Consider the following 57671-nt stretch of genomic DNA (forward strand, 5'->3'; position numbering starts at 1 on the left):
GAGCGTTCGAGGCCGCGGCGCCAGTAGGGCCAGGAGTGGGTGCCGGGGCCGTAGAAGTCGACCGACACCTCGGCGCCGGCCGCCTTGGCCCGCTCGACGAACGTCACGGCCTGCAGCAGCAGGGAGGCCTCACCGTCGTCGCGGGCCTCGGAGGCGTCGTCCAGCGGGCCGGGGGAGCCGTCGCCGCTGGAGACGAAGAGCCGCACCCCGCGCAGCGCGCCGGTGAGGTCGGCCGGGTTGTGGGCGGCCCACTGCGGGTCCTGGGGGGAGCCCCAGAGCTTCACCGACTCCTCGCCGTACTGCCCGAGCAGCCAGTCGACGCCGCCTTTGCCGTCGCGGGTGTGCAGCACCCCGGAGTAGGAGGCCGCGGCCTGGAACATGCCGGGGTGGCGGGCCGCGTACGACATCGCCCCGAAACCGCCCATGGACAGCCCCGCCACCGCCCGGCGGTCACCGGCGCCGTAGTCGCGCTCCAGGACGGTCCGCACCTCGGTGAGGTGGAAGCTCTCCCAGCCAGGGCCCTCGCGCCAGTCGGAGTAGAAGCCGACGGGGCCGCCCTCGGGGATGACCACGAGCGCGCGGTAGCCCAAGGTGAGCTCCGCGGCGCCGCCCTTGGTGATCCAGGTGTCGTACGCGGACTGGCAGCAGCCGTTGAGCAGGTAGAGGACCGGCCACGGGCCCGAGCCCGGCGCCCACCCCTCGGGGAGCAGGACCCTGACCTTGCCCTCGCGGCCGAGCGCGGCGGAGGTGACGGTGAGCTCGTGGTCGCGCTCGCCCAGCTTCCGCACCTCGACGGGGGAGGCCTTGGCGTCCTCCTTGCCGTACGTGCCGGTCGAGGACGGGGGCAGCAGGGCGAGCAGCACCGCCACGACCGCGACGGCGGCCAGCAGGAGCACTCCCAGACGTACAGCGGTGCGGTTCACGTCGCCAATCCTCCCGTGTCCCGGTGATCGCGTGAAGCCCACATGCCGTAACGGCCCCGCGGCGGGGACGGGGGAGTTCGTGAGCCGGTACGGCCCGCCGTTTTTGGGTCGGTCCATTCATGTTAATTCTGATGACATATGGCGTTTTAGTAACCCGAAAGCTTGTAAATTACACAAGATCTATTCAAGATTCTCCACGTGGGTCGTAAAGATCGTGTACGTCCCACGGCGCTCTGCCCGGCGGGAGACTCCCGCCCGGAGTGTAAGGAGATCGTGTGTCAAACACCCCTCGACACCGGCGATCGGTCCTGGCCGGGATCGCCGCAGCCCTGATGCTCGTGCTCCCTCAGGGAGTGGCCCAGGCCGCCTCCGCCCCCGACCCCGACAAGATCGACAAGGCCGTCCTGGCGGATCTCGCCGCGGACGACAAGGCCACCTTCTGGGTACGCCTGGACAGCGACGCCGACCTCGGCGCGGCGCGCAGGGCGAAGACGAGGACCGAGAAGGCCGCGCAGGTCTTCCGGGCCAAGACCGAGCTCGCCGCCTCCTCGCAGGCGGGCCTGCGCGAGTTCCTCACCGCCGAGAGCGTCGACTTCACCCCCTTCTGGATCGCGAACGCCATCCAGGTGACCGGCAACGCCAAGCTGGCCGAGGAGATCGCGAAGCGGGCCGAGGTGGAGCGGATCGAGCCCGGCAGGGTCACCAAGGTGCCCGAGCCGCTGCCCGGCAAGGAGGTGGCGAAGGTCGACGCGATCGAGTGGAACATCGACCGCGTCAACGCCCCCCGGGTCTGGAGCGAGCTCGGCGTCCGCGGCGAGGGCATCGTCGTGGCCAACATCGACACCGGCGTGCAGTTCGACCACCCCGCGCTCGCCGCCAAGTACCGCGGCAGGAGCGCCGACGGCGTCGTCGACCACGACTACAACTGGTTCGACCCGGCCGGGATCTGCGCGGGCCCCGTGCCGTGCGACAACAACGGCCACGGCACCCACACCATGGGCACGATGGTGGGTGACGACGGCGGCGCCAACACGATCGGCGTCGCCCCCGCCGCGAAGTGGATCGCCGTCAAGGGCTGCGAGTCCACCACCTGCTCGGACGCCTCGCTGCTCGCCGCCGGCCAGTGGGTGCTCGCGCCCACCGACCTGGAGGGCGAGAACCCGCGTCCGGACCTGGCCCCGCACGTCGTCAACAACTCCTGGGGCGGCGCGGGCTTCGACCCCTGGTACAAGGAGATCGTCGACGCGTGGGTCGCGGCGGGCATCTTCCCCGTCTTCTCCAACGGCAACCTCACGAACGCGGGCTGCAACTCCAGCGGCTCGCCCGGCCAGTACGTCGCCAGCTACAGCGCCGGCGCGTTCGACGTCAACAACACGATCGCGACCTTCTCCACCCGGGGCACCGGCGAGAACGGCGAGATCAAGCCCAACCTCGCGGCCCCCGGCGTGAACGTGCGCTCGTCGGTGACCAACGGCGGCTACGGGTCCAACTCCGGCACGTCGATGGCCGCGCCGCACCTGGCGGCCGCCGTCGCGCTGATGTGGTCGGCCTCCCCGCCCCTGCTGGGCGACATCGCCACCACGCGCGACCTGCTCGACCGGACCGCGATCGACGTGAACGACACGCGCTGCGGCGGCACCGCCGCGGACAACAACATCTGGGGCGAGGGCAGGCTCGACACGTTCGCGGCGGTCCAGGCCACCCCCACCGCCGAGCTCGGCGGGCTGGCCGGCACCGTCACCTCCGGCGGTACGCCGCTGGCCTCGGCGACCGTCACCGTCACCGGGCCGCTGAACCGCTCGACCACCACCGCCCAGGACGGGACGTACGAGCTGCCCCGCCTGCTCGCGGGCGACTACCGGCTCACCGTGAGGAAGTTCGGGTACGCCGACGCCACCGCGGACGTCACCGTCGTGTCCGACCAGACGGTCACCGAGGACGTCCCGGTGACGCGGCTGTCCTCGGGCTCGGTCTCCGGCACGGTCACCGCCGACGGAGCCCCCGAGCCGGGCGCCACGCTGACCGCGGTGGGCACCCCGGTCAGCACGGTCGCCGACGCGGCGGGCCGCTACCGGCTCACGCTGCCCGACGGCGACTACCAGCTGAAGATCACCCCCGGCTCCCGGTGCGCCGGAGAGCTCACCGTGCCGCTCACGGTCAGCGGCGACCTGACCAGGGACGTCGACCTGCCGCGCCGCGCCGACTCCTTCGGCTACACCTGCGACAGCGCCGCCGAGGCGTACGTCGCGGGCACGGCCAAGAGCACGCTCACCGGCGACGACGCGGTCCAGCAGATCACGCTGCCGTTCACCTTCCCGTTCTACGGCACCGGCTACGGCGGTGCCTGGGTGAGCACCAACGGGTTCCTCAGCTTCAGGGAGAGCACCGCCGTGGCGGGCAACGCGGCCCTGCCGGCCTCCGGCGCGCCCAACGCGGCGCTCTACCCCTTCTGGGACGACCTCGTGCTGGACGACCAGTCCGGGATCTACACCGCCACCGTCGGGACCGCGCCGAACCGGACCTTCGTCGTCGAGTGGCGCAACGCCCGCTTCTACGCCGACGCCACCCAGCGCGTCACGTTCTCGGCGCTGCTCGGCGAGAACGGGTCGGTCGGGTACCGCTACGACAGCGTCGACAGCGAGCGCGACGCCGGGATCGGCGCCACGGTGGGCGTCGAGAACGCCGACGGAACCGACGCGCTGCAGTACTCCTTCAACAGCGCCGCGATCGCCGACGGCCAGAGCCTCACCTTCACCGCGAGCCGGCACGGGCTGCTGACCGGCGTCGTCACCGACGCCAACGACGGCGAGCCGCTGGAGGGCGCGACGGTGAAGGTCGGCGACGTGGCGACCTTCACCACCGGGGCCGACGGCAGGTTCCTCGGGCAGATCCTGCTGGGCGACTACCAGGTCGAGGTCTCCAAGGAGAACTACGGGACCTTCACCCAGGAGGTCACCGTCACCGCCGGGGGCGTGACCCGGGCCGACACCGCGCTGGCCACCGGCCGGGTGACGGCCTCGGTCGCCGAGCTGACCCTGGTGCAACCGGCCGATACCACCCGGACGGGCTCGGTCGAACTGTCCAACCTGGGCGTCGGCACGGCCTACACCGTGGTGACAGACCCCGCCCAGGGGTGGCTGAGCGTGACACCCGCGACCGGCCAGCTCGCCAGGGGCGCGTCGGTGACGCTGAAGGTGACCGCCTCCAGCGCGGGCGTCACGCCGGGCACCGTACGCACCGGCAAGGTGCTGGTGCGCTCGGCCAGCGGGCGCGACCCGCAGATCGAGATCGCCGTGACGGTCGTGGTGCCCAAGCACCAGGTCGCCGTCGAGGTGGGCGCCACCAGGGACGTCGTCGACGCCGCCGGTGACCGCTGGAGCGCGGACCGCAAGCACAGCACCGGCGGTCACGGCTACGTCGGCACCAGTACGAAGACGAACACGACGACCAGGACGATCACCGGAACCACCGAGCAGGCGCTGTTCAGGAGCGTCCGCGAGGGGATGCTGGAGTACCGGTTCGACCAGGTGCCCAACGGCACCTACACCGTCGAGCTGGGCTTCGCCGAGACCCGGGGCAAGCGTGAGGGCCAGCGCGTCTTCGACGTCATCGTCGAGGGCCAGCTGGCGATCCCCGCGCTGGACCTCGCCCTGGAGACCGGCGCGTACACCGCCACCACCCGCCAGTACACGGTGAAGGTCACCGACGGCCAGCTCAACGTGCGGTTCGCCAAGCGGACCGGCGACACCGTGCTCAACGCCATCCGTATCTCCGAGCGCCCCGACAGGGCGACCCCATAGCGGTCCGGTCCCTCCGGGCGTCCTGACGGGGCGTTTCGGAGGGGCCTGCCCCCTCCGGGCGTCCCGAAAGGCCGCCCTGGCGGCCCGAACCCCCGACGGCCCGTCCCGCTTCCCGCGGGACGGGCCGTGCTCGTTTCCCGGTGGTCCGCGGGGTCCGTTCCGGCGGGGTCCGCGGGGTCCGGCGGGGTCCGCAGGGGCCGCGTGGTCCGCGGATCTCCGGGGGTTTACGGGGTCCGGGTCCTTCGGGTCCGAAGTTCAAGGGGCGAGGTCCGGACGGACGGGCGGGTGAGCAAAGTCCTGGTCAAAGGGTGTTACGGGTCGTGCGGGGCCGGGGATTGGCGTGGTGTGTCGTGATTCACGGAGGCCGCCATGGTCAGGACAACCACCACCGCTTCGAACGGCAGGACACATGTCCAGGTGGACGGGGAACAGCCGCCACCGCACATCACCGTGCCGGTGATCGGCACGCTGAGCCTGCCGACGCCGGATCGGCTGGTCTTCTACGGGGTGCTGGGCGCGCTGGGAGCGTTTGGAGTCATCGAATGGCCCGTCGCGCTCGTCGTAGGAGTCGGCCACTACCTCTCGGAACAGCGGGTGTTCCCCGCCCTCCGGCAGGCCGGACTGGCCGCCGAGGCGGCGTAACCGGGACCGGGGGCGCCTGCCCCGGAACCGGCTCCCAGGCCGGAACCGGGACCGGGGGTGATGGTGATGGCGCCTCTCGGTGATCTCGCCGGGCAGGGCTGGGCGCAGATAGGGGCGCTGCTGCTGGCCTTCGTGCTCTCGGCGATGATCGGCCTTGAGCGGGAGATCCGCCAGAAGAGCGCGGGCCTGCGCACCCACACCCTGGTCGGCTTCGCCGCCGCCCTGATCATGCTGGTGTCGAAGTACGGCTTCTACGACGTGCTGGGGAACAACGTCGAGCTCGATCCGTCCCGGGTGGCCGCCCAGATCGTGTCCGGCATCGGATTCCTCGGCGCGGGCCTGATATTCGTCCGCGGTGACGCGGTCCGGGGCCTCACCACCGCCGCGGCGACCTGGCTCACCGCCGGGGTGGGCATGGCGGCGGGGGCCGGGCTGTGGCTGCTGGCGATCGTCGTGACCTCCGGCTACTTCGTGACGCTGTTCGTCCTCACGCCCCTGGCCGACCGGCTTCCCCGGTCCAAGTACGCGCCCTCGCGGCTCCGGCTGCGCTACCTCGACGGGCGGGGCGTGCTGCGGCTGGTGCTGGCCGAATGCACGCGCCGGGGGTTCGGCGTGGACGAGCTGTTCGTCGACCAGCGGCCCGAGGGGCATACCCCCGGCACCGTGTCGCTCTGGCTCACCGTGCGCGGCGCCGGTCCGATAACGGAGCTGACCACGGCGCTCTCCGAGATCGACGGGGTGCTCGCCGTGGTGAGCCGGGACGCCAACACGGTGGTTCCCTGAGAGGCGAGGCTCCGGTGGGATGAGTAGGGGTTACTCATGCTTTCCGCAGTGGCCCCGCCTAGCGTTCGGAAGGACCCGCCCTGAACGACCCACGGAGGGCGGGGGCGCGTCGTCTCGCGGGTGTCGTACCGGCCGCCGGGAGAGCCGCGAGCTCCGCGAGCCTGGCGGGGGCCGGCTCGCGGAGCTCGCGGACTGTCCCGCCCGGCCGTCCCCGGGCGGGAGGTACGGCCTAGTCCCAGCGGAAGAACACGGCCGCGACGACGCTGCCGAGCACCAGGGTGGCGGTGAGGCCGATCAGGTTGGCGGCCTCGACGGGGGCGCCGACCCAGGCGGCCGACAGGGCCTGCTTCCCGGCGCCGAACGGCAGCCACTCCCCGATCGTCGCGATCACCTCGGGGAAGCCGTCGAGCCCGCCGAACATGCCGCCGGTGGCACCCAGGACGAAGAAGACGCTCAGGCCGATCGCCACGGAGGAGCTCGGGGTGGGCGCCAGCGCGGCGACGATCAGGCCCACGGCGTACATGGCGGCCACCGTCAGCGCCAGCACGCCGAGCGCCGCGCCGACGCGTACCGGGGGGTTGGCGCCGAACGCCAGCACGGCCAGGATCCAGGCGGCCGCGACGCCGGCCGCGATCTGCAGCACGCCGGCGGCCGCCTGGGCGACGAGGACCAGCGCGGGCGAGGCGGGCGTCACCCCGAGGCGTCGCAGGATGCCGCTGCGGCGGTAGTAGGCCAGGAAGCTCGGCATGTTCACGATGCCGGTCGTGGCCACGACCATCGTGAACACCAGCGGCAGCACGTAGACGTCGAACGCCGTGCGGCCGTGCGCGATCGTCTCCCGCCCGGCGGCCGAGGCGTTCATCACCAGGATGAGCATGGGCAGGCCGACCGGCACGATCAGCCCGGCGGTGTCGCGGGCGACCATCCTGAGCTCGCAGGCCAGCAGCGCGGCCCAGGCGCGCGGGCCGGGGCGGTGGGCGACGATGTCCGTCATCGGACCGTCTCCTTCCTGACGTCGAGGCCGGTGTCGCGGTCTGTGTCGCGGTCTGTGTCAAGGCCGGTGTCGAGGTCGGTGTCGAGCCGGCGCCCGGTCAGGGCGACGAAGGCGTCGTCCAGCCCGGCCTGCTCGCCGCGCGTCTCGGTCGCCACGACTCCGGCGCGCACGAGCGCGACGCTGACGGCCTGGAGCAGGTCACCGCGGCCCTCGACGACGACGCGGTCACCGTCGGCGCGTACCCGCTCGACCCCGTCGAGCCCTTCGAGCAGCCCGTCCGGTACGGGGGTGGCGGCGCGGAAGGTGACCCGCTGGGCGAACCCGGCCCTGCGCACGAGCCCGGAGGGCGAGTCGAGGGCGACGACCCGCCCCTCGTCGAGCAACGCGACCCGGTCGCACAGTCGCTCGACCTCCTCCATGGCGTGGCTGACGAGCAGGACGGTCACGCCGGACTCGCGCAGCCGCTCGAGGGTGGACCACATCTGGCGGCGCGCCTCGGGGTCGAGCCCGGTGGTGAGCTCGTCGAGGATCACCACCCGGGGCCGCCCGACGAGGGCGAGCGCGATCGACAGCCGTTGCTGCTGGCCGCCGGAGAGGTTCTCGAAGCGGGTACGGCGGGAGGCGGTCAGGCCGACCGACTCGATCAGCTCGTCGCCCGGCAGCGGGTCGCGGTAGAAGGTCCCGTACAGGCGGACCAGCTCGGTGACCGTGAGCGCGGAGTGCAGGGTGGCCTCCTGCAACTGGACCCCGAGGACCTGGCGCAGCCGGGCCCGGTCGCGCAGGGTGTCCAGGCCGAGCACGCGGACGGTGCCGCGGTCGGGCCGCCTGAGCCCGGCGATCAGCTCGACGGTGGTCGTCTTGCCGGCTCCGTTGCGTCCCAGGATGCCGAAGATCTCGCCGGCGGCGACCGAGAGGCTGACCTCCTCGACGGCGACCTTGGATCGGTAGCGTTTGTGCAGGCGGTCCGCCTCGACGGCGGGAGGTGAGGTTGTCGCACGCATGCCGTCGACGTTAGGAAGGGCGGGGCCCCCGGCGCCTGTGCCGATGGTCAGCATCGGCACCCATGACTTTCGGCACCTCAGCGCGAACGCGAGCGCCAGTAGAGTGCTGGTATGCGGCGAATCGAGCCGGACGTGTGGGCGGGACTGGCGGTGCTGCTGGTGTGTCTCGCGGTGGGCACCCCGATACTGCTCGGCGCGGCCGAGACACGGGTGCCCCGGCCGGTGTGGGGCGTGCTGTTCGTGGCGTTGCTGGTCACCTCGCTGGCCGCCGCGCTCTGGGAGGACTGCCGGCCGAGGTGGGCGTGGGCCTGCTACGGCGCGGCCGTCGTGCTGGGGTGGCTCACGATCCTGACGGTGCCCGGCGCCGGGTGGTTGCCGATCCTGCTGGTCTTCACCGCGGCCCTGGGCGCGTACGTCGCGCCGCGGTGGGTGGGCCCGCCGGTGGTCGTGCTCAACACCGTCGTCATCGCCGTGACCGCGAGCCTCACCGGCGCGGCCTCCGCCGAGATCGGCCTCGGCGCGCTGCTGTACCTGCTGATCCAGACCGCGACGATGCTGAGTTCGCTCGCGATCATCCGGGAGCAGCGGCTGCGCCGCGAGCTGGGCGAGGCGCACCTGGAGCTGCGGGCGGCGAGCGTCATCCTGGCCGACACCGCGCGCGCCCACGAACGCCTGCGCATCGCCCGGGAGCTGCACGACCTGATGGGGCACCAGCTCACGGCGCTCACCCTGGAGCTGGAGGTCGCCCGGCACCGCGACGGCCCCGGCGCGCGCGTGCACATCGAGCGCGCCGACCGGGTGGCGCGGGACCTGCTCCGCGACGTGCGCACGACCGTCGGGCAGCTGCGCGCCGACGCGCCCGACCTGCGCGAGTCCCTGACCGCCGTGGTACGCGACATCCCCGGCCTCGACATCGGTGTGTGGATCGACGACGACGTACGCCCCACCGAGGAGGTGACCATCACGCTCATCCGCGTCGTCCAGGAGATCGTCACCAACACCGTCCGGCACGCGGACGCGACCTCGCTGCGCATCCGGATCGAGAGCACACCGGACCGGGGCGTGAGGCTCACCTCCGTCGACGACGGGCGCGGCAGCCCCCAGCTGCGGCCGGGCAACGGGTTGCGCGGCCTGAGCGAGCGGATCGACGCGGTCGGCGGCGACGTGCGGCTCGACGGCAGCGACGGGTTCCGCGTCACCGCCAGGGTGCCTGCGCGATGATCCGGGTGATCGTGGTCGACGACCAGACCCTGGTGCGGCAGGGCATCCGCAGCCTGCTCGACCTGACCGACGACATCGAGGTGGTGGGGGAGTCCGACGACGGCATGTCCGCGCTCGCGGCGATCGAGGAGCACGCCCCCGACGTCGTCCTGCTCGACCTGCGCATGCCCCGCCACGACGGCATCTGGGTGCTCAGGGCGTTGCGGGAGCGCGCGGACGGCTCGCCGCCGGTGCTCGTGCTGACCACGTTCGACAACGACACCCTGGTGCTGGACGCGATGCGGGCGGGGGCGTGCGGCTACCTGCTGAAGGACGTGACGCTCGAACGGCTGACCCGGGCCATCCGCGTCCTGGCCGACGGGGGGACGCTGATCTCGCCCTCGATCACCGACCGGCTGCTGCGCGCGGTGCACCGCCGCCGGCCGGTGGACGACGACGACCTGCCCCCGATCCAGCGGCTCACCGAACGGGAGGTGGAGGTGCTGCGGCTCGTCGCGGAGGGCTACAGCAACCGCGAGATCGCCCGGGCCCTGTTCCTGGCCGAGGGCACGGTGAAGAACCACGTCTCGACCATGCTGCTCAAACTCGGGGCGCGCGACCGGACCAACGCGGTGCTGCGCGCCCTGCACGCCAACATCCTCGACTGATGGTTAGTGGTCATTTGGTGTAATTTGCTGATACTGGCATCCTCTTCTGCGGGACTCGGCTGCCCGGAAGCCGGCGCGTACGGCAGGACGTCGGCCACCGGCCGCCGGACCGTTCGGGCGGGCTCGCGCTGGAGAGGAACACTATGGCCGGTACGGAGCTCAGATCCGGCGACCCCACCGCCTTCGGGTCGTACGCGATCGAGGCGAGGCTCGGCGAGGGCGGGCAGGGCACGGTCTACCTCGGCCGCGACCCGGCCGGTGAGCGCGTCGCGGTCAAGGTGCTGCACCCGAGGTTCGCCGCGGACCGGGTCGCGAGGGCGCGCTTCGAGCGGGAGATCGCCGTCGCCCGGCAGATCGCCGAGTTCTGCACCGCCCGGGTGCTCGACGCGGGGGAGAGCGGCGACCACCTCTACGTGGTGAGCGAGTTCATCGACGGGCCGTCGCTGCAGCAGGCCGTCGAGAGGGACGGGCCGCGCGACGGCGCCGCCCTGCAGCGCATCGCGATCAGCACCGTCACCGCGCTCGTCGCCATCCACCAGGCGGGGATCGCGCACCGCGACTTCAAACCGGCCAACGTGCTCCTCGGCTCCGACGGCCCCCGCGTCATCGACTTCGGCATCTCCAAGGCGCTGGACGCCACGCCCGGCAACACCAGCGGCGTCGTCGGGACCCCGACCTACATGTCGCCCGAGCAGATCCACGGCGAGCCCGCCGCCGCCCCCTCGGACGTGTTCAGCTGGGCCGTGACGATGGTGTTCGCCGCCACCGGCACCCCCGCGTTCGGCCGGGACACCATCCCGGCCGTGCTCCACCGCATCCTCACCGCAGAGCCCGACCTGTCGGGGGTGCCGGAGGGGTTGCGGCCGCTGCTGGGCGCCTGCCTGGTCAAGACGCCCGCCGACCGACCGGTCGCCTCCGACCTGCTGTTCCGGCTGATTCGCCAGCCCTCGGCGGGCACCGCCACACCCTCCCCGCTCTCCGGGCACCCGGTAGGGGACCAGCCGTCGTCCCGGCAGCCCTCGCGGGCCGAGCGGCCACCGACATCCCAGCCGTCTCCCGTGCGGGAGGGCGAGTCCGGGCAGCCGCCGTCCGCGTGGGGTACCGGGCCCCGGCAGCCGTCCGGGCCCCCGCCCTCTCAGCAGCCGCTTTCCCGGTCGTCGGCCGAGCCGCCGTCCGAGCCGTCGTCGCCACCCAGCCGGAACACCGCGCCCCCGTCCATGCCCCCGCAACCCTCCCCGCAGCCGTCGTACGCCGGGCAGCCGCCGACCGGTCCCGTCCCCGCTCCGGGACAGTGGCGGCCGTCGGATCCCGGTGGGGCGTGGGAGAGGTCTCCCGGGGTGACCCTGCCGGGAAGGGCCGGACGGTCGCGCCCGTGGTGGATCGGGGCCGCCATCGCCGCCACTGCCGTCGCGGTCTCCGCGGGTGTCTTCGTGCTCCCGCCGCTGCTGGCGGGGACGGGGGAGGAACCCGTGGGTCCCACCCCCGTCGCGCTGACCGGCTCCCCGCCGGTCTCCGGCGAATCCCCCTCACCCGGCGAATCGTCCGTACCGCCCACCGCTTCGCCGTCCCCCAGCGGTTCCCCGTCCCCCGCCGCCACCCCCACCTCCGTCACCGGGGACTGGAAGAGCGCGCCGGTCGGCGGCCCGCTGCGCGGCCATCGCGACGACCTGCAGTCGGTGGCGATCGCCCGGGTCGGCGGCAGGTCCGTGATCGTCTCCGGTGCCAACGACCGCACCGTCCGCCTGTGGGACCTGGCCACCCGCAAACCGCTGGCCACGCTCACCGGGCACACCAACTGGGTGCGCTCCGTCGCGGTCACCGAGCTGGACGGCAGGACGATCGCGGTGTCGGGCGGCGACGACGGCACCGTACGCCGCTGGGACCTCGCCACCCGCAAGCCGGTCGGCAAGGCCATCAAGGCCGGGCCCGTCTTCTCCCTCGCCCTGGCCACCCTCGACGGCGAGCCCGTCGTGGTGACCGGAGGCCGCGACGGGAGCCTGCGTCTGTGGGACCTGAGGACGGGCGCCGCGATCGGCAAGGCCCGCCGTGCCTCCGACGGCGCCGTGTTCGGCCTGGCCGTCGCCGAGCTCGACGGCGAGCCCGTCGTGTTCACCGGCGGCGGCGACGGCACGGTGCGCCGCTGGCCGCTCCGCTCCGGGCCCGGCGAGACGATCCTCACCCAGCGAGGCCAGGTCACCGCCGTCACCACGGCCGAGCTGGACGGCAGGCTCGTGGTGCTGTCCGCCGGCGGCGCGCAGGACATCCACATCGACGACGCCGCGGGCGCGGGTGAGGCGCGCCCGCCCATCCGGAGCCACAGCGGCTGGGTCTACTCCCTCGCCGTCGGCCGGGTGGGGTCGCTCACCGTCGTCGTCTCCGGCAGTAACGACTCCACCGCGCAGGTCCACGACCTCGACACCGGGAAGCGGGCCGGGCGGCCGTTCAGGGCCCACGACCACAACGTGTTCGCCGCCGCGGTGGCCGACCTCGACGGGAGCCCCGTCGCGGTTACCGGAGGCGGCGACGACACCGTCCGCGTCTGGCGCCTGCGCTGACCGGTCCCCGGCCGTGCGCGACTTCTCCCGGAGCCCGGAGCCCGGAGCCCGGAGCCCGGAGCCCGGAGCGTGCCGGGCCGGGTCAGCGGCCGGTGGCGAGCTCCGAGAAGATCTCCACCAGCTCCGGCCGGTCGAACGGGCCGACATGGGGAGCCGCGACGCTCCGCACGTCGGTCGGGTTGTCCGGGGTGAGGCGGTCGGCCTCCTCGATGAACCGGTCCTGCAAGGCGGGCGGGATCAGCCGGTCGAGGGTGAAGCGCACGTAGGTCCGGGGGATCCGGCCCCAGGTGTGCGCCTCGCCCCGGGCCTCGGCCAGGGGGATGGCGGCGGTCTCGTCCGGCTCCAGCATGTTGAGCAGCCGCCGTACCCCCTCGTCGGTGAAGTCCCCGGCCAGGGTGTCCTTGACGGCGTGGAACACCGCCGGGTCGGCCGAGCGCCAGTTGAGCCGGGTCACCCCCAGGACCGCCGGATCGGCGACCACGGTCTCGGATATCCGGGGGAGCAGGCTGTCGCCGTTCTCCGGCGTCTCGAGGTAGGCGACCATGTTCGGCAGGTCCACGCAGCAGTACGCCGCGACGTAGACGACCCGGTCGAGCAGTTCGGGGACGGCGTTGCCGACCCTGCTCACGGTGACGCCGCCCTGGCTGATCCCGGCGAGGATCACGGGCCCGTGGCGGCGGGCGCGGCGCACCACCTCCACCACGCGCTCGACGTAGTCGTCAATGGTGATCTTGGCGAGCGGTGACGGTTCGGTCGCCAGTTCCTCGAGGTCCTGCGGGGCCTGGTACGAACGGGGATAGAACGCCTCGGCGCCGTGTCCCGGAAGGTCGACGGCCACGCACCGGTGCCCGCGCAGGGTGAGCTCGGTGGTCAGCCCGGAGGCCCAGGCCGACGAGGAGTGGGTGCCGTGGACGAGCACCAGGGTCGGCTGCCGCCGGTCGGCGTCGCGGTTCGTCGTCATCGAGATTCTCTCCTTCTGTTTGTCGGGCAGGGGGTGGTCAACGGTGCGGCGGGCGCCACATCGGCCACAGGGGCGGGCCGTCCGCCACGCGGACCGGCTCGCCGAGATCCTCGAATCCGTGCCGCCGATAGAGGGCGCGGCTCCGGGGCGAGCTCGCCTCCAGGTACGCGGCGAGCCCGTCGGCGTCCGCCCGCTCCAGCCGGTGCCGCAACATCGCCGAGCCGAGCCCGGCGCCCCGCCGCCCGCCGACCACCCCCATGCACGGGAGGTAGAGGTACGGTTCGCGATCGGGGTGCCGTGGGGCCAGCGCCCGTCCCAGGGCGAGCAGCCGCGTGCCGCTCTCGCCGAAGGCCGTCTCCGGGCCCGCGTCGTCCTCGTGGTGTGTCCGGTCCGTGGCCGGCGCCAGCCATATCGAGGCGCCCTCGTGGTGACCGGCCAGGTACGTCTCGGCGCCGGGACGGGCGAGCAGGGAGCGGTGGTAGTGCTCCTGGAGACGGGCTCGCGAGCCTGCCTCGGGGAAGAGCCAGCGGACGAGCGGATCGTCCGTGAACGCCTCGGTCAGGACGTCCAGCACCGCCCGCCGGTCCGCGTCATCCGCCTCGTCCACCCGCCGCACGGATGCGTACGGTGTATCGACTGTCATGGGTACAGCGTATGAAGTGGAGCCGGTAAACGGTACTTTTTCGAGGTTCCAGCGAGTGGAAGTGAACTGGTGCGGGGCGATTGAACTAGTACACTCTTGGCGGTCGGCAATCACGGGGAGATCGGGGATCCATGTCGTCGTCAACGCAGCGGCCGGAGCCGCCGTACCGGCGGATCGTCGCGGAGATCCGGGCCCGGATCCTCGCCGGAGACCTGCGGCCGGGGGAGCGGGTGCCGTCCGTCCGGGAGATCGCCCGGCGGTGGGGCGTCGCGGTCGCGACCGCGACCAGGGTGGTGGCCACCCTCCGCGACGAGGGGCTGGTCGAGACGCGGGTCGGCGCCGGCACGGTGGTCGCCGCCGCCACGGGCCGGAAGCAGCCGGTCGGCATGACCCCTCCCCTCCGGCCACGGCGGGCGGGCGTTCCCAGGCAGGCCCTGAGCCGGAAGCGGACGCTCCGCGCCGCCATCGCGATCGCCGACACCGAGGGGCTCGACGCGGTGTCCATGCGGCGGCTCGCGGCCGAGTTCGGTGTCGGCCCGATGTCGCTGTACCGGCACGTCGCGAGCAAGGAGGAGCTGGTGACGCAGATGACCGACGAGGTCTTCGGCGAACCGGAGCTCCCCGTCCCGGGGCCGGACGGCTGGCGGGCCAAGCTCGAACTCGTCTCCCGCCTGCAGTGGGAGCTGTGCCGCAGGCACCTCTGGCTGCCCAGGGCCGTCTCGTTCGTCCGCCCGTCGCTGGCGCCCAACGTGATGGAGCACACCGAGTGGACCCTGCGCGCGCTCGACGGGCTCGGCCTGCCCATGGAGACCCGGATCCGCGAGGCGCTCACGCTGCCCGCGCTGGTCATCAGCGTCGCGCTGTCCATGGCGGACGAGGCCGAGGCCGAGCAGGAGACCGGGGTGACGCTCGACCGATGGTGGCTGGCTCAGCGGGAGCGGGCCGACGAGCTCCTCGACTCCGGGCGGTTCCCGCTGCTGGCCACGCTCACCGGGGAGGAGGTGCCGGACGTGGACGGATTGTTCGAGTACGGCCTCGCGCGCCACCTCGACGGGTTCGCCGTCCTGGTGGAACGGGCGCGCCCGTAGTCCCGTCCTCGGCTCGGAGAGGGGTGTGCAACCGGGTGACGACGTTCGGTCTCATGGTCGGACGCCGGCGAGGCCACCGTCGCCGTGCTGACCGCCCTGCGGGGCCTGCCGGCCGGCATCACCGGCCCCCGCACCGCGATCGCGATCGCCGGGCCGCTCATCCTGACCACCCCACTCCCGCTGCCCCGACCCGATCGCGTACTCAATCCGTCGCGCCGGCGAGCCGGGCCGCCAGCGTCCTGACGTGCTCGACAAGCTCCGGGGGTTCGTGCACCTGGAAGTCGAACCCTTTGGTCGTCACGTAGATGGCCAACTCGTCGAGCGAGTTGGACCCGGCCCGCAGGGTGCAGCTGTGCTCGTCGATCGGTTCCAGCGCTCCGGTGGTGGGGGCGATCCGCTCCGCCGCGATCTCGGCGCTGACATGCAGGGTGAACCGGGCCTGGTAACGATAGGCCGATGTGGAGATCGCCCGCGAGGTGTAGCCGCTGATATCGGGGTCCGGCGGGGTGCGCGGGGTGAACCGGGGACCGGTGGGCGTGCGCGGGTCGAGGCGGTCCACGCGGTAGGTGCGCCAGTCCTGGCGGTCGACGTCCCAGCCGATGAGGTACCAGCGCCGGCCCGCGTGCACCAGCCGGTGCGGCTCGGTCGTGCGGATGCCGCTGGTTCCGTCGTGGGTGCGGTAGTCGAAGCGCAGGCGCAGCGAGTCGCGGCAGGCGGCGGCGATGGCGGTGAGGGTACTCGGGTCGACGGTGGGGCCGGTGCTGGCCATCGGCACCGTCACCGACCGCAAGGCGTTGATCCGGTGGCGCAGCCGGGACGGCAGTACCTGTTCGAGCTTGGCCAGGGCCCGCACCGAGGTCTCCTCGATGCCGGTGATCGAACCGCCGGCGGCCGTGCGCAGGCCCATCGCGACCGCGACGGCTTCGTCGTCGTCGAGCAGCAGCGGCGGCAGGTCCGCGCCGGCCCCCAGCCGGTAGCCGGCGGTGCCCGCGGTGGCCAGCACGGGGTAGCCGAGGCCGCGCAGCCGGTCGATGTCGCGGCGGACGGTGCGCGGAGTGATCTCCAGTCGCTCGGCCAGTTCGGCGCCGGACCAGTCACGTCGGGTCTGCAGGAGCGAGAGCAGTCGCAGCAGCCGTGCCGAGGTTTCCCACATGGCTTGAAGTCTGCCATTGACCTAGGACCATACCTGACCTAACCGGTTCCTAGAGTTGTCGGTATGGAGAACAACAGCGAGATCCGGCCCTTCACCATCGACATTCCCCAGGCGGACCTGGACGACCTGCGGGACCGGCTCGCCAGGACCCGGTGGGCCGCGGACCTGCCCGATGTCGGCTGGAGCCGCGGGGTGCCGGTGAGCTACCTCAAGGGGCTGGCCGAGTACTGGCGCGATGGCTACGACTGGCGCGTCCACGAGCGGGAGCTGAACAGGTACCCGCAGTTCACCACCGAGATCGACGGGCAGAACATCCACTTCCTGCACGTGCGCTCGCCCGAGCCGGACGCGCTGCCGCTGATCCTGACCCACGGCTGGCCCGGCTCGATCGTGGAGTTCCTGAACGTCATCGGCCCGCTGACCGACCCCGGGGCACATGGCGGCGACCCGGCGGACGCGTTCCACCTGGTGATCCCGTCGATCCCCGGCAGCGGGTTCTCCGGGCCGACCGGCGAGGCCGGCTGGGACACCAACCGGGTGACCAGGGCGTTCGCCGAGCTGATGGACCGGCTCGGCTACGACCGCTACGGCGCGCAGGGCGGCGACACCGGCGCGGTCATCTCCCCGGGGCTCGGCCGGCTCAACCCCGACAAGGTCGTCGGCGTGCACGCGAACGGGCTCTCCGCGTTCACCGAGGTCGACCCGGACGAGGTGGGGGAGCTGACCGAGGCCGAGCGGGCGCGGCTGGAGCACCTGCGGTATCTGGAGACCGAGCAGGCCGGCTACATGATGATCCAGATCACCCGGCCGCAGACCCTGGCGCACGGGCTGCACGACTCCCCGGTCGGGCAGCTGGCCTGGATCGTGGAGAAGTTCAAGGAGTGGACCGATCCGGCCGCCGAACTGCCCGAGGACGCGGTGGACCGGGACCTGTTGCTCACCAACGTGATGCTGTACTGGCTGACCGGCACCGCCGGTTCCTCGGCCAACAGCTACTACGAGACCGCGCATGCCGGAGCCTGGGGCGCGAGTGCGCGTTCCACGGTGCCGACCGGGGTCGCGGTGTTCCCCCTGGACCTGTCGATCCGGCGGACCCTCGAGCACGAACACACCATCGCGCACTGGTCCGAATTCGACCGCGGCGGCCACTTCGCCGCCATGGAGGCCCCCGACCTGCTCGTCGGCGACGTCCGGGAGTTCTTCGGCAAGCTGCGCTGAGACCATCGCGGCGCCGACCCCGATCAGGTCGGCGCCACCACCGCGTCCAGCAGGACCGCGACGGCTGCGCAACACTCTCTCAGGCGGCTCCCAGCAGGGCGATGACGGACAGGGTGCCCAGGGACAGGACGCTGGAGACGAGGATGGCGTCGCGGGGCAGGTCGGTGGGGCGGCCGTACTCGGCGGCGTACACGAACGTGTTCTGCGCGGTGGGGAGGCCGGCGAACAGGACGGCCGCGAAGAGCGCCGGGCCGTCGAGACGCAGGAGGAAGCGCCCGACGAGGAAGGCCACCAGCGGCTGGAGCAGCAGTTTGAGCGTCACCGCCAGTGCCGTCCCGCGCCAGGCGACGGCCGAGCCGTTCAGGGACATGCCCAGCGAGAAGAGCGCGAGGGGCACCGCGGCGCCGCCGAGGAGTTCCAGGGGCCGCAGCGCTAGGTCGGGCAGCCGCAGGCCGAGGGCCGACACGGCCAGGCCGAGGAAGGAGGCGATCACGATCGGCGTCCGCAGCGGGGCGAGGAAGGACGCGCGCCCGGCCCCGAGGCCGAGGAAGATCAGCGGGGAGACCGTCAGGACCTGGAACATCAGGACCGACACCACGAACGTCGCGTCGTTCAGGACGTAAAGGCCGACGGGGATGCCGAGGTTGCCGGCGTTGACGTAGGACGACGACATCGCGGCGAGCACCCGTTCCGGCAGCCCGCCGCGGAACAGCGCGAGCGCGAGCAGGCCGACGGCGAAGGTGCTGATCCCGAAGGCGAGCAGCGGGCCGGGCTGGATCCGGTCGAGCGGGGTACGGCTGAGTGTGGTGAACAGCACCGCGGGCATCGCGACGGTGAACGCGAACCGCGTCAGCGCCTGCCGGGCCTGGTCGCCCGCCCATTCGAACCGGGCGGAGAGCCAGCCGAGGGCGCCGATAAACCATATGGGGATAAACGCCGCAATAACCGCCTGCACCCGGCATACCGTATCGGGGCCGCCGCCCTCTCCTTTGAACTGGTACCGGACGCGGCTCAGTCGATATGCGGGTACGCGCCGTTCAGGTAGTCGTTGAGCTGGCGCCACTGCGTCGGGTGGATATCGAGGGACCGAAGGTCCTCGGGCGCCACCCATCGGACGTCGCTGGCCTCGTCGTTGGCTCCCGGCCGGCCGCCGATCGGCCGGGCGATCAGCATCACCTCGTACTCCTGGCGCACCTCTCCGTCGGTGTACGCGACGATGTGGCCGGGGTCGGAATAGATGCCCAGCATGCTCACCGGCTCGACGGTGATCCCGGTTTCCTCCTCGGTCTCGCGTACGGCGCACTGCGAAGGCGTCTCGCCGATCTCCATCTTGCCCATCGGCAACGCCCACTGGCCGGTGTCGCGCCTGCGCTGCAAGAGGATGCGGCCCGCGTCGTCGACGGTGACGGTTCCGCAGGCGGGAACCAGGGTGTTGGCCTTCGGCGCGTTCGGGTCGTTCCAGAACTCGACTCGTCCCATGGGTCTTCCTCAGATCTCGGCGCCGGACCACGGTACGGCCCCGGCCCATACCCGCTCGAATGATGTCATGTAGTGGTCGGCGACCGTCCCTCCGTCGAGTCGACGGAAGTGAAAGGTCGCGTTGGCCGACGCGGGCTCGCCGTACGCGTGCGGGTTGACGAGGATTTCGTCGTCATAGCGGAAGAGGGAGGCGTACAGCGTCGTCGCATGAAGCCGTACTTCGCACCCGTCAAAATCGGTGAGGGTGCGGTAGTAGGTGAGAGAAGAACGGATCTTGGCCGCGAGCGTGCCTCCCAGACCTTCCTCCCGGTCGCGAATCTCCACAGCCTGAGAGTTGGGGCGGAACTTGTCAAGCTCGGGCCGTCTGGACAGGGCTCCTGTCCGGAAGCGCCCGTTAGGCGGCGTGGTGGCGTGGGATCTGGAGGGATCCCACGCCACCACGCTTGCTAAAGATCATCGAAGGCTGCTGGACGCGGGCAAGCACAGCCATCGCTCTTCTTGCCGTGGTCGCCCGGCAGCAATTCCTTGAGTCAACCTGTCGGCAGGTTCCTCTTACGCTATCCGGCAAGCGAGGTAGCCAGATTTTGGCTACCTCGATAGACGAAACAGTTCGTTGCGGCCTACGGTTCCCCCATGGCCACATGGAGCGAAGCGATCTTCGACCAGTCCGACCTCCCCGAAGACCTCGACCAGCTCGAACTCGCAGTTACGACCGACTACCGCGCCACCATGACCCGTACCGGCAAGCGCTGGACCGCCACCTTCCAGGACCTCCCAGACGGCCACGTCATCCAGGTTCAGGGCACGACCTGGAGGGAAACCGCGGACAATGCCATGGAGCGGGTGCTCGACCTGTTCGCTCACGATCCCGGTACCGTCGGTTTTTTCTTTACCCCCGCCGCCCCGGAGGCGGCGAACGCGCGGAGGGCCGTCTTGGACGCACGCGTCGCACGGCTCCGCGCCGAACAGGCCGAGCGCGACGCCGTCCGCGATGCCGCCCGTACCCTCGTCGAACAGGGCTGGACCACCCGCGACATCGGCAGTCTGCTGGGCCTGTCCCACCAGCGCATCTCCCAGATCGTCCCCCGCACCACCAAATGACGGAACCGATCACACGCTGAGCCGGCACCGGCCGGGGCCGGTGCCGGGCGGGGAGGTCAGCGCCAGGTGTCGGTGCGGGTGGCGGTGCCGCCGGAGGGGGTGGTGAAGGAGCGGTTGGGGTCGCTCTCCCAGGTCACCGAGCCGTCGGAGTTCTTCTTGATGTACTTGTACTGGATCGCCGTGCCGGCCGGCAGGTTCACCGTGGCCCGCCAGACCGGGTACGCGGCCGACGACAGGGCGACGGCGTTCGCCGGGTTCCAGGAGCCCAGCGCGGCGACGTTGCCGACGACGAAGACGTTCTGGCCCCAGGTCGTGGTCACGGTGGCGTTGAAGGTGGTGGCGACCTGGCCGGGGTTGACCGTCGGGGTGGGCGTCGGGCCGGGGCCGGAGGCGCCGGTGTGGATGGCGACCGCGCCCCTGGCCGGGACGGTCACCGAGGCCGAGCCGCCCGCGCCGACGGTCACCGAACCGCTCCCCGCGACGTTGGCGTAGGTCCCGGCGGGCAGGCCGGTCGCGAAGGTGCGGGTGACGGCGCCGCCCTCGTTGTTGATCGCGACCCAGCCCTTCGCGCCCCGGCTGAAGGCGATCACGTTGTTGCCGTTGTCGTACCAGTTGCCGACCGAGGTGCCCTGGACGACGCGGTTGAAGCGGACCATGCCGTTCATCTGGCGGTGGAAGCAGGTCCACTGGCCGTTGCCGCAGTTGGCGTCGGTGGCGAAGCCGCCGCCTGCCGAGGGCGGGCCGGCCTCGGCGTTGCTCCAGGTGAACCCGGAGTAGACCCTCGGGGTGCCGTACGGCCAGGCGAGCATGAAGACGTTGGCCAGCCGGTAGGCGTCGCCGTACTTGTAGTTCATGGTCGAGCCGTTGCGCTCGGTGTCGTGGTTGTCGATGAACACCACGGCCTTGTCGCCGGGCACCGACAGGCCCCAGCTCTGCCCGAAGGACTGCAGGTTCCTGATCTGGCCGCCGTTGAACTGCTCCTTGAGCTTGCGCCCGTACACGAACTCGTGCACGTCGCCGATGCCGGTGTACTGGCTCGGGGTGATCGCCTCGCCGTCGCCCTGGATGACCTCCTGGTGGATGTACGGCGAGCCGGTGAGCTTGCCCTTGATCGCGGCGAGGTCACCGGGGTTGATGTGCTTGGCGGCGTCGATGCGGAAGCCGTCCACGCCCAGGGAGGTGAGCCTGTTGAGGTAGCCCGCGATCTGGTTGCGGACGTACTCGGAGCCGGTGTTGAGGTCGGACAGGCCGACGAGCTCGCAGTTCTGCACCCGCCAGCCGTCGTTGACGTAGTCGGAGCCGTTGATCGTGCAGGCGGGGGAGTGGAAGTCGGCGGCGGAGTAGAGGCCGGGGTAGTTGTACTTGCCGAAGCTGTAGCCGCCGTAGCTGGTGCTGCCCTGGCCGGTCATGTGGTTGATCACGGCGTCGGTGTGGACCTTGAGCCCGGCGGAGTGGCAGGCGTTCACCATGTTCCTGAACGCGTTCTCGTCGCCGAACTTGCTGGTGAGGGTGTAGCGGGCGGGTTGGTAGATGTCCCACCAGACCGAGCCGCCCCGCGACATCGAGTCGTTGGGCGGGGAGACCTGCACGGCGGCGTACCCGGCCGGGCCGAGGACGTCGGTGCACTCCCTGGCGACGGAGTTCCAGTTCCAGTTCCACAGCTTCACGATCGGGCCGGGGGTGGGCGGCGCGGCCTGGGCCGGGGCGCTCAGCACGCCGGGCACCAGCACGGCGGCGCCCACCAGGGCGCTCAGCGCCGTGGCGACGACGACTCGGTAGGGTCTCATGGGTGGGGGCCTCCAGGATCGATGGACGGGTTCCCTGGCCGGGCCGGGTGCTGCAACACCTGGCCCGGCCGTCTTTCCGGGGTATGCGGGGGGCAGGGCTGGACGAAGACGGCTTTCCGGGGTACGTGGGAGTCAGGGCTGGACGAAGACGGCGACCGTGCGGGCCGGGACCGTCAGCGTGCCCGTGGCGGGGTCGAACGCCGACCGCTTCACGACGGCGTCGTCGCCGGCCGTCTGGACGGGGTGGAGCGTCACCCGGGCGCCCTTCAGCGCGCCGACGGCCTGCGGACGCGCCTCGGGGGTGGCGTTGAAGACGACGGTGACCGACTTCCAGCGCGGGTCGATCCCGGTGGCGTCCAGGTGCATGGTCACCACACCCGGGGTCTCCGAGGTGCCGCCGACCGGGAAGGTGACGCGTTCCTGCACCTCGGCCAGGGTGGCGAGGCCGAAGACCGGCGAGGAGGAGCGGATCCTCAGCAGCTCCCCGTACCGGGCGCGGGCCGCGCCGATCGCCGCGCAGTCGGGTTTCAACGCCGGGTCGCCGAGCAGCGGCCTGGCGTACTGCCACTTGTCCTCGTTGTCGGCCCTCGGGGGGAGCCCGGCGCCGAAGCCGTTGCCCGCCGAGCAGTCCCACAGCAATCGGTTGAACCAGTCGCCCGAGTCGTAGGAGTTGCGGTCGAGGGACTTGGACCGCAGCCGCTCGCTGCCCGCGTGCACGAACGAGGTGCCCTGCCCGAGGACGGCGGTGGCCAGCGAGAGCGACTGCATGCGCACCCGGTCGGCCATGGTGGTCGCCTGCGGCAGCTTGTACGCCAACGCGTCGAACAGCGTCTCGTTGTCGTGGGCGTCCACGTAGGTGACGGTCTCGTCCGGCGCGGCGGCGTACCCGGCGGGGGAGCCGTTGTAGCTCACCTCCGAGCCCTTGACGAGCCTGCCGTCGGAGGCGGTGAAGGTGTAGTCGCGCAGGTTCCCGGCGAGCCCGACCTTGATCAGGTCGTGGTAGTTCAGCAGCCGGGACCTCTGCTGCGCCTCGTCGCCGTTCGCCGGTGAGCCGTTGGGCGCCCCGGCCAGCCCCGAGCCGAAGCCCTGCACGCGGGGGTCGGCGTCGAACGGGCCGCCGCCGCGCACCGCGTCGCGCAGCCGGTCGCTGAAGGTGCCGATCCCGGTCCCGGCCATGTTGGCCTGGGTGGCCTGCTCGAAGCGGGCGTCGTCGGCCACCTCGCCGAAGTTCCAGCCCTCCCCGTACAGGATGATCGACTTTCCGTCGACGCCGTCGCGGGCGACGGTCAGCCTGTCGAGGGCCGCGCGGACCGCGACCATGTTCGCCTTCGGGTGGTGGCCCATCAGGTCGAACCGGAAGCCGTCCACCTTGTACTCGCGGGCCCAGGTGACGACGGAGTCGACGACGAGCCTGCCCATCATGGCGTGCTCGGGGGCGGTGTTGGCGCAGCAGGTGGAGGTGGCCACCGTGCCGTCGTCGAGCAGCCGGTGGTAGTAGCCGGGCACGAGGCGGTCGAGCACCGAGGCGGGGTCCTGGCCGGAGGAGTGGGTGTGGTTGTAGACCACGTCCATCACCACCCGCAGCCCGGCCCCGTTCAGCCCGCCGACCATGCTCCGGAACTCCCTGATCCGCGAGGAACCGTCCGGCTCGGAGGCGTAGGAGCCCTCGGGCACGGTGTAGTGCAGCGGGTCGTAGCCCCAGTTGAAGGAGTCCTTCGCCGCCGTGAGCGCGACGCAGGCCTGCTGTTCCTCGGAGTCGGGGGGCATCGAGGCGAGGTCGCAGGAGGGCTCGGTCCGGTCGGCCTTTCTCTCGGGGACGGTCGCCATGTCGAAGACGGGCAGCAGGTGCACGTGGGTGAGCCCGTCCCTCGCCAGGCCGCGCAGCTCCCGCATCCCCGCCGAGTCACCGGTGAACGCGGCGTACGTGCCGCGCTTCGCCGCCGGGACGGTCGTGTCCGAGGCGGAGAAGTCGCGCACGTGCAGTTCGTAGATCGACGCCTTCCGTTGCGGCACGGCCTTCGGCTTGGCCAGCGAGGACCAGCCGTCGGGCCGCAGTGCCCGGTCGGACAGGTCGGCGAGCTGGCTGCGGCCCGAGCCCGCCGACAGCGACAGGGCGTAGGGGTCGGTCACCTCGTTGACGACGACCTTCCCCTCCGCGGGTACGTAGACCGTGACCAGGAAGGTGTAGTAGCGGTCCTTCCAGTCGCGCTGGCCCCGCACCGACCAGACGCCGGTGTCGTCGTCGCGGCGCATGGCGTGGACGGTACGGTTCCCGCCGGAGGGGTTCCGGTAGAGGGCGAGCTCGACCTTGCCCGCGGTCGGCGCCCAGACCGACAGCCGGGGCGTGCCGCCGCTCCAGGAGGGCCCCAGGTCGGCGGTCGTCGCCCCGGGGTACAGGTCGTCGAGCAGGCCGGGGAACTGCACGCCGGTGGCGGCGAGCAGCGCGCCGGAGGGGGCCCGCTCGACGGCCACGATCTGGCCCCGGGTGGCCTCCCGCACCAGGTCGGCGTCGCGCGGGTCGACGGTGAACGCGGCGTGCCCGGCCAGGTGCGGCCACTTCGCCTTCTGCGCCTCGGTCAGCGCGCCGGGCGCGAGGCGGATCAGCCTCAGGTCGCCGGTCAGGTCGCCCTTGTCGTAGGCGATGCCGCCCTTGGCGGAGAAGGCCAGGGAGTAGCGGTTCGCGGTGGAGGAGTCGATCTTCCAGGCGACGGTGGCGCGGTCGATCCAGTGCGCCGACGACTTCGACAGGTCCGCGTCGGCCCCGCTCGCCGAGGGCTGGGGCAGCGGGTAGCCCTCGGTCGCCGCGACCCGCCACGCCTCGTGGCCGGTCGAGGTCAGGTCCAGCGACTGGTTGTCGGGCAGGTCCTTGGTGTCGCCCTTGTGGATGATGTAGTTCACGGTCTTGGCCCCCTCGGTCAGGGGGACGCGGAAGTGAACGCCGAACCCGTCCTCGCCCGCGGGCTCCAGCGGCGCGGCCCACTCGGTGGGATTCGCCACGTCGCCCCACAGATGAAGTCCCCAGCCGTCGTAATTCCCGTCCGGCCGGTGGTAATGCAGGATCGCGACGTTCTCGGCCGCCGCCCGGCTCCGGTGGGCCTTCGCCACGCCCGAGGCGACGTAGGCGTCGGGCTGCGACGCCGGGGTGAACGACTGGTCGGGCCCCGGGTCCTTGGTGTCGCCCTTGTGCACGATGAAGTTCGCCGGGAGGGAGGCGTCCTTCAGCGGCACCCTCCAGAACGCGCCGTAGGAGTCGACGCCGTCCGCCGGGCGCGGCGCGGCCCAGTCGGTGGGCACGCCGTCGGCGAGCCCGTCGCCCCACAGGTGCAGCCCCCAGCCGTCGTAGTTCTTGTCGGGGCGGCTGTAGTGGACGGTCGCGTACCCCTGGGCCGCCGCGCGGGACAGATGGGTCTCCGGTTTGCCCTTCGCCAGCCAGACCTCGCCGTTCCTGACCGGGTTCACGATCCGGTCGCCGCCGTCCTTCTCGTCACCCTTGTGGGCGATGATCCCGACGCTGGTGGCTCCCGGCTTGAGCTTGATCCAGGCGAAGCGGCCGTAGGAGTCCTCGCCGGTCAGCGGGAGCGGGGTCGCCCACTCGGTGGGGTTCTCCACGTCGCCCCAGACGTGCAGGCCCCAGCCGTCGTAGTCGGCGGCGTCCTGGCGCTGGTAGTGCACGACGAGCCAGTCGCGCTTGACCGCGCCCGGCTCCTCGGGCGCGGGCTCGGCGCCGACGGTCGCCCCCGCGACCGCCGAGGCGAACCGGCCCGCGGAGTCCTTCACCACGGCCTTGTACGAGACCGTCGTGCCCGCCGCGATGCCGCGCAGGTCGTGGAAGACCCTGAAAGTCCTTGAAACGGAGCTTGAGGGGGCGTCGTCGGTGCCGATCACCTTCCACGCGCCCTCACCGGCCTTGGCGGCGAAGGTGACCTGGTCGAAGCCGGTGCCGGGCACGGTCGCGACGACCGGGATGCGGCCGTCCTCGGCGGTGCCCCTGATCTCGGTCCCGGGCAGGGTGATCGAGACGGCCGGGGCGGCGGCCGGGGCCCCGAGCTTGGCGGGCGCCTTGTAGACGACCGCCGACAGGGCCGGGACGGTGAGCGCCAGCTTGGTGTCCGTGCCGGTGGTGAGGGTGGCGGCGCCCTCGCCGTACACCTTCGTGAAGGCCGCGCCCGCCGAGAAGGTGGGCACGCTCGCGGTCGCCGGCTGCTCGGCGTTGTTGACCGCGACCAGGTACTCGACCTGCCGGGTGGCGTCGATCCTGGAGAAGGCGTAGAGGCCGCCGGAGGCGAGCCGCTCGATCTGGGCGCCGTCGGCGAGGGCCGGGTGGGCGTCGCGCAGCGCGGCGAGGGCCGAGATGCCCCGGTAGAGCGGGTGGGAGGGGACGAAGTTGTCCCTGGCGTGGGTGGAGTCGGTGCCGATGAGGTCGTCGCCCAGGTAGCTCTCCGTCTTGGAGGCGAACATGGACGCGCGGGCGTCCTGGTCACCGCCCTTGCCGGTGAAGCCCTGCTCGTCGCCGTAGTAGACGACCGGCTGGCCCCGGGTGAGATACATCAGCTCGTGGGCGAGCAGGTCCCTGCGCAGCAGCTCCGAGTCGGGGGCGCCGGGGTTGTCCTGGGCGACGAAACGGCCGATGCGGCCCATGTCGTGGTTGCCGAGGAAGGTCGGCAGCGACGAGGCGTTGCCGTCGGCGTCGGTGTGGTAGTCGTCGCCCGCGTACAGCCGGGCCAGCCTGGAGGCGTCCGCCGTGCCGCCCGAGAAGGAGCGGGCGGCCTCCTGGAACGGGAAGTCCAGGGTGGCGTTCATGCCGCCCCGGGTGGAGTAGCGGCTGGTGAAGGACGGCTCGCCGGAGTAGACCTCGCCGAACATGAAGAACCGCTTGTTGCCCCGCTGGGCCGCGTAGCCGCGCAGCGCCGGGGAGAACCTCTCCCAGAACTCCATGTCGACGTGCTTGGCGGTGTCGATGCGGAAGCCGTCGAGGCCGGTGTCGCGCACCCACGTCTTGTAGATGTCGGTCATGCCCTTGACGACCTCGGGACGCTCGGTCCACAGGTCGTCGAGGCCGAAGAAGTCGCCGTACTCGTCGTTCTCGCCGCCGCTGAAGGTGGAGTCGCCCCGGTTGTGGTACATCGTCGGGTCGTTCAGCCAGGACGGGGTCTTCGCGTTCCTCGGCGCGACCGGGGTGTACGGGAAGGAGCCGGTGTCGACCTTCGGGAAGGTGTCCTTGCCCGCGAAGTCGCGGTCGTCGAAGGGCACGCCACGGGTGTCGACGTAGGGGTAGGCGCCCTTGGGGCGATAGGAGTACGTCTTCTCCGTGTAGTCGACGACGTCGGCCGTGTGGTTGGTGATGATGTCGAAGAAGACCTTCATCCCGCGCCGGTGGGCCTCGCGCACCAGCTCCTTCATCTGGGCGTTGGTGCCCAGGTGCGGGTCGATCCTGGTGAAGTCGGTGATCCAGTAGCCGTGGTAGCCGGCCGAGACGTTCGCGCCGGTGCCCTGCACGGGACGGTTCACGAACGCCGGGGTGATCCAGATCGCGGTGCTGCCCAGGTTCTTGACGTAGTCGAGCTTGCCGAGCAGGCCCTTGAGGTCGCCGCCCTGGTAGAAGCCCTTGTGCGCCGGGTCGAAGCCGGTGGCGAGCCGGTCGCCGGACAGGCCGCCCCGGTCGTTGCCGGGGTCGCCGTTGGCGAACCGGTCGGTCATCGCGAAGTAGAAGCGCTCGCGGCTCAGGTCGGCGCGCAGCGCGTCGCGGGCGAGATCCTTGTCGGAGGGCTCGGCGGTACGGCTGAGCGCGGACACCACGGGGCTCGCGGGGGCCGAAACCGGTGCCGAAAGGGTCGCGGAGGGGATCGAGGGGGAGAGCGCGGGGGAGGTGGACGCGGCGGCGGGGGGCGGGGTGGCGGCGAGGGGGGTGGCGACCAGGGTCACCGCGAGCGCGGCCCCCGTCAGGAAGGTCGTTCTCGCGCGCCGTGGGGGGAGCGGCCAGACCACGGAGGGCCTCCACGGGAGTTGTTTCGAGGGTATTGCCCGGAAGTTACTCACTGGGAATGGTCTATGCAATCCCTTGCGGCAATTTTCTGAATCCCGGCAATTCGCGGCCGTCCGGAAGGGGGCCCAATCGGCCGCCCAAAACGTACATATAGTGATTTTTCATCACTAAGAGGGCGATACAGGCGCTCGTCGGTCGAGCGGGCAAGTGGGGTGACTCCTCGGCTTTGGAGGGGTTTGTAACGACTTTGCAGACTCTTGCAGAAACTTCTTCCAATGAGGTTCACGTCGGCGTAACGTCCGGCGTACTCCAGACCCGGCCGGACGGCTCTTCGGTCCCGGCCGCCCCCTGAACACGAGGAGAAGAACATGCGGCGAGCCTTCTCGGCCGCGACGATTGTCGCGGCCCTCGCCCTGGCGGTCTCCGCCTGTGGTGGCGGTGACGCCGGTACGGCGGCCCCCAGCCGGCCCGCGGCGACGGACCCGTCGAAGATCACCGGTGAGATCACCTGGTGGGACACCGTCCGGCCCGACAGCGAGGGCCCGACCTTCCAGGCGCTCATCAAGGACTTCCAGGCCAAGTACCCGGGCATCAAGGTCAAGTACGTCAACGTCCCCTCCGACCAGGCGCAGAACCAGTTCCAGACCGCGGCACAGGCGGGCGCGGGGGCGCCGGACGTGATCCGCTCCGAGGTCGCCTGGACCTCCCAGTTCGCCTCGCTCGGCTACCTGCAGCCGCTGGAGGGCACCCGCGCGGTGGAGAACGAGACGGACTTCCTGCCGGGGCCGCTGAGCAGCACCAAGTACGACGGCAAGACCTACGCCGTCCCGCAGGTCACCGACACCCTCGCGCTCATCTACAACAAGCGGCTGCTCAAGGAGGCCGGGCACGAGAAGGCCCCCGCCACGGTCGAGGAGCTCAAGAAGGCCGCGCTCGACGTCAAGGAGAAGACCGGCGTCAACGGCCTCGCGCTCAACGTCGACTCCTACTTCCTGCTGCCCTTCATGTACGGCGAGGGCGGCGACCTCCTCGACGTGCAGAACAAGAAGATCACCGTCAACTCCCCGGCGAACGTGAAGGCGATGGCCACCGTCGCCGACCTGATCACCTCCGGCGCCGCGCCCAAGCCCGCCATCCAGGACAGCTACGCCAACGCGATGACCGCCCTCAAGGACGGCAAGGCCGCGATGATCTACAACGGCCCGTGGGCGCTGTCGGAGATCTACCAGGGCAAGGAGTTCAAGGACAAGGAGAACCTGGGCATCGCCCCCGTCCCGGCGGGCTCGGTCAAGGCCGGAGCCCCCACCGGCGGCTGGAACCTGGCCATCTACGCGGGCTCCAAGAACCTGGACGCCTCGTACGAGTTCGTCCGCTTCATGAGCACCCCCGAGTCCCAGGCCAGGGTCGCCAAGGAGATCAGCCTCCTGCCGACCCGCGTCTCGGCGTACGACAACCCCGACGTGCAGGCCAACAAGGACGTCGCCGTCTTCAAGCCCATCATGGACACCGCGACCGCCCGGCCGTGGATCCCCGAGGGCGGCCAGCTCTTCCAGCCGCTGCTTGAGGGCTACCAGTCGCTCGTCGGCGGCACCGCGACCCCCGAGGACATGCTCAAGAAGGTCGACGGCCAGTACCGAGGCATCTTCAAGGACTGGAGCTGACGCGTGGCGCTCTCGACTGGGCGTGTGAACAGCACGGCCAGGGACCGGGCCGCGGGCGCCGACGGCGCCCGCGGCCGGGGCCGCCCGCCGGGCGGCCCGTTCCGGCGGGCGATGGGCCGGCACTGGTACGCCTGGGCCATGGTCGCCCCGGTGATCCTGGTCACCGGCCTGCTGGTCGGCTGGCCGCTGGCCAGGGGCGTCTACCTGTCGCTGACCGACGCCACCGAGGCCAACATCGGCCGCACGATCGGCGTCAACGTCATTCCCTCGACGTATGAGTTCACCTGGTTCGACAACTACGTCACGATCCTGACCAGCGGATTGTTCTGGGAGAAGCTGACCTGGACGGTCGTGTGGACCGTCGCCTGTGTGGCGTTCCACTACGGCCTCGGCCTCGGCCTGGCGCTGCTGCTCAACCGCAGGGTGAGGTTCCGCTCGGCCTACCGGCTGCTGCTCATCCTGCCGTGGGCGATCCCGGGCTTCGTCTCGGCGTTCATCTGGCGCTACCTCTACAACAGCGACTTCGGCGTGATCAACGCGATGCTCCGGGCCGCGGGCCTGGGCGCGGTCGGCTGGCTCGACGACCCGACCACGGCGAAGATCGCGGTCATCGCGGTGAACGTCTGGATGGGCGTGCCGTTCATGATGGTCGCCGTGCTGGGCGGGCTCCAGTCGATCCCCGGCGAGCTGTACGAGGCGGCCGAGGTCGACGGCGCCACGCCATGGCAGCGCTTCCGCTTCATCACGGTTCCCGGTCTTCGTACCGTGTCGAGCACGGTCGTCCTGCTGGGCACGATCTGGACGTTCAACATGTTCCCGGTGATCTATCTGATCAGCGGGGGAGGGCCGGGCAGCTCCACCGAGATCCTGGTCACCTACGCCTTCCGCGAGGCCTTCACCGGCGTCCGCAACTACTCCAACTCCGCGGCGTGGGGAGTGATCATCCTCCTGCTCCTCGTCGTGCTGGCCGTGGTCTACCGGCGCTCGCTGCGCAAGCAAGGGGAGGTCTGGTGAGCACAGCCACCACAGCCACCACCACGGGGCGCGTCCGGAGGCGCGGGGAGCGCGGCGTCGGGAAGTCGATCCTGCTGCACGCGACCCTGCTCGCCGCGGTCGCCACCTCGCTGTTCCCGATCGTCTGGCTGGTCCTGACCTCGCTCAAGCCGCGCGACGGCTGGCTCTCCAGCGAGCTGGAGATCTTCAACCAGCCCTCGCTGGACAACTACGTCCGGGTGCTGACCGAGACGCGCTTCCCGACCTGGCTGCTCAACTCGGTGATCGTCGCCGGGCTGACCACCGTCATCGGCGTCTTCCTCGCCTCCACCACCGGGTACGCCATCAGCCGCTTCCGCTTCCCCGGCTACCGGGGGGTGATGTGGATGCTGCTCGTCACCCAGATGTTCCCGGTGGCGATCCTGATCGTCCCCCTCTACAACCTGATGGCGGGCCTCGGGCTGCTCAACCAGATCCCCGGGCTGGTCATCGCCTACATGACGGTGGCGGTGCCGTTCTGCGCGTGGATGATGAAGAGCTACTTCGACTCCATCCCGCGTGAGATCGACCAGGCCGGGCTCGTCGACGGCCTCACGCCGTTCGGCACCTTCTGGCGGGTCATCCTGCCGCTGGCCAGGCCGAGCCTCGCGGTCACCGCGTTCTACTCGTTCATGACCGCCTGGGGCGAGGTGGCCTACGCCACCGTGTTCATGTCGCAGGAGGAGAAGCGCACGCTGGGCATCGGGCTCCAGCAGTTCGTCGGCCAGCACTGGTCGGACTGGGGCCTGCTCACCGCGGCGGCGGTGCTGATCGCGGTCCCGGCGGCGGTCGTCTTCCTGCTCGTCCAGCGGCATCTGGTCACCGGGCTCACCGCCGGCGCCACGAAGTCGTAACACCACTGTGCTACTACGTCCTGATATGTCATCCGATCGGGGGATTTAACATGACCGAGCTTGTCCGGGCGGAACCGGGTGCCGGGACCGCCACCCGATGGTGGCGCGACGCGGTGATCTACCAGGTCTACGTGCGCAGCTTCGCCGACGCCGACGGCGACGGCGTGGGGGACCTGCTCGGCGCGCGCGGCAGGCTCCCGTACCTGAAGGACCTCGGGGTCGACGCGATCTGGCTCACCCCGTTCTTCACCTCGCCGATGGCCGACTTCGGCTACGACGTGGCCGACTATCGAGACGTGGACCCGATCTTCGGGTCGCTCGCCGACGCCGGGGCGCTGATCGACGACGCGCACCGGCACGGCCTGCGGGTCATCGTGGACGTGGTGCCCAACCACACCTCCGACCAGCACCTCTGGTTCCAGGAGGCCCTGGCGGCGCCTCCAGGGGCCCCCGCGCGGGAGCGCTACATCTTCCGCGAGGGCCGGGGCGCGACGGGGGAGCTGCCGCCCAACGACTGGGAGTCGGTCTTCGGCGGCCCCGCGTGGACCCGCCTGCCCGGCGGCGAGTGGTACCTCCACCTGTTCGCCCCCCAGCAGCCCGACCTGAACTGGGAGAACCCCGAGGTCCACGCGGAGTTCGAGTCGATCCTGCGCTTCTGGCTCGACATGGGGGTCGACGGCTTCCGCGTCGACGTCGCCCACGGCATGGTCAAGGCCGAAGGGCTGCCCGACGTCGGCCACCCCGACCAGGTCGGGATGATCGGCACCGAGGTGGTGCCGTTCTTCGACCAGGACGGCGTGCACGAGATCCACCGAGCCTGGCGCAGACTGCTCGACTCCTACCCCGGTGAGCGGATCGGGGTCGCCGAGGCGTGGGCGCCCTCCGCGCTGCGGCTGGCCAACTACGTCCGCCCGGACGAGATGCACCAGGCGTTCAACTTCCAGTTCCTCGTCGCGCCCTGGGAGGCCGCCGCGTTCCGCGCGGTCATCCAGGAGTCGCTGGCGACGGCCGGGCTGGTCGGCGCGCCCTGCACCTGGGTCCTTTCCAACCACGACGTCAAGCGCCACGTCACCCGGTACGGCGGCGGCGAGACCGGCCTGCGCCGCGCTCGGGCCGCCGCCCTGCTCACGCTCTCCCTGCCCGGCTCGGCCTACGTCTACCAGGGCGAGGAGCTCGGGCTGCCCGAGGTGCTCGACCTGCCGGAGGAGTTCCAGCGCGACCCGCAGCGCCTGCGCAACCCCGACGACGGCCGCGACGGCTGCCGGGTGCCGCTCCCGTGGGCCGACGGCGAGCCGCACTTCGGCTTCAGCCTGCCCGGCGCCGAGGGGACCTGGCTGCCCATGCCGCCCTCCTGGGGGCCGCTCAGCGTCGCCTCCCAGCTGGGCGACCCGGTCTCCACGCTGAACCTCTACCGGGAGGCGCTGCGGATCAGGCGCGAGCGTCGCTCCTTCGACGGTGCCCCCGGCGCCCCCGGCGCCCTCGACGACGCCCCGCTGACCTGGCTCGACTCCCCCGAGGGCACCCTCGCCTTCACCAGGGGCGACGGGTTCGCCTGCACGGTCAACCTCACCGGCGAGCCCGTGGAGCTGCCCGCCCCCGGGCGGATCCTGCTGGCCAGCGCGGAGACGGCCGTCGAGGGCGGCGTGGCGCGCCTCGCCCCCGACTCCGCCGTCTGGTGGGAACTCGATGCCGCATAGCACCCTCGGTCACGGTGGCGCCGGCACCGCGAGGCTGACCGACATCGCCGCGCAGGCCGGGGTGAGCGAGGCCACCGTGAGCCGGGTGCTCAACGGCAAGCCGGGCGTCTCCGCCGTCACCCGGCAGGCGGTGCTGACGGCCCTGGACCTGATGGGGTACGAACGCCCGCAGCGGCTGCGCCAGCGCAGCAACGGGCTGATCGGCCTGGTCACCCCGGAGCTGGACAACCCGATCTTCCCGGCCTTCGCCCAGGCGTTCGAGAAGACCCTCACCCAGCACGGCTACACCCCGGTGCTCTGCACCCAGCTGCCCGGCGGGGCGGTCGAGGACGAGTTCACCGAGATCCTCGTGGAGCGCGGGGTGAGCGGGATCATCTTCGTCTCCGGGCTGCACGCGGACATCACCGCGCGCTCGGACCGCTACACCCAGCTGATCGGGCAGGGCGTGCCGATCGTCCTGCTCAACGGGCACGCCGCCGACGTGCCCGCCCCGTTCATCTCCCCCGACGACCGGGCCGCGGCCCGGCTCGCCGTGCAGCACCTGGCCGACCTCGGCCACGAGCGCATCGGCCTCGCCGTCGGCCCCGGCCGGTTCGTACCGGTGATCAGGAAGATCGAGGGCTACCGGCAGGCCATGTCCCAGCTGCTCGGCGTCACCGACGTCGACGAGCTGATCTCGCACTCGCTGTTCTCGGTGGAGGGCGGCCAGGTCGCGGCGGCGCAGCTGCTGGAGCGCGGCTGCACCGGCATCGTGTGCGCCTCGGACCTGATGGCGCTGGGCGCGATCCGGGCCTGCCGCGACCGGGGGCTCTCGGTGCCGGGGGAGGTGTCGGTGGTGGGGTTCGACGACTCGCCGCTGATCGCGTTCACCGACCCGCCGCTCACCACCGTGCGCCAGCCCGTGCAGCCGATGGTCACCGCGGCCGTGCACACCCTCCTGGAGGCCGTCGCCGGGACGCCCGGCCAGCACTCGGAGCTGATCTTCCAGCCGGAACTCATCGTGCGGGGCTCGACGGGCTCGGGTCCCAAGATCGTTCGCTGAACGTCTCCACCCGTCGGCATTTCACAACGATCCATTTCTGCCCATTTCTGCCACTGTCACGGGCTTCCCCGGCATGCCCGCCGATCTCTATACTCCGAAATCCTCACCCCGCGAAGATCGGCGTAACCGCCGGTCCTCCGGCACACCGCGAAGACCGTAGCCGCCGGTCCTCCCGGGCATCGCGAAGGCCGCCAGAGCCGCCGGTCCCCTCGAACATCGCGAAGGCCGCCACAGCCGCCGGTCCTCACCCTCGGCATCCGCTTCACCTGTGTTGTCCGGGTCGCCCGCGGCCCGGATCCCCCTCATGTACGACCCGTCGACCTCGCGCGCCCCCCAGGAGGCCGGTTTGAGTGTGCACGACACCACCCAGATCTCCATGACCCGGTTCACCCTCCCGATCCGCGACCGCGCGGGCAGGCCCTCGTGCCGCGCCGTGGAACCGGAGGGGAAGCCGTGATCTCCCACTTACCCGGCTCACCCGATCCACTCGACGGCCCGGCTCACCCAGCCCTCGAGGACAGGGCCGCGGTCGTCGGCGCGGGCCCTGCCGGATCGCTGCTCGCCATCCTCCTCGCCCGCCGGGGCCACCCCGTCGACGTCTACGACATGCGCCCCGACCCGCGCGACGGCAAGGGCGACGGCGAGGGACGCTCGATCAACCTGGGCCTGTCGGCCCGGGGCATCCGCGCCCTGCGGCACGTCGGCCTGTGGAACGCTCTCGGCGACAGGCTCGTGCCCATGCGGGGGCGGATGATCCACCGTCCGGGCAGGCCCGCGGCCTTCCAGGCGTACGGCACCGACCCGCGGGAGATCCTCTACTCGGTCGACAGGGACGAGCTGACCACCCTCCTGGTCGAGAGCGCCGCAGGACACGAGGGTGTCAGGCACCTCTTCGGCGTCCGCTGCGCGGGGGTCGACCGCGAGAGCGGGACGCTCACCCTGGCCGACACGATCACCGGCGAGACGCGCGAGGCCCGCGCGGACTTCGTGGTCGGCGCGGATGGAGCGTTCTCCGCCGTACGCGCCGCCATGCAGCGGGGGCTCACGGCCGACTACCGCCAGGAGTTCCTCGAATGGGGGTACAAGGAGCTCACGATCCCCGCCGCCCCCGGCGGCGGCTCCCGCGTCCCGCTGGAGGCACTGCACGTCTGGCCCGGCGAGAACGCCCTGATCGTCGCCCACCCCAACGTGGACGGCTCGCTCACCGCGACGCTCTTCCTGCCGCACTCCGGCGTCCCCGGTGCCCCCGGTTTCGCCGAACTCGCCGGGGAGCGCGACGTCACCGACTTCTTCCTGCGGGTGTTCCCCGGCGTACTGGACCTCGTGCCCGACCTGGCCGCCCAGTACGCCGCCAACCCGGTGGGGAACCTGGTGACCATCCGCACCTCGCGCTGGCGGCACGGTGACCGGGTGGTCCTGGCGGGCGACGCCGCCCACGCGGTCTACCCGTTCTACGGCCAGGGCATGAACTCCTCCCTGGAGGACTGCCTGGTGCTCGACGGCTGCCTCGCCCGGCACCCCCGCGACCGCGCGGCCGCGTTCGAGGAGTACCAGCGGCTGCGCAAGCCGCACACCGACATCCTGGCCGACCTGTCGGAGCGGAACTTCGCCGACCTGCGCGACGGCACCCGCTCACCGCTGAGCCTGGCCCGCAGGCAGGCCGACCTCGCGCTGAACCGCGCCTTCCCGGACCTGTGGAAACCCCTCTACACCATGGTCTCGCACACCGACATGCCCTACGGCGAGGCGCTGCGCCGGGCCCGCAGGCAGGACCGCGTGCTGCGCTGGTCGGGCGCGGCGCTGGCGGCGGGAGCCGTGGGAGCCGCCCTGGCGGCCGTACGGATCGGCACTTCCCCGCGGAGGACGGCCCCGTGATCACGCACCCCGACGACCCGTCGCTCCGCCTGATCGAGGTCGCCGATCTGGACGCCCCGTCACCGCCGCCCGAGGTCCTCGCCCACGGGGACGCGCTGCGGGCCGTCGTGGACTGGGCCGGGACCTACCTGTGCCGCCCGCACCCCGAGCTGGGCCGCAACGGCCCGGTCTGCCCGTACGCCCAGGGCTCGCTGGGCCGGAACAGGTTCTATCTCGCGGTGCCCCGCGCGGGAGAGACCGTCGAGGACGTCGTCGCGGCGGTGGAGCCCTACCGGGCCTGGTTCACCCGGCTCGCGCCGCTGGACGGGCCCGAGGCCGTGTTCACCACGATCCTGCTGCTCCTGCCCGGTCTCGGCGACCGCCTGGCGCTCGTCGACGGCGCGCAGAACGCGCTGAAGGACGCCTTCGTCGAGGAGGGCCTGATGATCGGGGAGTTCCACGACGGGCCGCCGGACAAGCCCGGCCTGTGGAACCCGTCGCTGCGTCCCCTGGCCGGTCCGGTGCCGCTGCTCGCGATCCGCCACATGGTCGCCACGGACCTGCCCTTCCTGTGGGGGGACCCGGCCCACCGGCGCGCGTACCTCACCCGGTTCGAGGGCAGGGTGCCCGCCCACCTGCGGGAGATCGTCATGGAGACCTTGATGGAAGGGGTGGAATGACCCCGCCCGCGCGCCGTGACCCCGCCGCGCCCATCCCGCTCACCCCCGCCCAGGCGCGCCTGTGGTTCCTGGACCGGGCCGGGGCCGGAGGCGGGGCGTCCTACGTCTGCTGGACCTTCCAGCGCCTCGTCGGGCCGCTCGACCCGGACGCGCTGCGCGCGGCCTTCACCACCGTCGTGGGCCGGCACGAGGCGCTGCGCCTGGTCGTCGTCGAGGGAGCCGAGGGACCGGTTCAGACGGTACGGGAGAGCGGGCCCGAGCTGCGGGTGGTGGACGCGCCCGACGAGGAGCGGGCGCGCGACATCGTCAGGGACGTGCTCTCGCGCAGGTTCACCCTCGACGGCGCCCCGCTGCACCGGGCCGTGCTGATCGCCCTTCCCTCCGGGGAGCACGTCCTGGCCTGGTGCCTGCACCACATCATGTGCGACGCGCCCTCGCTCGGGATCCTGGAGGAGGACCTCTGGGCTCACTACCGGGTCCTGGTCGACGGCGCCGAGCCGCCGGAGCCGGTGTCCGCCCAGTTCCCCGACTACGCCGCCTGGCTCGCCGGGCAGGGGGCGGCGGGGCGCGAGGCGGGGCTCGCCCACTGGCGCGAGCACCTGTCCGGCGCGCCCGCCGTCAGCACCCTCCCGCAGGACCGGGCCCGGCCCCGCGAACCCGTACTGGGCGGGGCCCGCCGCTCCCTGCGCCTGCCCGACACCCTGGTGGCGGACCTGTACGCCCTCGTCAGGGCGCGGCGCGTCACCCTGTTCGTCATCGCGATGTCGGCGATGACCGCCGCCCTGGCCAGGCACTCCGACGAGGAGGACGTGGTCGTCGGGACCGCCCTGGTCAACCGGCACCTGGTCGAGCTGGAGGGCTCGGTCGGCTGCTACATCAACCTCATCCCGGTACGGACGGACCTGCGGGCCGACCCCACCCTCGCCGAGCTCCTGCGCGCCGTGCGCGGCTCGGTCATCAGGGGGCTCGGCCACCAGGCGACGCCGTTCGAGGAGATCGCCGACCTGGCCGGGGCCCCCCGGGACCTGCGCAGGAACCCCGTCTTCCAGACGCTGCTCGTCATGGGGGAGGGCGGCCGGGCCACCGAGCGGGCGGCGAACCTCACCACGGAGACCTGGGACCTCGACGAGTCCTCCCCGGGCGCCCGTTTCGACCTGACCCTCGTCGTGAGCGTGAGCGAGAGGGGGATCGACCTGCACGCCGACTACTCCGCCGACCTCTACGACGAGGGCACCGTCGACCGGTTCCTGCGCCACGTGGTCGTCTTCCTGGCCGCCTTCACCGCCACGCCGGACCTGCGGGTCTGGCAGATCCCGCTGCACGACGAGGTCCACACCGGGGTTCACGCCGGTACGACGGATCCCACCGCCCCTTCAGGGGCTGATCCCGCGTCCCTGGACGGCGATACGGCGTCTCGCGGTTCCCTGCCTTCGGAGGGCTTCACGGCGGTCCACGAGCTCGTCGCCCGGCGGGCGGCCGAGGCCCCCGGCGCCCCCGCGCTGGTCTCCGAGGAGGGGACGATCGGCTACGGCGAGCTGGAACGGCGCTCGGCGCGGCTGGCGGCGCGGCTGCGGGAGGCGGGGGCCCGGCGCGAATCCGTCGTCGCCGTCGTCCTGCCGAACGGCGGGGACGCCATTGTCGCCCTGCTCGCCGCGCTGAGGGCGGGGGCCGCCTACCTGCCGCTCAACCCGGCCGACCCGCCGGACAGGATCGCCGGGATCCTCCTGGAGGCCGGAGCGGTCGCCGCCGTCACCTCCGACGGGCACCGGGAGGCGCTCGCGGGCTACCCCGGCGCGGTTCTCACCGTCGAGGACGCGGGAGAGGCCGGGGAAGTCCGGGAAGCCGGAGAGAGCGGAGAGGCCGGGGATGATCCGGGCGGCGCGGGCGATCTTGGTGAGGTGTCGCCCGCGGGGCCCGGGGACCTCGCGTACGTGATCTACACGTCGGGGTCCACCGGGCGGCCCAAGGGGGTGATGGTGACCCACGGGACCCTCGCCCGGCTGACCGAGTCGTTCCGCGTCGTCCACGGGTTCGGGCCGGGCGGGCGGGTGCTGATGCTGCCGCCGCTCACCTTCGACGCCTCGGTGGGGGACGTGTTCCCCGCCCTGTGCTCGGGGGCCGCCGTCGTGCTGCACCCCGATCCCGCCCTGCTCGACGGGCCGGAGCTGGTGCGCTTCTGCGCGCGGCACGGCGTGACCGCGGTCGACACCGCGGCCTCCCTGTGGCGGGGGTGGGCGGCCGGGCTGGCGCCCGGAGCGGTGCCCGCCGACTGGCCGGTCACCACGATGATGGTCGGCGGGGAGCGGGTACCGCTCTGGGCGGTCCGCGCCTGGGCCGCCGCCACCGGCGGCCGGGTCGAGCTGTTCAACCACTACGGCCCGACCGAGGCGACCGTGTGCGCCACGGTGCACCGCACCCGCGACGGCGCCGAGGCGGCAGGGCGGGACCACCTGCCGATCGGGCGCCCCCTGCCGCACGTCCGCGCCTACGTCCTCGACCGCAGGGGCGGCCTGGCGCCCACCGGGACGCCGGGCGAGCTCCACCTGGGGGGCGACTGCCTCGCCCGGGGCTACGTCGCCCGGCCGGAGGAGACCGGGGCGCGGTTCGTCCACGACCCCCACGCCGGGCGCGAGGGGGCCCGCATGTACCGGACCGGGGACCTGGCCAGATACCTGCCCGACGGGACGCTGGAGTTCCTCGGGCGGGTCGACCGCCAGCTGAAGGTCAACGGCTACCGGATCGAGCCCGCCGAGGTCGAGTCCGCCGTCGTGGCGTACCCGGGGGTGCGGGACGCGGCCGTCGTGGCCTCCCCGGAGGGGGACCGGCTCGTCGGCTACGTGGCGCCGCGCGCCGTCGACCCCGAGGGGCTGCGGGGCTTCCTGCGCGAGCGGCTGCCCCGGCACATGGTGCCCGCCGTGCTCGTACCGCTCGACGAGATCCCGCGTACGCCGCACGGGAAGGTCGACGCCGGGCGGCTCCCGGACGCCTCGCGGGACGCGCCCGGGTACGTCCCGCCGCGCGGGCCGCTGGAGACGGCGCTGGCCGCAGTGTGGGCCCGGGTGCTCGACCTTCCCCGGGTGGGGCGCCACGACAACTTCTTCGCCCTCGGCGGGTCCTCGCTGCTGGCCGCCAGGGTGCTCGGCGAGGTCCGCGGGGAGACCGGGGTCGAGCTCTCCCTCGGGGGTCTCTTCGAGACGGCCGACCTGGCGGAGTTCGCGGCCTCCGCGGCCACGCCGGAACCGGCCCTCGGCGACGACGACCTGAGGGCGCTGGCGGCGCTGCCCGGCGAGGTACGCGACACCCTCACCTCGACGCGCGACGCGTCAGGGGACGGGCGTGGCGCGTCCGGCCCTGTGTCCGGCGTGTCGGGGGACGAGCGTGGCGCGTCCGGCTTGCCTGAGGACGGGCGGGACGCGCCAGGTGGGCGCGGTGTTTCCGGTTCGGTCGGCTTCGTGCCGGGCGGGGCGGCGGCGCGGTGGCCCGGCCGGGTGCTGCTGACGGGGGCGACCGGCCTCCTCGGGGCGCATCTGCTGGCCGAGTTGCTCGACCGGGGCGTCCCCGAGGTGATGTGCCTGGTCAGAGCGGGGGACGAGCGGGTCGCCGCCGACCGGGTCCGCGATGTGCTGACCCGGTACGGCCTCTGGAAACCCGGCTACCGGGAGAGGGTCACCGGTCTGGCCGGTGACCTGACGGCGCCCCGGCTGGGACTGGAGCCCGGCCTCTACGACGCCGTGGCGGAGGGGAGCGACCTGATCTGCCACACCGCGCGGATCGTCAACTTCGTCCAGCCGTACCGGATGCTCGGCCCCGTGAACGTCGGCGGGACCGTGGAGATGGTCCGGCTTGCCGCGCGCTCGCGGCCGACCCCGCTGCACACCGTCTCCACCCTCGGCGTGTACCTCGGCTGGGCGGGCCGGGAGCGGCCGATCACCGAGGACGAGGCCCCGGACGACCCCGCGGGGCTGGAGTCCCCGTACTACCAGAGCAGGTGGGTCGCCGACGCGGCGGTACGGGAGGCCCGCGAGCACGGCCTGCCCGTGACGGTCCACCGGCCCGCGCGGGTCGGTGGCCACAGCCTCACCGGCCGGGGCGACCCCGCCGACTACCTCAACCGGCTGCTCGCCACGTTCGTCCAGCTCCGCATGGTGCCCGACATCCCGGTCGCCGAGGACGTCATCCCCGTCGACCATCTCGCCGCCGCCGTCGCCGCGCGGCTCCTGGACCCGGCGTCGGCGGGGCGCGACTTCCACTACTTCGACGCCGAGGGGATCACCTACCGGCAGCTGGCGGCGGCCCTGGCCGATCACGGGTACGACGTCGAGACGGTCCCCTGGGAGCGCTGGCGGGCGGAGATCCTGCGGCGTTCCGCCGAGGGGGAGCCGGTCGCGATGGGCCCGTTCGCCGCCGATCTGGGCGAGAGGCCGCCGGGGCCGCGCGGGCCGAGGTTCGAGACCTCGTTCGCCTGCCCGCCGCCCGGCTCCGCGCTGATCGGCCGCTATCTCGCGTTCCTCGGAACGTGCCCCGGCCTCCTTCCCGGAACGGCCCCGCGGACGCCCTCCGAAGCCCCCACCGGGACTCCCGCCGGCGCAGCCTGGACGCTCACCGGGGAACCCGGGACTCTCACCGGCGAACCCGCCGGAACCCTCGCCGAGAGTCCCGGCGAGAACCCCGTCCGGAACCCCACCGGGGAACCCGCCGGGGTTCCCACCGGGACGTCCGCCGAAGCATCCGTGGAAGGAGGGCTCCGTTGAGAGCCGACGCGCTCAGGTTCGCCGGTATCTGGTCCGCGGAGCTGGTGTCGGTGATCGGCTCCAGCCTCACCGGCTTCGTGCTCAGCGTCTGGGTCTACCAGGAGTCCGGATCCGAGACCCAGTTCGCCCTCACCATGCTCTGCGCCACGCTGCCCGGCATCCTCATCACCCCCTTCTCCGGGGTGATCGTCGACCGCTTCGACAGGAAGTGGGTCCTCGTACTGAGCGACTGCGGGGCGGCGCTGTCGACGGCCGCGCTGCTGCTGATCGTCCAGGCGCAGAGCCTGGCCGTGTGGCACGTCTACGTCGCCACCGCCGTCGGCGCGATCTGCGGGACCTTCCATCTCACCGTCTACCAGGCGATGACGCCGCTGCTGGTCCCCGAACGCCACCTGGGGCGGGCCAACGGGCTGATGCAGGCCACCTGGGGGCTGCAGATCGCGGCCCCGGTGGCGGCGGGGACGCTGCTGGAGGTGGTGGGACTGCGCGGCGTGCTCCTGCTGGACCTCCTGTCGTTCGCCGTCGCGACGGTCGTGGTCCTGGCGACGAGGCTGCCCCGGTCGGTCACCCGGCCCGAGACCGTCGCGAGCCCGCCGTCGCTGGGCACCGACCTGCTCTTCGGGCTGCGGCACCTGCGCTCCCACGGGCTGTTCCCGCTGGTGGCGGTCTTCGCCGCGTTCAACCTGGTGTTCGCCGTCGCGGGGGTGCTGATCCGCCCGCTCATCCTGTCGTTCACCGGACCCGCCACGCTCGGGGTGCTGGTGTTCGCCGGAGGGGCGGGGCTGTTCGCGGGGAGCCTGGTCATGGGCCTGTGGGGAGGGCCGCGCCGCAGGATCACCGGGATGAGCCTCTTCATGGCGCTGGGCGGGCTCGCCCTGGCCGCGCACGGCCTGTCCCCCTCGGTGGTGCTCATCGCGGTGGTCGCCCCGGCGTTCCTGTTCGTCCTGCCGGTGGTCAACGGCTGCGTGATGACGATCCTGCAGCTCAAGACCGAGGCCGGGGCGCTCGGCCGGGTGCTCGCCACGGCGCGCACCCTGTCGCAGTGCGCGATGCCCGTCGCCTACCTGAGCGCCGCGCCCGTCGCCGAACATCTGACGGGACCCCTGCTGATGCCGGGCGGCGCGCTCGCCGGGAGCGTCGGGGAACTGATCGGGACGGGCCCCGGCAGGGGAACCGCGCTGATCTACCTGGTCGACGGGCTCCTGCTCGTCGCCCTCGCGGTCGTCACCTTCGTCCTTCCCCGGCTCCGCCGCCTGGAGCGCGAGATCCCGGACGCGCCCAGAACGGACGCCGCGCCCGCCCCGGTCCCCTGACCCCGGCCTCTCGAAACCACGACCTTCACAAAGCACTCACGAACCGTGACCCTTACGAGCGAGGTCCGATGCCGCTGCACCTGACACCCGAGGACGCCCGCCGCTACCTGGAGAGCGGGGAGGCGCCCGGCCCCCATCTCGACGTGATCGGCGCCATGTCGGCGCACGCCGCCGCGGCGGGGCTCCGGCTCGGCCTGTTCGAGGCCCTGGCGGACGGGCCCAGGGAGCTGCCCGAGCTGGCCGCCGGGCTCGGCGCCGACCGGGACGGCCTGCGCGTCCTGCTCGGCGCGCTCGCCGGGACCGGGTACGTGACCTCCGGGCCCGGCGGGTACGCGCTGACCGCCGTGTCCCGCCCGCTGCTCGGCGGGTACGGCAACATGCTGCTGTTCTGGCAGGAGGTCCTGGCCGGGCTCTGGGGCGGGCTGGAGGAGTCGGTGCGCTCCGGTGAGCGCGGCGCCGACTTCTACACCTGGCTGGCCGGGCGCCCCGAGGTGCTGGCCCGCTTCCAGCGGCTGCTCCAGGACCAGGCGGGGTGGCTGGCGGAGGAGATCGCCGCCGTCGCCCCCCTGCCGCGCGGCGCCTCCCGGCTGCTGGACCTGGGCGGCGGGCACGCCCGCTACAGCATCGCCTACTGCCGGGACCGGCCGGAGCTGCGCGCCACCGTCGTCGACCTGTCCGCAGGGCTCGACGCGGGCCGCTCGGCGGTGGCCGAAGCGGGGATGGCCGACCGCGTCACCCTTCTCGACGGGGACGTCCTGGGCGATCTCCCGTACCGCGACCAGGACGCCGTGCTGCTGTTCAACCTGCTGCACGGCTTCGGCGAGGAGCGGGCCTTCGCCCTGCTGCGGGCCGCGACGCGCACGCTGCGCCCCGGCGGGGTCGTGCTGGTCCTCGACAGGGACCCCGGCCATCCGGGCGACGCGGCGGCGCGGGCCTTCACCCCGCTCTTCGAGCTCAACCTGCACCACACCCAGGGCGGGCGGCTGTACTCCCCGGAGACGGTCACCCGGTGGCTCGCCGAGGCCGGTTGTCACGACCCGCGGGAGTACGTCCTGACACGCTCCCCGGCGCACCTCCTGATCGTCGCCACCAGGGAGTGACCGTCGTGACCAGGGCGGGGGCGGCCGGGGCCGCCCGGCTCCGCGTCGCCGCCCGGCCCGCCGGGGTGAAGGCGAGGTAACGGCCGGCTGTGCGTCCTTCGCTCGGATCGCTGAGTGAACCCCGGGTGTGCGAAGATCTGCGCTGACGTACTGGCGGGGAACGGCGATGGAGCGTAGCAGAATGAACTCGACGAGGCCGTGGGCCGCTCCCGTGGCGGGGGCTCTCGTGGCCGGAAACATGCTCGTCGCCGTGCCGGCGGCCACCGCCGCGGCGGGCACCGTCTACTACGTCGACTCCAGGGCCGGAGACGACTCAGCCGCCGGGACCTCGGCCTCGGCGGCCTGGCGCAGCCTGGACAACGTCAACGCCGCGACCCTGGGCCCCGGCGACACCGTGCGCCTCAAGCGCGGCGGCAGCTGGCCGGGCGCGCTGACGCTGTCCGGCAAGGGCACCGCCGCCAGCCCCATCTCGGTCGAGCCGTACGGCAAGGGCGCCGCCCCGAGGATCAGCGGCAGGGACGCGGCCTGCGTGGTGATCTCGGGCTCCTACGTGCGGGTCGTGGGGGTGCACGCCAGCAACTGCCAGTGGGCCGGTTTCGAGGTCGGCGGCAACCGCAACGAGCTCGACCGCGTCATCGCCGACCGCAACATCACCGGGGTCCACTTCGTCGGCGCGAGCAACGTCGTCAAGAACAGCGTCCTGCGTGACAACAACCGCATGAGCGTCAACGACGAGGGCGGCGACGACGACTCCGGCGCGTTCGGCGTGCTGCTCAACGGCGACGACAACCTCGTCACCGGAAACCTGATCACCGGCAGCTACGCCGGCAGCAAGGACTACGGCACCGACGGCGCCGCCGTGGAGGTGTTCAACGGCGACCGCAACCGGATCACCCACAACGTCGCCAGGAACAACGAGACCTTCGTCGAGCTCGGCGCGCAGAAGGGCAAGACCGCCGGGGGCAACATCTTCGCCCACAACGTGGTCACCTCCTCGCGCAGGGCCTCCTTCCTCGTCACCCGGGGCGCCGGCCACGTGGTCGGGCCGGTGAGGGGCACCGTCGCGGTGCACAACTCGGTCTACCTGCCCGCCCGCCAGACCCTCGGCTGGGCCTGCCACGACGGCTGCTCCCCGGGGATCCTGAAGCTGCGCAACAACGTCATCGTGGTCGGCGGCGAGGTGGGCTTCGAGGACGGCAAGGGGGCCGACGAGGACGCCGGCGTCTACAAGGGCCGCTCCCTGAAGTTCAAGCTCGGCCCCAGGTCGATCCTGGCCGACCCGCGCTTCAGGAGCCGGACGGACCTGCGCCTGCGCCCCGGCTCCCCGGCGCTCGGCCGTGGCGTCAAGCTCGGCCCCACCTGGTACGGGGGGACGGGCCTGGCCCGTGACCTCTCCGGCGCCAAGCTGTCCGCGTCCCCCGCCGCCGGGGCCTATCAGCCCTGATTTTTACCCATTTGGGGTCTTATTCTGGACATCTCCCCGGAACCTTCGTGAAACCTGGCTAGGACAGTCTGGTGCGTAGAGCGAGGTGATCGGCATGATGTTGCGGCTACGCGTTTCCTTCCCCGACAGGCCGGGCACCCTGGGCCAGGCGGCCCGGGTGCTCGGCACGCTGGGTGCGGACATCCTCCAGGTGACGGTCCTGGAACGTGAGACGGGCCGGGCGGTGGACGACTTCACCGTCTCCTGGCCCGGCACCGTGGACGCGGAGACGGTCAGGGACCGCCTCTCGGGCGTCCCGGGGATGCGCGTCGAGGGCGTCTGGCCCACCCGCGAGATCCCCGGCGCCGCGCCCGACTACGACCTGCTGAAGCACGTCGCCGCCGATCCCGGCAGGGCCTTCGACACCCTCGTGGACGCCATGCCCGACCTGGTGAGCGCCGAGTGGGCGGTGATCCTGTCGCCGGAGAGCGAGGATCTCCTTCACCGCAGCTGGCAGGCTCCGGTGTCCCTCGACGAGACGGGCGGCCTCGTCGGCGTCAAGGCGGCCGACCTCGCCACGTTGCGCCCGGCGGTCCTCGGCTCCGGGCCGTACGGGCTGATGAGCCTCCCGGTGCCGGAGACGAGCCGGCACCTGGTCCTGGCCAGGGCCGACGGACCGCCCTTCCACCGCGCGGAGCTGGATCGCGCCACCAGGGTCCTGGAGATCGTCTCCATCATGAGTCGCGCCTCCTGAGTCCCCGCGTTTCCGATATGTCGGTTATGGGGTAGGAAAAGCTAGGAGTGGTTCGGCGCCACCTTCCGTGACCGCGCCTTCCCGTCCGTCGTGCCCGGGTCCCGTCCACCGAGGGCGGCCGGGTCAGCCCGGCGGGGCGGTGGCCGTCGCGCACACCCGCATCAGATCTCCCCCCGATGACGCCGCCGGTCGTATCGGTACCGGGCCCTCGCGGGTCCGGGAGGAGGGCAGCCTGATGCCTAAGCGCCACGTCGTGACGATGAGCCTGCTGGGGCTCTGCCTGGGAGCGAGTACGGCCTGCGCGGGCGGGAACCCGGCCGTCACGGACGCCGTTCCCGCCGGTTCCGCCGCCCCCGCCGCCCTGGTGCGGGACCTCGACCTCGGCCGGAGTCCCGGCCCCTCGCGGAGCGCCGAGCCGGGCGAGCCGGGCGCGAGCACCACCGCCACCGCCCCCGCCGAGAGCGCCGCACCCGTGCCGGAGGGGTTCAAGCGGATCGGCGGGGCCGCCAACGGCGTCACCGTCGCGATCCCGAAGGAGTGGGTCTCGCTCGACCTGACCAAGGACGACCTCGACAAGGGGCTGGAGAGCAGCGGCCTGTCGGGTCCCACGCTGGAACAGGCGAAGAAGAGCCTGCAGACCCTGGTCGACAACAACGGCCTCTGGGCGTCGGACACCGACTCGGCCAAGACCTCGAAGAACGGGTTCCCCACCAACCTCAACGCCTTCTGCCAGGCCGGGCGGCAGATCTCGACGGAACAGCTGCTCAGGGAGACCAGGTCCCAGCTGGAACAGCTCAACGCCAAGGTCGTCGAGACGGGCAAGGTGCGGATCGGCTCCAGGGAGGCGGCGCGGATCGTCTACTCGTTCGAGACCAACGGCGTCAACGTCCGGGGCACCCAGTACTACGTGCCGGTCGCGGACAGGACCTGCATCGTCACGCTCAGCACCGACACCGGGGGCAAGCAGGAGCTGTTCGACCGGATCGGCGAGACGATCAGGCCGCTCTGAGGACCGTCCCGCTTCCGCGAGATTCCCTCGGGCCGCTCTGACGACCGGCCCGGGCCCGCACCGGGCGTCCCGGTGCCGCGTCAGCGCTGCGGCGGGTCGATGCGGGCGCCGTCCATGGTGAAGAGCATCAGGCGGGTGACGTCGACTCCCACCCGGGCGGACTCCCCGGCCCGCCAGACCGGGCGGGAGCCCAGGCGGACGATGAGGTCGGCCCGGCGGTGGTTGCCGCCGCCGACCTGCTCCTGCGCCTGCTGCGGCCCGGTGTCCTCGTCGAAGGAGACGCCGGGCATCAGCCGCCGCAGGACCGAGCGGACCCGGCCGCCGACGAGGGGGGCGCCCAGGCCGTTGGCCTTGTGCCGGGGGTCGGGGGGCTCGGGCACGGCCACCGAGGTCAGCCCGCTCTCGACGTAGGCGAGCCACTCGTGGCCGTGGTACTCCAGGGCGCGGACGCGGCCGAGGAAGGTCGGCCCCTCGAAGGTGTCGGGGACCGGGGCCAGGCAGTCGGGGCGCAGGCCGACGATGATCTGGCGGCCCACGTGCTGGGAGATGACGTACGCCCTGGGATCGGTCCAGGGAATCATGATCTGGTGCGGCCCGAAGTCCAGCAGGATGTACTGGTTCTGCGGGGTACGGACGGTGGCCGCGAGCAGGTTGATCTGCTGGGAGCTGAGGAAGGCCGCGGTGAAGGCGGTCGCGGGGTCGTTGTAGACCTGGCCGGGGGTGCCGACGTCCTGCAGGACGCCGCGGTTCATGATGGCGATCCGGTCGGCCAGCGTCAGGGCCTCGACCTGGTCGTGCGTCACGTAGATCGTGGTCACCCCGAGAGAGCGGACCAGCGACGAGATCTCCATCCGGAGCTCGGTGCGCATGCCCGCGTCCAGGTTGGAGAGCGGCTCGTCCATCAGGAAGAGCGAAGGCTGGCGGACGATCGCGCGGCCCATCGCCACGCGCTGGCGCTGGCCACCGGAGAGCGTTCCAGGGCGCCGCTCCAGCGTCTCGTCGATGTGCAGCGCCTTGGACAGCTCCGTCACGCGCTCCCTGACCATCGCGGGGTCGGCCTTGGCGATCTCCAGGGGGAAGGCGATGTTGCCGCGTACGGTCCGGTGCGGGTAGAGGGCGCCGTTCTGGAACACCATGGCCACGTCGCGGTCGCGGGGGGCGAGCTCGTTGGCGAGCGTGCCGCCCAGCCACAGGTCCCCGTCGGTGACCTCCTCCAGACCCGCGATCATCCGGAGCAGGGTGGACTTGCCGCAACCGGAGGGGCCCAGGAGTACGAGAAACTCCCCGTTTTCCGCGCGCAGGCTCATGCGGTCGACCGCGAGGTATCCACCCGGGTATACCTTGCTCACGTTGTCGAGGACGACGGTACTCATGCGCGCTCGTTCCTCCCGGACGCCCCCGCCCGGATCCCAGCCGTGTGATTGATGAGGTAGTACATCGCGACAATTGCCCGTGTGTCCATAGATGTCGTTAGAAATTGCTCATCTAATGGTTACTTCTCCGTTCCCCGGCGTGACGTCCAGTCGTGACATCGCACCTTTACCGGAACACCGGCACGAGGGTTGAAATGTTACAATTTGCGAAAAGTTGCAGAAACGAATTTCATAGAGGATGCCGGATGCCGATCGGTTCGCGCCTGGTTAGACCGCATGGTGGGGTGACTGCTTGGTGACTCCTCCGCCTCTTGGAGGCGGCTTCTCGCTAAGCCGCTTGCGCAGCGTCGCGAAGGGCAAGCCCTGCCCTGAGGATGTTCGTGGCCGCGTTCACGTCGGCGTGCGCGGCATGCCCGCACGCCCTACATCGGAACTCGGCCTGGGTGAGGCGGTTGTCCGCAGCACAGTGCCCGCAACGGGCACAGGTGCGGGAGGTGTCGCGGGGATCGACTGCGATCACTTCTCGACCGGCGCTCTCAGCCTTGTACGACAGGATCGTCAGCAACACCCCCCAACCCGCGTCCAGGATGCTCCGGTTCAACCCGGACTTCTGTGCCACGTTGGTGCCGGGAGCCTCGATCGTGCCGGACGCCGAGCGGGTCATGCCCGCAATTCGCAGGTCCTCGTGCACGATCACGTCATAGGCGCGCACCAGGGCGAGCGCGGCCTTGTGCGCGCCGTCCAGGCGTTGACGGCGCACCGTGGCGTGCAGCGCAGCGACCCGGGCCACGGCCTTACCGCGCCGCTTGGACCCCCGTTCCTTGCGGGCCAGGTCGCGTTGCGCGGCGGCGAGACGCTCAGCCGAGGCGGCCAGGTGGCGCCGGTTGTCGACGTGCACACCGTCGGAGGTGGTGGCCAGCGAGGCGACGCCCATGTCGATCCCGGCGACCGCCCCGGTGGCGGGCAACGCCCGGCCGGGCACGTCGTCGCACGACAGCACGACGTACCAGCGGTTGCCTTCCCGCTTCACCGAGATCGTCTTGACGGTGCCCAGGACGCGGCGGTGCCGGTGGACGCGCACCTGTCCGATGCCCTGAAGCCGCACGAACACGGCGGTGGGGTGCTCGGGCTGGGAGTCCCACCGGCAGCCGTCGCCGTCCCTGGGCCAGATGACGGTGTCGAACCGGCCCCTGCCCTTGAAACGGGGGAAGCCGGGCGTACGGCCCTGGCGGACCCGCGTGAAGAACGCCGCGTACGCCCGCTCCAGGCGGCGCAGCGTGGCCTGCTGGGAGGAGAACGACCACCGGCCCTGCCCGCCCGGATCGTCGGCGCGGATGTGCTTCAGCTCCCCCGACTGCTCGCCGTAGCGCACGCTCACCCCGGCCTTGCGGTAGGCGGTGCGCCGGTGCTCAAGAGCGGCGTTGTAAAGCTGCCGGTGATCTTCCAGACACGCCGCGAGCGCGATCTCCTGATGCCGGGTGGGACGCAGCAGGAACGTAAACGACCTACGCACGGCCACCCCCCTTCGGGCCGCGCTCATCGCGCGCCTCGAAGGAGCGTCGCACCTTCTGAGCCGACACCACGCCGGCCGTGGCCACCAAGAACGACCGCGACCACAGCGTGGGCAACCGCAATCGCCGGTGCGCGGACCCGGCGCGCGGGTGAGGGGAGGTGAACCCCATGAACGGGTCGGTCACGGACGACGGCGAGTGCCTGGGGTGCGGCTTGACGAACATGTGTACCTGGCCGGCCATCACCCCAAGCGCCACGATCCACCGGCCGTGCTCGCCGGCCTTGGCGCGGATCGACTCCTCCAAGCGGGTCTTCACCCGCCCGCCCAGAACCGGGCGGCGGCCCTTCGGGTACCAGGCCAGGTGGTAACCGAGGTCATGCGCCGCACCGGGGGAGGTGCGCACCCGACGAGTCACGCGATCACTATGACAGCGACATTCATCCAACGCGCCACGAACGGAGATCTCCGATGCCCAAACCCGACCGGTCAGAGCACGCTCGGGCCTTGGCGGTCCTCCCGCTCCCGATTCCCTTGAGGGCTGAAGCCGCCGGTCCCTTCGGGGGGTTCTGATGGACGGTGAGCTCGCGCAGACCTCACGTTTCCGCTCCGACGGGACGACGATCCGGCTGGCCGACATCGCCGCGCAGGCCGGGGTGAGCGAGGCCACCGTGAGCCGGGTGCTCAACGGCAAGCCCAGCGTCTCGCAGTCGACCCGGCAGGCGGTGCTGACGGCTCTCGACCTGATGGGGTACGAACGCCCGCAGCGGCTGCGCCAGCGCAGCAACGGCCTGGTCGGCCTGGTCACCCCGGAGCTGGACAACCCGATCTTCCCGGCCTTCGCCCAGGCCATCGAGAAGGCGCTCACCCAGCACGGCTACACCCCGGTGCTGTGCACCCAGTTGCCCGGGGGCGCCCCCGAGGACGAGTTCACCGAACTCCTGATGGACCGCGGGGTCAGCGGCATCGTCTTCGTCTCCGGCCTGCACGCCGACACCACGGCGAAGATGGACCGTTACACGCGCCTCATCGAGCGCGGGCTGCCGATCGTCCTGCTCGACGGCTACAGCGAGCGCGTCGAGGCCCCCTTCATCTCCCCGGACGACCGGGCCGCGGCCCGGCTCGCCGTGCAGCACCTGGTCGACCTGGGACACGAGCGCATCGGCCTGGCCCTGGGGCCGCGCCGGTTCGTACCGGTGATCAGGAAGATCGAGGGCTACCGGCAGGCCATGTCCCAGCTGCTCGGCGTCACCGAGATCGACGAGCTCATCTCGCACTCGCTGTTCTCGGTGGAGGGCGGCCAGGCCGCCGCGGCGCAGCTGCTGTCGCGGGGATGTACGGGGATCGTGTGCGCGTCCGACCTGATGGCGCTGGGCGCGATCCGGGCCTGCCGCGACCGGGGGATGTCGGTGCCGGGGGAGGTGTCGGTGGTGGGGTTCGACGACTCGCCGCTGATCGCGTTCACCGACCCGCCGCTCACCACCGTGCGCAAGCCCATCGGCGCGATGGCCTCGGCGGCGGTGGCGACCCTCCTGGAGGAGATCAACGGGGTCCGCGCCAGACACGTCGAGCTGATGTTCCAGCCCGAACTCGTCGTCCGCCGCTCGACCGGCTCCGGCCCCCTGGTCAGCCGCTAGGGCGGGCACCCGGCCAGGTGGTGCCGGGTGTTCGGCGGGTGGTCGGCGGGTGTCCCGCCTGACGGTGACGGGCGCGACCCGGTTCTGACGACGACCCGGTTCTGACGACGACCCGGTTCTGACGACGACCCGGGCGGCCGCCGGGGACGGGTGTGCGGCCAGGTGGGAGCATGGCCCGGTGAACACTGGTCACGACGTCGTCGTCATCGGCGGTACCGGGGTCGACACCACCGCCTACGTGCCCGCGCTCCCCCTGCCGTACGCCGACACCTACGCGGTCCCGCCGGTGATCGACCGGATCGGCAACACCGGCAGCGGGGTCGCCCTCGGCTGCCACGCGCTCGGGCTGAGGGTGAGGCTGGTCGACCTGATCGGCGACGACCCGCAGGGCCGGTTCGTCCGGGCCCACTTCGCGGAGCGGGGGGTGGACACCGGCTGGGCGCTCGCGCCGCAGGGGACCCGGCGCAGCGTCCTGCTCGTCGGCCCGGACGGGCGGCGCACCTCGCTGTTCGACCCGCGCGCCGCGCCGGGGGAGCGGCTGCCCAGGGAGCTCTACCTGGACGCGGTCCGCGCGGCCCGGCACGTCCACGTGTCGATCACCGACTTCTCCCGGCACGTATACCCCGACCTGCGTACCGGTCCCGGGTCGCGTACCGGCTCCGGCGCGAGCACCGGACCCGGGCAGGTCACCGGACCCGGACCGGGTGGCGGGATCGTCCTGGGCGGCGGGTCCGTCTCCACCGACCTGCACGACTGGGACGGCGAGAACGACCACCACCGGGACTTCGCCTACTCCTCCGACCTGGTCTTCCTGTCGGCGACCGCGCTCGGCCCGCGCCGCGACGAGGTCATGCGCGACATCCTGGCGCGCGGCAGGGCGAGGGCCGTGGTCTGCACGGAGGGCGCCGAGGGCTGCCGCGTCCTGGACACGGACGGCTTCCGCGGCTTCCCCGCCGCCCCCCTCCCGGGACCGGTGGTCGACAGCAACGGCGCGGGCGACGCGTTCGTCTCGGGGGTCCTGTACGGGCTGCTCTCCGGGCACTCCCTCGACGACTCCATCCCCCTCGGCGCCGTCGCCGGGGCCCACGCCTGCACGTCGGCGGGCACCCACGAGAACCCCATCACCGAGCCGGACCTCCTCGCCCGCCGACCCGACCGTCACCGGCACCGGACGCGCGGAGACTAGGCGCCGGTCAGCTCGTCGAGGACGGCCCTGGCGGAGGCGCGGTAGGCGGCCACGTTGCGCAGCTTCACGTGCTCGTAGCCGCGGATCACCTCGGGCAGCTCGGCCAGCTCGCGGACCCGCTCCCCGTTCTCCGGGCGCAGGTGCTCCAGCGCGCGGCGCACGTCGCGGGTGTACTCGGCGACGAGTTCCCGCTCGGTCCCGCGCACCCCGCCCAGGCCGAACGGGTCCAGGCGGGTGCCGCGCAGCACGCGCATGCCGTATAGCAGGCGGAAGGCCGGGTCGAACCAGGGGCCGAGGCGGAGCTTGCGCCTCATGCCCAGGGCGCGCAGGAACGGCGGGTGCAGGTTGTAGGAGACCCTCGCGCCGGGACCGAACTCGGCGGCGATCCGCGCCCGCTCGGCCGGGTCGAGGTGCAGGCGCGCCACCTCGTACTCGTCCTTGTACGCCATCAGCCGGTGCAGCTGCCGGGCGTAGGCCTCGGTGACGGCGGTGCTCCCGGGGGAGACCTCCCGCTCTCTGTCGAGGACCGCGCGGACCGCGTCGGCGTACCGGGCGGCGTAGCGCGCGTTCTGGTACGCGACGAGGTCGGGCACCCGGACCGCGAGGATGCGGTGCAGCTCGGTGCCGGGCTCGGCGACCGCGTCGACCAGGCGTACCGCCTCCGGGGCGGGGAGCGGCGCGGCCGGGGCGGCGGGGCGGGTCGCCGCGGCCACGGCCTCGGGGGCGGCGACCACCGCGCGGCCCCAGTGGAAGGCGGCGACGGTCCGCTCGGCGGCCCGGCCGCCGCCCGCGCGGATGGCCCGCTCGATCGACTCCAGGCCGAGCGGGATGAGCCCGCGCTGCCAGGCGGCCCCGACGATGATCGTGTTGGCCGGCATGTGGTCGCCGAACAGCGCCTGGGCCATCTCCTCGGCGTCGAGGTAGACGTTCAGCTCGCGCCGGGTCCGCGACTCCAGCGCGCCGATCGGCGAGGCCGTGTCGGTCAGGTGGGTGGCCGGGTCGAGCACCATCGAACCGGTCGGCACCAGGCTGGTGGAGACCACCGCCACGGTACGGTCGCGGTCGGCGGCGGCCAGGTGGGCGGGGTCGGTGGCGCCGATCAGGTCGAGTGCCAGGTAGGCGTCCACGCTGCCCGCGCCGCCCCGCGCCGAGCGGTCGCCGTCACCGTCGAAGATGAGGATGTCGGAGACGACCGTGCCGCCCTTCTGGGCGAGGCCGGTCTGGTCGAGCCCTCGCGACCGCCTGCCGTCGAGCATCGCGGCGGTGCCGAGGATCTGCGCGACCGACACCACGCCGGTGCCGCCGATGCCGACCAGCCTGATCGAGGTCTCCCCGGTGCGCGCCTCGGGGAGGGGCATCTCCGGCGGGGGCGGCGGAGTGCGCTTCTTGGACGCGGCCTTCCCCTTGGCGGGCAGGACGGTGAGGAAGGACGGGCAGTCGCCCTCCACGCACGAGTAGTCCTTGTTGCAGGACGACTGGTGGATCTCGGTCTTGCGGCCGAACTCGGTCTCCACCGGCAGCACGGACAGGCACTCGGACTTCTGCCCGCAGTCTCCGCAGCCCTCGCAGACCCGCTGGTTGATCGCCACCCTCTTGGCCGGGTCGGGCAGGTCGCCCTTCTTGCGCAGCCGCCGCTTCTCGGCCGCGCACTGCTGGTCGTGGATGAGCACGGTCACGCCGGGGATCGCGGCCAGCTCGCGCTGGGTGTCCTCCAACGCCGTCCGGTCGCGGACCTCGGCGATGCCCGCCAGCCTGACACCCCGGTAGCGCTCGGGCTCGTCGGTGGTGACGACGACCCTGCGCACCCCCTCGGTCTCCAGCCAGCGGGTCAGGTCGGGCACCGACAGCGCCGGGGTGATCGTCTGACCGCCGGTCATCGCGACCGCGCTGTTGTAGAGCAGCTTGTAGGTGATGTTGACGCCCGCCCCGACCGCGGCCCTGACCGCGAGCGAGCCGCTGTGGTGGAAGGTGCCGTCGCCGAGGTTCTGGAAGATGTGCGGGGTGTCGGTGAACGGCGCCTGGCCGATCCACTGCGCCCCCTCGCCGCCCATCTGGGTGAGGCCGGTGAGCGTGCCCTTGCCCTCGCGGTTGAGCACCACCATCGTGTGGCAGCCGATCCCGGCGCCGACGGGCGCGTCGTCGGGGACGGCGGTGGAGCGGTTGTGCGGGCACCCCGAGCAGAAGAAGGGGGTCCGCTTGGTGGTGAGCAGCGTCAGCGGCGCCGGGCGCGAGATGACGGAGAGCCCCCTCGCCACCCGCTCGCCGACGCCGTTCACGCCGTTCAGGCCGCCGTCCAGGCCGTTCACGCCGTCCGGGTTCCGGCGGCGCAGCCGGAAGGCGACGGCCTTGGCGGCCAGGTCGGCGTCGACGGCCCCGTGCCGGGGGATGAGCGGCGCGCCGTTCTCGTCGAGCTTGCCCAGCACGCGGGGGGCGCCGGCCGTTCCGTACAGGATGTCCTTGACCGAGGTCTCCAGCAGCGGGGCCTTCTCCTCCACGACGAGGATCTCCGTCAGCCCCCGGGCGAAGGTCCGGACGATCTCCGGGTCCAGCGGCCAGAGCATGCCGATCTTCAGGAGGCGGACACCTGCCTCCTCCGGGGTGACGCCGAGCTTGCGGAAGCCCTCGCGGACGTCGTAGTAGGCGGTTCCCGAGGCGACGACGCCCAGCCAGGCGTCGCGGGGGTCGGCGGTGACGCGGTTGAGGCCGTTCTCGCGGGCGTAGGCGCGGGCCAGGTCCAGGCGCGGGCCGACGAGCGTGCGCTCCATCTCCAGCGACCACGGGGTGAGCAACGTGGCGTCGGGCACGTGCCGGTACGGCCTGCCCTGGTAGTCGACGACGGGCATGACCGGGACGACCCGGTCATGCCCGACGTCCACGGTGCCGGTGCCGTCCACGACGTTGGAGACGGCCTTCACCGCGACCCACAGCCCGCTGGCCCGGGACGCCGCGATCGCGTGGCGTCCCAGGTCGAGCAGCTCCTGGACGCTGCCGGGATGGACGATCGGCATGCCCAGCGTGGCGAGTGTGCCCTCGGTCGCCGAGGGGAGGGTGGAGGACTTGCAGGTCGGGTCGTCGCCGCAGAGCGCGATCAGGCCGCCCTCGGGGTGGGCGCCGACGAAGTTGCCGTGCCGGAACGCGTCGGCCGCGCGGTCGACGCCGGGCGCCTTGCCGTACCAGACGCCCAGCACGCCGGAGGTGCGCGGGCGGGGGAGCGAGGGCACGAGCTGGCTGCCCCAGACGGAGGTGGCGCCGAGTTCCTCGTTCTGCCCGGGGCGGTGCACCACGCCGAGCGGTTCGGTGTGCCGGCGGGAGCGGGCCAGCTCCTGGTCGAAGCCGCCGAGCGGGGAGCCGGGGTAGCCGGAGACCATCGTGCCGGTACGGAGCCCCGTGAGCCTGTCGGCGCGCATCTGGTCGATGATCACCCGGACCAGGGCCTGGGTGCCGGTCATGAAGACCTGGCCCTCGTCGAGCAGGTAGCGGTCGTCGGGGGAGATCTCACGGGCTTCTGCGAAGATCGTCATGGTTTCGTCCCGTCGTCGGCGCTCCTGCGTTGCCGCAAGGTTATGCCAGGTAGAACGACACTCGATGTCAAACTTTCCAAGGTTGGTGTGTCTCGTTAGCATCTGATGTCATGGATGTGACGGATCGCGCAATTCTTGGGCTCCTACAGGTGGAGGGGCGGCTGAGCAACCTGGAGCTGGCCGAGCGGGTGCGGCTCACGCCCTCCCCGTGCCTGCGCCGGGTCCGCAACCTGGAGGAGTCGGGAGTGATCACCGGCTACCGCGCCGTGATCGACCCGGCGGCCGTGGGCCGGGGCTTCCAGGTCGTCGCCTACGTCGAGCTGGAGGGCCAGGACGCCGAGACGGTCACCGCCTTCGAGGCCGCCGTCATGGAGATCGACGACGTGGTGGAGTGCCTGCGCATGTTCGGCCGCCCCGACTACGTGCTGCGGGTGGCGGTGCCCGACATGGACGCCTACAGCCAGCTCTGCCTGGAGCGGCTCGGCCGCCTGCCCGGTCTCGACAAGCTCACCTCGCAGATCGCGATGAAAGCCCTCAAGCCGGGCGGCGTCCTGCCCCTGTGAACCCCGCGGACCGGGTCGTGGGCCGGGGTCTCCCGGAGTGGTGCGATGCCGTTTCGCCGGTAGAGGGCTGACCGTAAAGCCAATTTTTGTCCGAAATTGGAAAAAGCCTACTATTTCTGTAGGATTAGCCGAGAAGGCGCTGACGACGTGTTACGACACGCCGTCGGCGCCGTACCGCAGGAAACCCCCACGGCGAGCCCTCGCCGGACGCGACGAAGTGAGCTGTCCGAAACCACGCCCGCAACGGCCTCCACGCCTCTCGTGCGGTCCGGTGGCAAGGACGCCCATCAGGAGAGACAGTGAACAGGAAGACGACGCCGTTCATCGGAGCCGTGATCGCGGCCGCGCTGGTCCTCGCCGGATGCGGCTCGGGCTCAGTCTCCGGCTCCGGCCAGGACTCCGGCTCGGGCTCCGGCTCCGGGGGGAGCGCCGCGCCCGCGGGGTCGGCCGCCGCCTTCGACCCGGCCGCGACGATCGAGGTCGGCTCGCTCTACGAGCCGCAGAACCTCGACAACACAGGCGGCGGCGGGCAGGGCGTGACGGAGGCGTTCAACGGCAACGTCTACGAGGGCCTGTTCAGGCTCACCGACGAGGGCAAGGTCGAGAACCTGCTCGCCGAGAGTCACGAGGTCAGCTCCGACGGTCTCACCTACACCTTCACCCTGCGCGACGGCGTCACGTTCCACTCGGGCGACCCCCTCACCTCGGCCGACGTGAAGGACAGCATCGAGC

The 57671-nt window shown here is 72.1% G+C and carries 41 protein-coding genes (2 of these 41 running past the window's edge); 26 read left to right on the forward strand and 15 right to left on the reverse strand.

Annotated elements, in window-relative coordinates; translation table 11 throughout:
- A protein-coding gene (locus ACFYWM_RS03460) for an alpha/beta hydrolase (RefSeq protein ID WP_389907984.1) crosses the window boundary here: on the reverse strand, positions 1–923 show its 5' portion. It extends 40 nt beyond the left edge of the window; only the first 923 of its 963 coding nucleotides appear in the window; it begins with the start codon at positions 921–923; its stop codon lies off the left edge, out of view.
- A gap of 275 nt (positions 924–1198) precedes the next feature.
- Between ACFYWM_RS03460 and ACFYWM_RS03465 the strand changes: the two genes are divergently transcribed.
- From ACFYWM_RS03465 to ACFYWM_RS03475, 3 genes are all read left to right on the forward strand, one after another.
- Positions 1199–4723: a S8 family serine peptidase gene (locus tag ACFYWM_RS03465; RefSeq protein ID WP_389907986.1), complete on the forward strand. Its 3525-nt coding sequence runs from the start codon at positions 1199–1201 to the stop codon at positions 4721–4723.
- Between the two features lie 369 nt (positions 4724–5092).
- Positions 5093–5365, forward strand: a complete 273-nt coding sequence (locus ACFYWM_RS03470; RefSeq protein ID WP_389907988.1) for a hypothetical protein — start codon at positions 5093–5095, stop codon at positions 5363–5365.
- Positions 5366–5431: 66 nt separating this feature from the next.
- Positions 5432–6148, forward strand: coding sequence for an MgtC/SapB family protein (locus tag ACFYWM_RS03475; protein WP_389907990.1), 717 nt, complete (start codon positions 5432–5434; stop codon positions 6146–6148).
- Positions 6149–6377: 229 nt separating this feature from the next.
- Here ACFYWM_RS03475 and ACFYWM_RS03480 read toward each other — a convergent pair whose 3' ends face one another.
- On the reverse strand, positions 6378–7142 hold the full coding sequence (locus ACFYWM_RS03480; protein ID WP_389907992.1) for an ABC transporter permease: 765 nt from the start codon (positions 7140–7142) through the stop codon (positions 6378–6380).
- On the reverse strand, positions 7139–8143 hold the full coding sequence (locus tag ACFYWM_RS03485; RefSeq protein WP_389907994.1) for an ABC transporter ATP-binding protein: 1005 nt from the start codon (positions 8141–8143) through the stop codon (positions 7139–7141). The genes ACFYWM_RS03480 and ACFYWM_RS03485 overlap by 4 nt, the downstream gene beginning before the upstream one ends.
- Before the next feature lie 111 nt (positions 8144–8254).
- On the opposite strand from ACFYWM_RS03485, the gene ACFYWM_RS03490 reads away from it, so the two are divergent.
- From ACFYWM_RS03490 to ACFYWM_RS03500, 3 genes are all read left to right on the forward strand, one after another.
- Complete coding sequence (locus ACFYWM_RS03490; protein WP_389907996.1) at positions 8255–9364, forward strand: sensor histidine kinase; 1110 nt, start codon at positions 8255–8257, stop codon at positions 9362–9364.
- Positions 9361–10011, forward strand: coding sequence for a response regulator (locus ACFYWM_RS03495; RefSeq protein ID WP_389907998.1), 651 nt, complete (start codon positions 9361–9363; stop codon positions 10009–10011). Before ACFYWM_RS03490 ends, ACFYWM_RS03495 begins: the two co-directional genes overlap by 4 nt.
- Before the next feature lie 143 nt (positions 10012–10154).
- Positions 10155–12566: a WD40 repeat domain-containing serine/threonine protein kinase gene (locus tag ACFYWM_RS03500; RefSeq protein WP_389908000.1), complete on the forward strand. Its 2412-nt coding sequence runs from the start codon at positions 10155–10157 to the stop codon at positions 12564–12566.
- A gap of 82 nt (positions 12567–12648) precedes the next feature.
- Here the strand turns inward: ACFYWM_RS03500 and ACFYWM_RS03505 are convergent, their stop codons facing one another.
- Complete coding sequence (locus ACFYWM_RS03505; protein WP_389908002.1) at positions 12649–13527, reverse strand: alpha/beta hydrolase; 879 nt, start codon at positions 13525–13527, stop codon at positions 12649–12651.
- Positions 13528–13564: 37 nt separating this feature from the next.
- Positions 13565–14170, reverse strand: coding sequence for a GNAT family N-acetyltransferase (locus ACFYWM_RS03510; protein WP_389908004.1), 606 nt, complete (start codon positions 14168–14170; stop codon positions 13565–13567).
- 131 nt (positions 14171–14301) lie between these two features.
- Here ACFYWM_RS03510 and ACFYWM_RS03515 point away from each other — a divergent pair, with 131 nt between their 5' ends.
- The gene (locus ACFYWM_RS03515) at positions 14302–15258 is read left to right on the forward strand and encodes a GntR family transcriptional regulator (protein WP_389908006.1); all 957 of its coding nucleotides are present in this window, start codon (positions 14302–14304) and stop codon (positions 15256–15258) included.
- Positions 15259–15460: 202 nt separating this feature from the next.
- Here the strand turns inward: ACFYWM_RS03515 and ACFYWM_RS03520 are convergent, their stop codons facing one another.
- Complete coding sequence (locus ACFYWM_RS03520; protein ID WP_389908008.1) at positions 15461–16411, reverse strand: helix-turn-helix transcriptional regulator; 951 nt, start codon at positions 16409–16411, stop codon at positions 15461–15463.
- Positions 16412–16474: 63 nt separating this feature from the next.
- Between ACFYWM_RS03520 and ACFYWM_RS03525 the strand changes: the two genes are divergently transcribed.
- Positions 16475–17629 carry an epoxide hydrolase family protein gene (locus ACFYWM_RS03525; protein ID WP_389908010.1) on the forward strand — a complete coding sequence of 385 codons (1155 nt, stop codon included), beginning with the start codon at positions 16475–16477 and terminating at the stop codon, positions 17627–17629.
- Between the two features lie 79 nt (positions 17630–17708).
- Here the strand turns inward: ACFYWM_RS03525 and ACFYWM_RS03530 are convergent, their stop codons facing one another.
- The 3 genes from ACFYWM_RS03530 to ACFYWM_RS03540 are packed head-to-tail and all read right to left on the reverse strand — an operon-like array spanning position 17709 to position 19432.
- Positions 17709–18584 (reverse strand): AEC family transporter, encoded by an 876-nt coding sequence (locus ACFYWM_RS03530; protein WP_389908012.1) that lies wholly within the window; start codon positions 18582–18584, stop codon positions 17709–17711.
- A gap of 56 nt (positions 18585–18640) precedes the next feature.
- Positions 18641–19108, reverse strand: coding sequence for an NUDIX domain-containing protein (locus ACFYWM_RS03535; protein WP_389908014.1), 468 nt, complete (start codon positions 19106–19108; stop codon positions 18641–18643).
- 9 nt (positions 19109–19117) lie between these two features.
- On the reverse strand, positions 19118–19432 hold the full coding sequence (locus ACFYWM_RS03540) for a hypothetical protein (protein WP_389908016.1): 315 nt from the start codon (positions 19430–19432) through the stop codon (positions 19118–19120).
- Positions 19433–19741: 309 nt separating this feature from the next.
- Between ACFYWM_RS03540 and ACFYWM_RS03545 the strand changes: the two genes are divergently transcribed.
- Positions 19742–20209, forward strand: a complete 468-nt coding sequence (locus ACFYWM_RS03545; RefSeq protein WP_389908018.1) for a hypothetical protein — start codon at positions 19742–19744, stop codon at positions 20207–20209.
- Positions 20210–20265: 56 nt separating this feature from the next.
- Here ACFYWM_RS03545 and ACFYWM_RS03550 read toward each other — a convergent pair whose 3' ends face one another.
- On the reverse strand, positions 20266–21996 hold the full coding sequence (locus ACFYWM_RS03550) for a carbohydrate-binding module family 20 domain-containing protein (RefSeq protein ID WP_389908020.1): 1731 nt from the start codon (positions 21994–21996) through the stop codon (positions 20266–20268).
- Between the two features lie 132 nt (positions 21997–22128).
- Positions 22129–27981 carry a pullulanase-type alpha-1,6-glucosidase gene (pulA, locus tag ACFYWM_RS03555; protein WP_389908022.1) on the reverse strand — a complete coding sequence of 1951 codons (5853 nt, stop codon included), beginning with the start codon at positions 27979–27981 and terminating at the stop codon, positions 22129–22131.
- 366 nt (positions 27982–28347) lie between these two features.
- Between pulA and ACFYWM_RS03560 the strand changes: the two genes are divergently transcribed.
- The 13 genes from ACFYWM_RS03560 (at position 28348) to ACFYWM_RS03620 (ending at position 47149) form a co-directional block, all read left to right on the forward strand.
- Positions 28348–29640 (forward strand): extracellular solute-binding protein, encoded by a 1293-nt coding sequence (locus ACFYWM_RS03560; protein ID WP_389908024.1) that lies wholly within the window; start codon positions 28348–28350, stop codon positions 29638–29640.
- Between the two features lie 24 nt (positions 29641–29664).
- Positions 29665–30654: a carbohydrate ABC transporter permease gene (locus ACFYWM_RS03565; protein WP_389908026.1), complete on the forward strand. Its 990-nt coding sequence runs from the start codon at positions 29665–29667 to the stop codon at positions 30652–30654.
- Complete coding sequence (locus tag ACFYWM_RS03570; protein WP_389908028.1) at positions 30651–31526, forward strand: sugar ABC transporter permease; 876 nt, start codon at positions 30651–30653, stop codon at positions 31524–31526. Before ACFYWM_RS03565 ends, ACFYWM_RS03570 begins: the two co-directional genes overlap by 4 nt.
- Before the next feature lie 50 nt (positions 31527–31576).
- Positions 31577–33223, forward strand: a complete 1647-nt coding sequence (locus ACFYWM_RS03575) for a glycoside hydrolase family 13 protein (protein WP_389908030.1) — start codon at positions 31577–31579, stop codon at positions 33221–33223.
- A complete protein-coding gene (locus ACFYWM_RS03580) occupies positions 33213–34265 on the forward strand; it encodes a LacI family DNA-binding transcriptional regulator (RefSeq protein WP_389908032.1) in 1053 nt (350 codons plus the stop codon). Before ACFYWM_RS03575 ends, ACFYWM_RS03580 begins: the two co-directional genes overlap by 11 nt.
- Before the next feature lie 453 nt (positions 34266–34718).
- Positions 34719–36140 carry an FAD-dependent oxidoreductase gene (locus ACFYWM_RS03585; protein ID WP_389908034.1) on the forward strand — a complete coding sequence of 474 codons (1422 nt, stop codon included), beginning with the start codon at positions 34719–34721 and terminating at the stop codon, positions 36138–36140.
- Complete coding sequence (locus tag ACFYWM_RS03590) at positions 36137–36799, forward strand: DUF6875 domain-containing protein (protein WP_389908036.1); 663 nt, start codon at positions 36137–36139, stop codon at positions 36797–36799. The genes ACFYWM_RS03585 and ACFYWM_RS03590 overlap by 4 nt, the downstream gene beginning before the upstream one ends.
- Positions 36796–41550 (forward strand): amino acid adenylation domain-containing protein, encoded by a 4755-nt coding sequence (locus ACFYWM_RS03595; protein ID WP_389908038.1) that lies wholly within the window; start codon positions 36796–36798, stop codon positions 41548–41550. The genes ACFYWM_RS03590 and ACFYWM_RS03595 overlap by 4 nt, the downstream gene beginning before the upstream one ends.
- Complete coding sequence (locus ACFYWM_RS03600) at positions 41547–42863, forward strand: MFS transporter (RefSeq protein ID WP_389908040.1); 1317 nt, start codon at positions 41547–41549, stop codon at positions 42861–42863. The genes ACFYWM_RS03595 and ACFYWM_RS03600 overlap by 4 nt, the downstream gene beginning before the upstream one ends.
- 68 nt (positions 42864–42931) lie before the next feature.
- Complete coding sequence (locus ACFYWM_RS03605; protein ID WP_389908042.1) at positions 42932–43963, forward strand: methyltransferase; 1032 nt, start codon at positions 42932–42934, stop codon at positions 43961–43963.
- Between the two features lie 166 nt (positions 43964–44129).
- Positions 44130–45407: a right-handed parallel beta-helix repeat-containing protein gene (locus tag ACFYWM_RS03610; protein WP_389908044.1), complete on the forward strand. Its 1278-nt coding sequence runs from the start codon at positions 44130–44132 to the stop codon at positions 45405–45407.
- 94 nt (positions 45408–45501) lie between these two features.
- Positions 45502–46140, forward strand: coding sequence for an amino acid-binding protein (locus ACFYWM_RS03615; RefSeq protein WP_389908046.1), 639 nt, complete (start codon positions 45502–45504; stop codon positions 46138–46140).
- 235 nt (positions 46141–46375) lie between these two features.
- Positions 46376–47149, forward strand: a complete 774-nt coding sequence (locus tag ACFYWM_RS03620) for a hypothetical protein (RefSeq protein ID WP_389908048.1) — start codon at positions 46376–46378, stop codon at positions 47147–47149.
- 80 nt (positions 47150–47229) lie between these two features.
- Here the strand turns inward: ACFYWM_RS03620 and ACFYWM_RS03625 are convergent, their stop codons facing one another.
- The 3 genes from ACFYWM_RS03625 to tnpA form a co-directional block, all read right to left on the reverse strand.
- Positions 47230–48522, reverse strand: coding sequence for an ABC transporter ATP-binding protein (locus tag ACFYWM_RS03625; protein WP_389908050.1), 1293 nt, complete (start codon positions 48520–48522; stop codon positions 47230–47232).
- A 328-nt stretch (positions 48523–48850) separates the two neighbouring features.
- Positions 48851–50035, reverse strand: a complete 1185-nt coding sequence (locus ACFYWM_RS03630) for an RNA-guided endonuclease InsQ/TnpB family protein (RefSeq protein WP_389908052.1) — start codon at positions 50033–50035, stop codon at positions 48851–48853.
- Positions 50028–50450, reverse strand: coding sequence for an IS200/IS605 family transposase (gene tnpA, locus ACFYWM_RS03635; protein ID WP_389908054.1), 423 nt, complete (start codon positions 50448–50450; stop codon positions 50028–50030). The genes ACFYWM_RS03630 and tnpA overlap by 8 nt, the downstream gene beginning before the upstream one ends.
- A 154-nt stretch (positions 50451–50604) precedes the next feature.
- Here tnpA and ACFYWM_RS03640 point away from each other — a divergent pair, with 154 nt between their 5' ends.
- A complete protein-coding gene (locus tag ACFYWM_RS03640; protein WP_389908056.1) occupies positions 50605–51669 on the forward strand; it encodes a LacI family DNA-binding transcriptional regulator in 1065 nt (354 codons plus the stop codon).
- Positions 51670–51847: 178 nt separating this feature from the next.
- On the forward strand, positions 51848–52855 hold the full coding sequence (locus ACFYWM_RS03645; RefSeq protein ID WP_389908058.1) for a carbohydrate kinase family protein: 1008 nt from the start codon (positions 51848–51850) through the stop codon (positions 52853–52855).
- Here ACFYWM_RS03645 and ACFYWM_RS03650 read toward each other — a convergent pair.
- Positions 52852–56376, reverse strand: a complete 3525-nt coding sequence (locus ACFYWM_RS03650) for an indolepyruvate ferredoxin oxidoreductase family protein (RefSeq protein WP_389908060.1) — start codon at positions 56374–56376, stop codon at positions 52852–52854. The genes ACFYWM_RS03645 and ACFYWM_RS03650 overlap by 4 nt on opposite strands.
- Positions 56377–56486: 110 nt before the next feature.
- Between ACFYWM_RS03650 and ACFYWM_RS03655 the strand changes: the two genes are divergently transcribed.
- Positions 56487–56939 carry an Lrp/AsnC family transcriptional regulator gene (locus ACFYWM_RS03655; RefSeq protein ID WP_350966664.1) on the forward strand — a complete coding sequence of 151 codons (453 nt, stop codon included), beginning with the start codon at positions 56487–56489 and terminating at the stop codon, positions 56937–56939.
- A 299-nt stretch (positions 56940–57238) separates the two neighbouring features.
- A protein-coding gene (locus ACFYWM_RS03660; RefSeq protein ID WP_389908062.1) for an ABC transporter substrate-binding protein crosses the window boundary here: on the forward strand, positions 57239–57671 show its 5' end (the start). It continues 1130 nt past the right edge of the window; 433 of the gene's 1563 nt are visible here — the first part of the coding sequence; its start codon is at positions 57239–57241; the stop codon falls past the right edge of the window.

It is taken from the genome of Streptosporangium sp. NPDC002721 (assembly GCF_042888905.1).
GTDB lineage: Bacteria > Actinomycetota > Actinomycetes > Streptosporangiales > Streptosporangiaceae > Streptosporangium.

Coding starts and splice junctions, on each gene's coding strand:
- ACFYWM_RS03470 (WP_389907988.1), top strand. CDS start 5,093: ATGGTCAGGACAACCACCACCGCTTCGAACGGCAGGACACATGTCCAG.
- ACFYWM_RS03475 (WP_389907990.1), top strand. CDS start 5,432: ATGGCGCCTCTCGGTGATCTCGCCGGGCAGGGCTGGGCGCAGATAGGG.
- ACFYWM_RS03480 (WP_389907992.1), bottom strand. CDS start 7,142: ATGACGGACATCGTCGCCCACCGCCCCGGCCCGCGCGCCTGGGCCGCG.
- ACFYWM_RS03485 (WP_389907994.1), bottom strand. CDS start 8,143: ATGCGTGCGACAACCTCACCTCCCGCCGTCGAGGCGGACCGCCTGCAC.
- ACFYWM_RS03490 (WP_389907996.1), top strand. CDS start 8,255: ATGCGGCGAATCGAGCCGGACGTGTGGGCGGGACTGGCGGTGCTGCTG.
- ACFYWM_RS03495 (WP_389907998.1), top strand. CDS start 9,361: ATGATCCGGGTGATCGTGGTCGACGACCAGACCCTGGTGCGGCAGGGC.
- ACFYWM_RS03500 (WP_389908000.1), top strand. CDS start 10,155: ATGGCCGGTACGGAGCTCAGATCCGGCGACCCCACCGCCTTCGGGTCG.
- ACFYWM_RS03505 (WP_389908002.1), bottom strand. CDS start 13,527: ATGACGACGAACCGCGACGCCGACCGGCGGCAGCCGACCCTGGTGCTC.
- ACFYWM_RS03510 (WP_389908004.1), bottom strand. CDS start 14,170: ATGACAGTCGATACACCGTACGCATCCGTGCGGCGGGTGGACGAGGCG.
- ACFYWM_RS03515 (WP_389908006.1), top strand. CDS start 14,302: ATGTCGTCGTCAACGCAGCGGCCGGAGCCGCCGTACCGGCGGATCGTC.
- ACFYWM_RS03520 (WP_389908008.1), bottom strand. CDS start 16,411: ATGTGGGAAACCTCGGCACGGCTGCTGCGACTGCTCTCGCTCCTGCAG.
- ACFYWM_RS03525 (WP_389908010.1), top strand. CDS start 16,475: ATGGAGAACAACAGCGAGATCCGGCCCTTCACCATCGACATTCCCCAG.
- ACFYWM_RS03535 (WP_389908014.1), bottom strand. CDS start 19,108: ATGGGACGAGTCGAGTTCTGGAACGACCCGAACGCGCCGAAGGCCAAC.
- ACFYWM_RS03545 (WP_389908018.1), top strand. CDS start 19,742: ATGGCCACATGGAGCGAAGCGATCTTCGACCAGTCCGACCTCCCCGAA.
- ACFYWM_RS03550 (WP_389908020.1), bottom strand. CDS start 21,996: ATGAGACCCTACCGAGTCGTCGTCGCCACGGCGCTGAGCGCCCTGGTG.
- ACFYWM_RS03560 (WP_389908024.1), top strand. CDS start 28,348: ATGCGGCGAGCCTTCTCGGCCGCGACGATTGTCGCGGCCCTCGCCCTG.
- ACFYWM_RS03575 (WP_389908030.1), top strand. CDS start 31,577: ATGACCGAGCTTGTCCGGGCGGAACCGGGTGCCGGGACCGCCACCCGA.
- ACFYWM_RS03580 (WP_389908032.1), top strand. CDS start 33,213: ATGCCGCATAGCACCCTCGGTCACGGTGGCGCCGGCACCGCGAGGCTG.
- ACFYWM_RS03595 (WP_389908038.1), top strand. CDS start 36,796: ATGACCCCGCCCGCGCGCCGTGACCCCGCCGCGCCCATCCCGCTCACC.
- ACFYWM_RS03605 (WP_389908042.1), top strand. CDS start 42,932: ATGCCGCTGCACCTGACACCCGAGGACGCCCGCCGCTACCTGGAGAGC.
- ACFYWM_RS03610 (WP_389908044.1), top strand. CDS start 44,130: ATGGAGCGTAGCAGAATGAACTCGACGAGGCCGTGGGCCGCTCCCGTG.
- ACFYWM_RS03615 (WP_389908046.1), top strand. CDS start 45,502: ATGATGTTGCGGCTACGCGTTTCCTTCCCCGACAGGCCGGGCACCCTG.
- ACFYWM_RS03620 (WP_389908048.1), top strand. CDS start 46,376: ATGCCTAAGCGCCACGTCGTGACGATGAGCCTGCTGGGGCTCTGCCTG.
- ACFYWM_RS03625 (WP_389908050.1), bottom strand. CDS start 48,522: ATGAGTACCGTCGTCCTCGACAACGTGAGCAAGGTATACCCGGGTGGA.
- ACFYWM_RS03640 (WP_389908056.1), top strand. CDS start 50,605: ATGGACGGTGAGCTCGCGCAGACCTCACGTTTCCGCTCCGACGGGACG.
- ACFYWM_RS03650 (WP_389908060.1), bottom strand. CDS start 56,376: ATGACGATCTTCGCAGAAGCCCGTGAGATCTCCCCCGACGACCGCTAC.
- ACFYWM_RS03655 (WP_350966664.1), top strand. CDS start 56,487: ATGGATGTGACGGATCGCGCAATTCTTGGGCTCCTACAGGTGGAGGGG.